Below are 47,700 nucleotides of genomic sequence, written 5' to 3' on the forward strand. Positions count from 1 at the left end.
GAAAAGGACCTTATCATTTATTTGATATTCACGTGGATTGCGAATGGCGTTCTGATTTCAAATGGGATCGTGTTTTGCCTCATCTTGCGCCATTAAAAGATCGTACCATTTTAGATGTGGGCTGCGGTAGCGGCTACCATATGTGGCGCATGGTTGGTGAAGGTGCAAAAATGGTGGTGGGTATTGATCCAACCGAACTTTTCCTTTGCCAATTTGAAGCCGTTCGAAAATTATTAAATAACGATCGCCGAGCTAATTTAATCCCACTAGGTATTGAAGAAATGCAACCACTTGCAGCATTTGATACGGTATTCTCAATGGGTGTGCTCTATCACCGTAAATCACCGCTTGATCATCTCACTCAACTAAAAAATCAATTAGTAAAAGGTGGCGAGCTCGTCTTAGAAACCTTAGTAGTTGATGGCGATGTCAATACGGTATTAGTACCTTCAGATCGCTATGCAAAAATGAAGAACGTGTATTTTATTCCTTCTGTTGCTGCACTCATTAATTGGTTGGAAAAAGTCGGCTTTACTAATGTGCGTTGTGTAGATGTCGCCACCACAACATTAGAAGAACAACGTAAAACTGATTGGTTAGAAAATGAAAGTTTGATTGATTTCTTAGATCCAAACGATCACTGTAAAACCATCGAAGGCTATCAAGCCCCAACTCGTGCAGTGATTTTAGCCAATAAATAAATACTTTAATAAAAAGTGATCTGCCCCCCAAAAGTTGGACAGGTTAGTTAACTTAAATATTGAGCTCGGTATTGCACTGGGCTCAATCCTCTTAAACCAAGTTTAATTCGTTTTTGGTTGTAATACACTAAATATTCTTCAATTTCAGCCTGTAATTCAGCAATTGAATGATAAGTCCGAGAGTAAAAGCACTCTGATTTTAATATTGCAAAAAAGCTTTCAATCACCGCATTATCGTAGCAATTTCCTCGGCGGCTCATACTTTGAACCGCTTTACCCTCCAACATTTTCACCCATTCCGCCGTGCCATACAATACGCCTTGGTCGCTATGAATAATCGGGCACTCTATCGGTTTAATTCGACTAAGTCCTTGTTCTAACATCTTTTTTACCAATGAAAATTTGGGGCGTGTTGCAAAGTTATAGGCAATCACTTCTCGGTTAGCCAAGTCCATCAACGGTGAAAAATAAAGCTTTTCTTGCCCAACATGAAATTCCGTTACATCCGTTACCCATTTTTGATTGAGTGCCGTTGCTATAAAATCACGATTCAGTAAATTCGGGGCTATATGCGATGTTTTTCCACGTTTTCCATGTCTTTTCTTGCGTAAAATGGAATGAATACCTAACTCGTTCATCAGCTTTAACACCGTTTTATGATTCAAATTAAAACCCATTTGGCGTAATTTAAACGTCATGGGGCGATAACCATCTCGTTTTCTGTTCTTTTTATACAGCGATAAGATAGCCTCTTTTACCTCGTGATAATTTCGCTTAATCTCTTTATAGTAAAAGCTTGAGCGAGGCATTTTAGCCACATGAAGTAAATCATTTAACGCGTGGTCCGGCTTCAATCTTTCAATGATTTTTCTTTTTTCTGTCGTTGTTTTTGACGGTCGAGCGCCTCCAACTCCTTTAGATAAGCGATCTCCGCACGAGCCAAGGCGAGCTCTCGTTGTAACTTTTTAAACGCTTTAGGTGAAAAGTCTGTGGTTTCCGGAATTTCAATGTCTTTCTTTTTCATCTTTGGCTTCACTATTTTCGGTGTTTGAAGGTTTGTGTGAGGCGATTTTACGCCATCAAGCCCTCTTTCCCGAAATGCTTTTAGCCAATAAATGACGAGAGTGTGGGAAATTTTATGAAGTTTAGCCACCTCACGGATACCATAATCCTGTTCGGTGACGAGTTTGATAATTTTCAAACGAAATTGATAATAATAGGACATAATCTGCACCTCAAAATAGGTGTCCAGATTTTGGGGTGCAGATCACTTTTTTCTTTACAAAGATTTACAAAAAAAGATCCTGCCTAAAAAAACATCACTTAGAAAATAAGTCATTTATTTTAAATAACTTATCTTTTGTCAATAATGTAAGTAAAAAATTTACCGCTTGAATTCAATTTTAAAACACTCTATCTTGTGCATCGTCATTTTCCACAACACTACATCTTGTGTTTTATTAAATTCATTTCTCTAGTAGGTTTATCTTCCATGAACAAAGGATTAATGGTTACAAAGCGCGATGGTACGCTTGAACAAATCAATTTAGACAAAATTCACCGTGTGATTACTTGGGCGGCTGAAGGCTTGGAAAACGTGTCTGTTTCTCAAGTTGAATTGCGTTCTCATATTCAATTTTATGAAGGCATTCGAACTTCAGACATTCACGAAACCATTATTAAAGCAGCTGCAGATTTAATCAGCAAAGATACGCCAGATTATCAATTTTTGGCGGCTCGCTTAGCGATTTTCCATTTACGTAAAAAAGCCTACGGTCATTTTGATCCCCCTCGTTTATACGATCACGTCAAAAAATTAGTACGCATGGGAAAATATGATCATGCGTTATTGGATGATTATACTCGTGAAGAATGGGACACAATGGACGGATTCATCGACCATTGGCGTGATATGACGTTCTCTTATGCTGCCGTGAAACAACTAGAAGGTAAGTATTTAGTTCAAAACCGTGTGACAGGAGAAATCTACGAGTCTGCACAATTTCTCTATTTACTGGTTGCCGCAAGTTTATTCTCTAAATATCCAAAAGAAACACGTTTGGACTATGTAAAACGTTTCTACGATGCAACATCTACCTTCAAAATATCCTTACCAACGCCAATTATGGCTGGAGTTCGCACACCAACTCGTCAGTTCAGCTCTTGCGTATTAATTGAATGTGATGATAGCTTAGATTCAATTAATGCAACGGCATCAGCTATTGTAAAATATGTTTCACAACGTGCGGGGATTGGTATCAATGCAGGTGCAATTCGTGCATTAGGCAGTGAGATTCGTGGCGGTGAAGCATTCCATACGGGTTGTATTCCATTCTATAAATATTTCCAAACCGCAGTGAAATCTTGCTCACAAGGTGGCGTTCGTGGCGGTGCAGCGACACTTTATTACCCAATTTGGCACTTAGAAGCAGAAAGCTTACTTGTGTTAAAAAATAACCGTGGTGTAGAGGACAACCGTGTTCGTCATATGGATTATGGCGTCCAATTAAACAAATTAATGTATCAACGCTTAATTAAAGGTGGTGAGATTACTTTATTTAGTCCATCAGATGTACCTGGACTTTATGAAGCATTCTTTGCGGATCAAGACAAATTTGAAGAACTGTACGTAAAATACGAACAAGATCCGACTATCCGTAAACGCACCGTTAAAGCCGTTGAGATTTTCTCTTTATTAATGCAAGAACGTGCATCAACAGGCCGTATCTACATTCAAAACGTAGACCACTGTAATACTCACTCTCCGTTTGATCCACAAGTGGCACCAGTTCGCCAATCTAATTTATGTTTAGAAATCGCGTTACCAACGAAACCACTTCAGCACATTAATGATGAAAATGGAGAAATCGCACTTTGTACCCTTTCCGCATTTAACTTAGGTAAAATTGAAAACTTAGATGAATTGGAAGAACTTGCCGATCTTGCTGTGCGTTCACTTGATGCATTATTAGATTATCAAGATTACCCTGTTGTGGCGGCAAAACGTAGTTCACTTGCTCGTCGTGCATTAGGTATCGGTGTAATTAACTATGCTTATTATCTTGCGAAAAATCGTGTTCGTTATTCTGATGGTTCAGCTAACGATTTAACTCACCGCACTTTTGAAGCCATTCAATATTATTTATTGAAAGCCTCTATGAACTTAGCAAAAGAGCAAGGTGCTTGCGAATACTTCAATGAAACCACTTATGCAAAAGGCATTTTGCCTATTGATACCTATAAGAAAGATTTAGATGCCTTAACACAAGAGCCATTACATTATGATTGGGAAACCTTGCGTAAAGATATTCAAGAATTTGGTTTACGTAACTCAACATTAACCGCCTTAATGCCATCAGAAACCTCATCGCAAATTTCAAATGCGACTAATGGTATCGAGCCACCGCGTGGTCATGTAAGTATTAAAGCGTCAAAAGATGGTATCCTAAAACAAGTTGTACCTGAGTACGAAAACTTAAGCGACAACTACGAATTACTTTGGGATATCCCAAGCAATGACGGATACTTACATTTAGTCGGTATTATGCAAAAATTTGTAGACCAAGCGATCTCCGCCAACACCAACTACGATCCAAAACGTTTTGAAGATGGTAAAGTACCGATGAAAGTGTTGTTAAAAGATCTTTTAACCGCTTACAAATATGGTTTAAAAACCCTTTACTATCAAAACACCCGTGATGGTGCAGAAGATGCTCAAGAAGATCTTGATGACGGCTGTGCTGGTGGCGCGTGTAAGATTTAAAATTATAGGGAAAAACTATGAAAGTTTTTTTAAGTTGGTCTGGTGAACGGAGTAAGGCTGTAGCTGAATTACTGAATGAATGGCTATGCTGCGTAATACAAGCAGCTCGCCCTTGGGTTTCAACTAGAGATTTAGATCGGGGTTCTCTTTGGTTTAGCGAAATAAATGATCAATTTAAGGATACAAGTGTAGGGATTATATGCCTAACACAAGAGAATAGAGTTCGTCCTTGGATTTTGTTTGAAGCAGGTGCTTTAGCAAAAGGACTATCTACCGCTAGGGTATGTACATTACTTATTGATCTAGAGCCTAAGGATGTTGAAGATCCCCTTGCTCAGTTTAATCATACATCCCCTACGGAAGAAAGTATGTTTAATTTAGTCAGAACATTAAATACTGCTCTAGGTGTAAATGGACTAGATCCTAGAGTTCTCGAGCAAGTTTTTGAAACTTATTGGCCTCAGTTTGATAAAAAGTTTAAAGATATAGTCAAAAATATAAAAGATATTTCTTCAGCTAAACCAAGGGCTAAGGATGACTTACTAGGAGAAATATTAGAAAACACTCGCCTATTAAATAATAGAATTAGACGTTTAGAACGTGCTCAAGAGGAGTTTCCAATAAAACAAAACATTAAAAATCTTATTGAATATAAATTAGCTCGTGGTAACTCAAGAGAAAATATTATTGAAGAATTGAGAAGTAGAGTTCCAATACAAATAATTAATGAAATTCTAGGAAAACTTGAGTCAAAGAATACAATTACTGAGGAATAGGAAAACAAAAATGGCATACACCACTTTCTCACAAACCAAAAACGACCAATTAAAAGAGCCTATGTTCTTTGGTCAAAACGTTAACGTTGCACGTTACGATCAACAAAAATATGAGACATTTGAAAAGCTCATTGAAAAACAACTTTCTTTCTTCTGGCGTCCGGAAGAAGTAGATGTGTCGCAAGACCGTATCGACTATGCCGCGTTACCTGAGCATGAAAAACATATTTTCATCAGTAACTTAAAATATCAAACCTTATTAGATTCTATTCAAGGTCGTAGCCCGAACGTTGCATTATTACCGTTAGTATCTATTCCTGAATTAGAAACTTGGATTGAGACTTGGACCTTCTCTGAAACTATCCACTCTCGTTCTTACACACACATTATTCGCAACATTGTGAATGATCCATCTATCGTGTTTGATGACATCGTGACGAACGAAGAAATCATCAAACGTGCACGTGATATTTCTTCTTACTACGATGATTTAATTCGTGATAGCCAACTTTACAGCCTATATGGTGAAGGTACTTACACGGTAGATGGTAAAGAATGTGTGGTGACATTACGTAATCTTAAAAAACAACTTTATCTTTGCTTGATGAGTGTGAACGCACTTGAAGCAATTCGTTTCTATGTATCGTTTGCTTGCTCGTTTGCCTTTGCAGAGCGTCAATTAATGGAAGGTAATGCAAAAATCATTAAATTTATCGCACGTGATGAAGCCTTACACTTAACTGGTACACAGCACATTTTAAACATTATGGCTGCAGGTCAAGATGATCCTGAAATGGCAGAAATTGCGGAAGAATGTAAACAAGAAGCCTATGATTTATTCTTAGCCGCAGCAGAGCAGGAAAAAGAATGGGCGGATTACTTGTTCAAAGACGGTTCAATGATTGGTTTGAACAAAGATATTTTGGTGCAATACGTGGAATACATCACCAATATCCGTATGCAAGCTGTAGGTCTTCCATTACCATTTGGCGCGCGTTCGAACCCAATTCCATGGATTAACGCATGGCTTGTTTCTGACAACGTACAAGTCGCACCACAAGAAGTCGAAGTGAGTTCTTACCTTGTTGGTCAAATTGACTCTAAAGTCGATACCAATGATTTCGGTGATTTCGATCTTTAATTAATCATTCTACGCAAAGGGCGGTCAGCATTTTCAGAGTTTAAAACCTTTGGAAAATTGACCGCTCTTTTTGTTTGTATGAATATCAAGACATGATGATAAACATTTTGATTAAAAAAATAGCACAATTTTGCTTTCCTGCATTTATCACCAACACTTTCCCTATAAAACAGATGACTTCATTAAAAAAGGCTTAACAAAAAACAATGCTATGGGTAGAATAGAAGAAACCTTTTTATTTTCAATAAATCACATTCTAATTACAAACTAGCGAGGTAAAGGATATGTCAGAACAAGAAGTGAAAGAATTAGATCTCAATGGTGAAATGCTCGTTCGCCGTGAAAAATTAGCCGCATTACGTGCAAAAGGTAATGCGTTCCCGAATCAATTCCGTCGTGACTCCCTTGCTCAAGATTTACATGATAAGTACGAAGCCGAAGATGGCGAAGTATTAAAAGAAAAAGCCATTGAAGTTGCCGTTGCTGGTCGTATTATGACCCGTCGTGCAATGGGTAAAGCTACCTTTATTACCTTGCAAGATATGAGCGGCAAAATCCAGTTATATGTTGCTCGTGATAACCTTCCTGAAGGCGTTTATGCTGAAGATGTAGGTAACTGGGATTTAGGTGATATCATTGGGGTGAAAGGTACACTTTTCAAAACCAAAACCAATGAATTAACCATTAAAACAACGGAAGTTCAACTTTTAACCAAAGCGCTTCGTCCATTACCAAACAAATTCCATGGTTTAACAGACATGGAAGCGCGTTACCGCCAACGTTACTTAGATTTAATTTCTAATGAAGAATCTCGCCGCACATTTATTATTCGTTCAAAAGTGATTGCGGGTATTCGTGAATTCTTTATTTCTAAAGGCTTCATGGAAGTTGAAACTCCAATGTTACAAGTGATTCCAGGCGGTGCGTCTGCTCGTCCATTTATCACGCACCACAATGCATTAGACGTTGATATGTATCTTCGTATTGCGCCAGAACTTTACTTAAAACGTTTAGTGGTTGGTGGTTTTGAACGCGTATTCGAATTAAACCGCAACTTCCGTAATGAAGGGGTTTCTGTCCGTCATAATCCAGAATTCACCATGCTTGAATACTACCAAGCTTATGCGGATTATCATGATTTAATGGATAACACCGAAGAATTATTACGTAAATTAGCGATTGATATTCTTGGTACAACCATTGTGAAATACGGTGATTTAGAATTTGACTTTGGCAAACCATTTGAGCGTATCACATTACATGATGCAACCATTAAATATGGTGCAGATAAAGGTATCGTAAAAGAAGATCTTTATGATTTCGATCGTGCAAAAGCAACCGCTGAACGCTTAGGTATCGAAGTACAAAAATCTTGGGGCTTAGGCTCTATCGTAAATGCGATCTTTGAAGAAGTGGCTGAACATCACTTAATTCAACCAACCTTCTTAATGGCGCATCCAGCAGAAATTTCACCACTTGCACGTCGTAATGATGAAAACCCAGAAGTGACTGATCGTTTTGAATTATTCATCGGTGGACGTGAAATTGGTAACGGCTTCTCAGAATTAAATGATGCCGAAGACCAAAACGAACGTTTTGATGCACAAGTTGCAGCGAAAGAAGCGGGTGATGATGAAGCGATGTTTAAAGATGATGACTTCGTTGTGGCACTTGAACACGGTTTACCACCAACAGCAGGTGAAGGTTTAGGTATTGACCGCTTAGCAATGCTTTATGCTAACGCGCCATCTATCCGTGATGTGATCCTCTTCCCTGCAATGCGTCAAAAATAATTAAATTAAAATAACATAAAAGGAAGTCTATCGGCTTCCTTTTTTATTATTTAAAAGTGCGGTCATTTTTAACCGCACTTTCATAAAAAAGAGATAACCGCTTTCACCGTTATCCCTTTTACATTCCAATTGAAATTATTTACCCCAAACTTCTTCCGCGATACTACGGATAAATTCGAGTTTTTTCCATTGTTGTTCTTCTGTCAGAATATTCCCCTCTTCTGTCGAAGCAAAACCACATTGTGGACTTAAGCAAAGTTGATTGATATCCACATATTGTGTCGCTTCTTTAATACGAGCAATAATTTCATCACGGTTTTCTAACTCGCCTGATTTAGAGGTGATTAATCCTAACACTACTTGTTGATTTTTAATAAAGCGTAAAGGTTTAAAATCTCCCGCACGCTCACTGTCGTACTCTAAGAAGAAACCATCCACATTACAGTGGCCAAATAAAGTTTCTGCGATAGGCTCATAACCACCAGCAGAGAACCAAGTTGAACGGAAATTACCACGACAAATATGCATTGTAATCGCTAAATCAGCTGGTTTCGCTGCCACAATTTTATTTAACATATATACATAATCTTTGGCAATTTGATCTAGATCTAAACCGCGTTCAGTATAAGTTTTACGCTTATCTTCCGCACAGAATTCGCCCCAACTTGTATCATCCAACTGTAAGTTACGACAGCCTAATTTATAGAAGATATTCATCGCATCAATATAAGCATTAGCAATATCATCTAATAACAACTGATTGTTATCTTTATAACGTTCAATTGGCTGATAATCTGTAGCACGTACTGTACAAATTAAATGAAGCATAGACGGAGAAGGAATCGTTAATTTAACTTCAGTCTCCCCTGCTATTTTTTGTAATGAGCGGTAATGTTCAACGAAAGGATGGCTCTCTGAAAAGCCGATCTTATCTACAATTTTTAATGTTTTTGGACGTACATTATCGTGTTTAAATTGCACTGAGAATTTTTCAGCATCCACTTCTTTCACGCCATCTAATGCGGCTAAGAAATCCAAATGCCAAAAAGTACGACGAAATTCACCATCGGTCACCGCATGTAATCCAACATTTTTTTGATGTTCTACCAATTTAGCAATTTCTGCATCTTCAACTTGCGTTAAATCAGCACAAGAAATATCACCACAACTACATTGATAACGAGCCTGTTTTAAAGCCTCGGGACGTAAAAAACTGCCTACAATATCAAAACGATATGGCGCAGAAGTACGAATAGTGGCATTTGGAAAAAGTTTACTCATTTTGCTTTCCTATATTTAATTAATTCTAAGATAGACTGAGTGTAACAAAATTAACGTCCTCATTAAAGATTTAGACGTCTAGATGGATATGAATTTTATTGTGATTTTATATGAATGGAATTGATATAAAATTTAAAAAGAAAAGTGCGGTCATTTCTAACCACACTTTAGTTTGAAATAAAAACTAACTTACAAAACTAGATACATAAGAAATTATGGTTTTTCCACTTAATATTGCCATAATAATCACTACAAACCAGCCAGCAAAAGCTAAACAAATTGGGTGTTTATAGCTACCAACAATATTGCTTCGATAAGCGGCTAATAAAATCAAGGCTAGTGCTATTGGTAAAATTAAACCATTTAGGGTTCCCACAAAAACGAGTACAGCAGCAGGTTTCCCAACAGTGACAAGAACTGCTGTAGAAACCACTATAAACCCAATAATCCAACAGTTTCTATTTCGTTCAATTGTCGGACAAAGGCTCGTGAGGAATGATACCGATGTATAAGCGGCACCAATAACTGATGTGATAGAAGCTGCCCAAATCACTACGCCAAATAAGATTTGGCCAAAATGGCCTGCCACGTATTCGAAAGGCGTTTCTGCTGGATTTTTAGGATTCAACGGAATCCCTTTGGCGACAACACCAAGCACGGCAAGGAATAATACAACACGCATAGTAGAGGCAATTAAAATAGCCGATACAGAGCTACGACTCACTTCAGCCATCGCTTTTTCCCCCTGGATCCCCGCATCTAGTAAGCGGTGAGCGCCAGCAAAGGTAATATATCCCCCTACGGTTCCTCCAACTAATGTCACAATTGCGATAGGATCAACTTGCTCTGGAATAAAGGTACGATATGCTGCTTCTACCACTGGCGGTTCTGTTTTAAACATAACATACAAAGTCAGTGCAATCATAATAAAACCCATTAATTGGGCAAAGCGATCCATTAACAATCCTGCTTCTTTACGTAAAAAAATTAAAATTGCAATGATGCCACTGATAACAGCTCCTGTTTCTGGGGCGATACCAAAGATAGAATTAAGCCCTAGACCTGCCCCCCCTACATTACCAATATTAAAAGCCAACCCTCCCATCACGATAAGCGATGCAAGAAAATAGCCCGCACCTGGGAAAACAGCATTAGAAATATCCTGTGCTCGTTTTCCCGACACTACCACTATTCGCCAAATATTAAGCTGAGCACCAATATCTAACAAAATCGATAATAAAATCACAAAGCCAAAACTGGCTAATAAGGTGTTTGTAAAGGTTGCAGTTTGAGTTAAAAAGCCAGGACCAATTGCTGAAGTCGCCATTAAAAATGCCGCACCCAGCACTGCATTTCGGCGGTGATTGATTGATGCCATAAAGCACCTCCCTTGTTAAGTTGATGTTGTGTGTTATGTTTATTCGGCTTATGCCGTTATTGTTATATGATTTTTTTCTAATTCTTCCACAATGCGTGCTGCAAATTGTAGAGAATGTTGATTATCGCCATGTAAACAGATACTTTCTGCTTTTACTGGCACAAGGCTTCCATCAATGGCTTTGACTTGACCTTCTGTTACCATTTGTAACACTTGTTGAATGGCTTCCTCATCAGACTCCACCATTGCATTCGGTTGCGAACGAGATACCAAACTCCCATCAGGCATATAGTGACGATCCGCAAACACTTCAGAAATGGTTTGTAAACCTTCTTCCTCAGCTACGCGTAACATTAAGCTCCCCGCCAATCCCATTAATTTTAAATTAGAATCAAATTGATGAATTGTTTGGGCAATTAAACGTGCCAATTTTTCATCTTTTGCAGCTTGATTGTATAAAGCTCCGTGTGGCTTAACATAACTAATTTCCGTGCCTTCCCCATTACAAATCGCTTTTAATGCACCAAGCTGATACCGTAAATGCGCAATTAATTCCTGTTCAGGTAAATCCATTTGAGTACGCCCGAAGTTTTCTCGATCTGGAAAACCTGGATGAGCACCAATGCGAACCTGATTTTCTTTCGCAAGTCTGACCGCACTTTGCATTTCTTTTGCTCCACCGGCATGTAAACCGCAAGCAATATTGGCAGAAGAAAGCAATTTTAATAAGGCCTCATCAAAAGGAAAACCTTCAGCAATATCGGCATTTAAATCAATTTTTTTCATCGACAATTCTCCTAATTTGATCGAGGTATATCTCATTTTTACGACGTAATTTTGCGGCTTGTTCTAAACTAACTGCCTCGAATTGAATGGTTGAGCCTAAACGTACCTGTGCCAACGCACCAAGATCCGCATCGATCACATTGGCAATTTTTGGATAACCGCCTGTAGTTTGCGCATCTGCCATCAAAATAATTGGTTGTCCACTTGATGGTACTTGTACACTTCCAAATTGAATAGCATGAGAAAGCATTTCCAGAGGTTGCTTTAATTCTAATTTTTGCCCTTGAAAACGATAGCCCATTCGATCACTGCTACTTTGCAACGTCCATTTACTTCGCCACCAATAATATTGGGATTTTCGTTTAAATGCCTGATATTCAGAGGACGGTAACGCATGAATAGTATGTTTAAGTGGAATAGGTGCAATCCCAATTTCACTACGCAAAATAGGATCATTTACCGTTTGCAGTTGATCGCCCACTTGTAAACCACGTCCTTCTATTCCTCCTATTTGAGCTCGGAGATCTGTACTACAAGAGTTCAATTCTTGGGGTAAGGTAAAACCACCTTGAACACATAAATAGCCATACATACCAATTTTTGCACGTATCATTTTCAGAACTTGCCCAGCTCGTGCCTGATAACGCCAGTAAGCAAAAACTGGTTTATCATCTAAGGTCATTTCATAAAATGCCCCGGTGACACAAAAATTCATATCCTGCTGGAATTGCAATGTAATACCACCTAAAGGGACTTCGATTGCCGGTGCTCCCTCTGCATTTCCCAGCAGAATATTGCCTGCTCGTAATGCTAATTTGTCCATTGCCCCACAATGACTGATTCCAAATCGACGTAAACCAAAACGGCCCAAATCCTGAATTGTGGCACGAGATTGCACATCAATAACATGAATCATAATTCAATCCCCTCCACCACAAATTTCACCGTATCTCCTGCTTGTAATAAAGTGGGTTGTGCTTGATTTTTGTCAAAGAGCGCATGCTTAGTATGACCGATTAATTGCCATCCGCCAGGAGAGGAAAAGGGATAAATGCCCGTTTGGGCCCCACCAATACCAACAGAACCGGCAGGAACAAGTGTTCTTGGGACAGCACGACGTGGCGTGTGCAGGCTTTCAGGTAAACCACCTAAATAGGGAAAACCAGGTTGGAAACCAATCATATATACCGTATAAATCGGTTCGCTATGCATTTGAACAATTCGTTCTGGTGTGGTGTCATGTAATTTGGCTACTTCAGATAAATCTTGGCCTAATTCGCCGCCATAAATTACCGGAATTTCGATATGACGACCTTGAAAAGCCGATACTTTCAATTCTGTCCAAAGTTGTTCCAAGCGCTGAATAAGCGGCTCAAAATCTACGTAAAAATCAGTGAAGACCGTGAGATTATTCATTCCCACGACAACTTCTACAATATCTTTCTCAGACTGTAGTTGGTTGGCAAACGCCCAGAGTTGGCGTTGTTGTTGAAGTGAAGCTGGTGGCGGTAAAGAGCAAACCACCGCCGACTCGCTGATCGGGGTTATATTCATAAGGTACCCTTTATTCTGATGTTGTGTTATTTGTTATTTTTTTGTTACACCTCTCTTTTAAAGGATATTTATAGGTTTTGTCAAGGTTTTGTATCAAAAATAAAATGTGACAAAGATCTCATTCTTCACATTTTGATCTCAATCAAAAGTGCCAAATAACATATAATAAAAGGGTCTATTATTTATTTAACAATTATAAAAAAGGAATAAACATGAAAACATTGAGTGAATTTATTGTTGAACGCCAAGCAGAGTACCCAAATGCAAAAGGGGAACTTAGTGGTATTTTGTCTTCTATTCGTTTATTAGCAAAAATCATTCATCGTGATATCAACAAAGCAGGTTTAACCAATATTCTTGGTCAGTCTGGTGTCGAAAACGTGCAAGGTGAAAGCCAAATGAAATTGGACTTATTCGCCCATAACACTATGAATGCGGCTCTCATGTCACGTGAAGAAGTGGCAGGTTTTGCTTCAGAGGAAGAAGAAAGCTTTATCGCTTTTGATACTGAACGTGCTCGCAATGCAAAATATATTATTTTGACCGATCCACTTGATGGTTCATCCAATATTGATGTGAACGTTTCGGTTGGAACAATCTTCTCTATTTACCGTCGTGTATCCCCTATTGGCTCACCTGTTACCTTAGAAGACTTTATGCAACCAGGTAATAAACAAGTGGCTGCGGGTTATATCGTATATGGTTCGTCTACCATGTTGGTTTATACCACTGGTCATGGTGTAAATGGTTTCACTTATGATCCATCTATCGGTACATTCTGTCTTTCTCATGAAAATATGAAGATGCCAAAAGAGGGCAAAATCTATTCCATCAATGAAGGACAATATCTCAAATTCCCTCAAGGGGTAAAAAAATACATTAAATACTGCCAAGAAGAAGATAAAGCAACTAACCGCCCTTATGCATCACGTTATATTGGTTCATTAGTAGCTGACTTCCATCGTAACTTATTAAAAGGTGGTATCTATATTTACCCAAGTGCAACTAACTATCCAAATGGTAAGCTTCGTTTGCTTTATGAAGGCAATCCAATGGCATTCTTAGCAGAACAAGCGGGGGGTATTGCCTCTGATGGTTACAATCGAATTTTAGATATTCAACCAAGTGAACTTCACCAACGTGTACCACTTTTCATCGGTTCCGCAGAAATGGTGAAAAAAGCCGAAGAAATGATGAGAGAATTTAAAGAAGATTAAATTCCTAAAGTTCGGTCAGTTTTGACCGCACTTTTTTAGTAAATAAAAAGGCGAACCTTATCTGTTCGCCTTTTTCATTAATGGTTTGTTAATTAATCTCGTTTTCTCGCCAGTAGCCACCAAATAATCGCCATAAACAAGAGGCTTGGCATTAGTGCACCTAAAAAAGCTGGCGCATTAAATACCACACTCATTTGTCCAAAAATTTCATTGACGACATAGAACAAGAAACCAAAACAAATCCCCGTTACGATTCTCGCTCCTGCAGTGACACTACGTAATGAACCAAAGATGAAAGATAACGCAAGCATCATCATCACACCTACAGAAAGGGGCTGAAAAATCTTACGCCAATAGGTTAATTCAAAACGGCGAGAATCCTGTCCTGTTTGTTTTAAGAAAGCAATATATTCATACAAACCGGAAATAGATAATGACGTTGGACGTAATGAAACTGCGCCTAATTTATCTGGCGTTAAGCTTGTTGCCCAATCTTCTGTTAAACGGTTTGTTGTGGTAATTTGTTCTTTTGATACCGCTGAATTATTCACTTGACGTAACTGCCATTGATTATTTTCAGCTGAATATTGCGCTTGATTTGCATGCTTCAAATGGGTGAGGTTACGCTGGTCATCAAAGGTATAGATGTAAATGTCTTCTAATTGTGCATCATCTTTAATTCGACGCACATACACGAAATTATTGCCGTCTTTTGCCCATACACCATTTTTTACCGAAAGCATTGAACCACCGGACAGAGCACGAGTACGCATATCACGGGCAAACTGTTCAGTTTGTGGAATCCCCCACTCACCAATAATCATGGTAAAAAGCACCAGTGGAAGTGCCGTTTTCATGACAGCTAATCCTATTTTAAAGCGAGAAAAGCCGGCAGATTGCATTACCACTAATTCACTGCGGCTGGCCAAATTACCTAAAGCAATTAAAGCACCTAACAAAGCAGCCATCGGGAAAAAGGTTTCTACATCTTTTGGCATCGTTAAGCCTGTATAAGCCACCGCTTGCCAAATATCATAAGAACCTTTCCCTACGCTACGGAATTGCTCTACAAATTTGATAATTGCTGAAAGGCCAACTAACGTAAATAGAGTGGCAAAAATTGCCCCCAAGATGCTTTTACCGATATAACGATCAAGAGTATTCATCAACATTGTTATTACCCTTTTCTGAATACACGACGGAATTTATGCATAGCAGTGCTATCCCAACTATTCAGCACAATCCCTAAAATTAAAAAGGCGATATTTACCAACGGCATTAACAAACCGGCATCAAGCTTATCAGCCCCCCCCGCAGATTTAAATGAGCTTTGTAACAAGAAGTAAATTAAATAAAGCAATAATGCTGGTAAGATTTTCGCGAAACGACCTTGACGAGGATTCACTTTACTCATTGGTACAGCAATAAGCGCCATTAAAGGCACCGCTAAAATTAAGGTAATTCGCCAATGCAACTCTGCTTTTGCGGCTGCACTTTTATCTTTTAATAATTGCTCAAAAGATAATTCAGCGGCTTCATCACTTTCCGAGTTTGTCTCTTGATGGCCTAAATACGCTTGGTAGTCATCAAAATGTGTAATACGAAAATCAGGAAGCACGGATGTGCCTTCTACACGCAAGGTATTCTGTAAATTCAAGACTTGGTCGCCATTCGGTAACGCTTTTAATTCACCTTTTTCAGCCGTAACCACTGATGGTTTAGTTTGGCCTTTGGCTTTCATTTGGAAAAGATAAACATCACTGATTTGATTACCGTTAATCTTATCAATGAATAAGACGAAATTATTGTTGCTTGTGGACATGAATTGACCAGAAGCCAATGCCCCCATGGTTGGGTTCGCTTTAGCATCTTCGACAATCGCCGCTTGCTTTTGAATGGCCCATGGAGAAAGCCACAATGCATTGTAAGCAGCCAAGCCAGCTGTGAACAAAGAAAGAATTAACGCCACACGAACAAGGATACGTTGTCCCACACCACAAGCCCGCATTACAGTAATCTCACTTTCAGCGTAGAGTCGACCGAAAGTCAGCAAAATGGCGATAAACAAACATAATGGCAACATTAATTGCGCCATCGTCGGCATCCCTAAACCAAGTAAAGAGAACACCAGATCGGCGGGAACCTTACCATTTGCCGCTGAACCAAGTACGCGCACAAGTTGTTGGCTGAAGAAAATTAAAAGCAAAATAAACAAAATTGCAATCTGGCTTTTAAATACTTCCTTTGTTAAATATCGGGTTAATATCATTCTTTTTTTCTAACTAAAAAACACGGGAAACTGGCTAATTTAGATGGCGTATGATACCTTATTTTGACTGATTTAAATAGCAAATTAGCAACATAAGGAAATAACATGAAATATCAAGCAAACTCAACCGCACTTTCTCAATCAACCGATTGCCTCATCATCGGCATTTATGAGAACAATGAATTGACAAAAAGTTTCAATGAAATCGATCAAATCACACAAGGCTACCTCAGCCAGTTATCTCAAAGCCAAGATCTTTCAGGCAAAATTGGGCAAGCGACTCTGCTTCATTCTTTACCTAATCTTGCAACTAAACGCGTGTTAGTCGCAGGTTGTGGCAAAAAAGGCGAAACGACTGAACGCCAATTTAAACAAATCATCCAACGTGTTACTCAAACATTAAAAGAATTAAATATTCAACAAGCGGTGAATAATTTAACGGATGTGGAAATTAAAGATCGCGATCTATTTTGGAATGTGCGTTTTACCATTGAAACCATTGAACATAGCCTTTATCAATTCGACGAATTTAAAAGCAAAAAAGCGGATGCTATCTCACTTCAAGAAATTGTTTTTAATACAAATGATGCACAAGCTCAGCAAGCCATCGCAGAAGCGCAAGCCATTGCAAATGGTGTAAAAGCCGCGCGTAATATCGCGAATATGCCACCTAATATTTGTACACCGGCTTATTTAGCTGAACAAGCTAGAAATTTAGCCGAAACATCAACCGCACTTTCCTTAGATGTGATTGATGAAGAAGAAATGACAAAACTTGGTATGAATGCGTATTTAGCGGTATCTGGTGGTTCTCAACACCCCGCTTACCTATCTATTTTGCATTTCAACAACGCCCCAGATAAAAATGCGAAACCTATCGTATTAGTGGGCAAAGGATTGACCTTTGATGCGGGTGGTATTTCGTTAAAACCAGCCGCAGATATGGATGAGATGAAATACGATATGTGCGGTGCTGCCTCTGTTTTCGGCACAATGAAAGCGATTGCAGAATTAAATCTTCCATTAAATGTCATTGGTGTATTAGCGGGTTGTGAAAACTTACCTGATGGCAATGCCTACCGCCCAGGCGATATTCTCACTACGATGAATGGCTTAACCGTAGAAGTATTAAATACAGATGCTGAAGGCCGTTTAGTGCTTTGTGATACATTAACTTATGTAGAACGCTTTGAACCGCAATATGTGATTGATGTCGCAACCCTAACAGGTGCTTGCGTGGTAGCTTTAGGTCAACATAATAGTGGCTTAGTTTCAACTGATGATGCCTTAGCAGAACAGTTATTACAAGCCGCACAGCAAACCACCGATAAAGCGTGGCGTTTACCATTAAGTGAAGAATATCAAGAGCAATTAAAATCCCCATTTGCTGATTTAGCGAATATTGGCGGTCGTTGGGGCGGTGCAATTACTGCAGGCGCATTCCTCTCCAACTTTACGAAAAAATACACCTGGGCACATTTAGATATCGCCGGGACAGCTTGGCTTCAAGGTGCAAATAAAGGCGCAACGGGTCGTCCAGTGTCTCTATTAACACAATTTTTAATTAATCAAACCAAGTAAACACATAGGGCTAACATAACGTTAGCCCTAAAATTTTCTCAAAATCTGACTGCACTTTATTCCAATTCAAATTCAACTAGTAACGGATTATGATCTGACGAAGTAACCACTTCTGATGCTGCACTCACCACTTTTACGCCTCGCGTAAAAATATAATCAAGTGGATAACCTAAAAATCTAACCCGCTCATCTTGAGAGAGCGTCACTGCATCTAGTCCATATTTTTGCATCAAATTATTGACTAAATTCAGACGACGCTCATTCCATGCATTAAAATCGCCAGATATAATGATGGGGCCTTGATGATTTTCCACAAAAGAAAAGAGCTGCTCTAACTGAGTTTGATAAGCCGAAATTCCCCATTCAAAATTAATCAAATGTACATTAATCAGTAGCAAGCTATTGCCTTTTTCTAACGGAAAACTCATCACACTAGCCACTTTAGGTATTTGTATTAATGGTTCTGCTACGCCACCACCGCAATACCATTCTGGTTGCGTTTTAGTGAATGTCTTGACACCCGATAAGAGATCTTTAAAAGAAAAAGAGGACACAAAAAGTGCGGTCGAAAATGTGTTTAAATTTTGATGCTGCGTTGCCTCTTGCAATAACACAAAATCAGCTTGTTTAGACAATCTCGCTAAATCTTCTTGCCAACCCTTATCTTGCCCTTTATGCACATTCCAATTGACTAAACGAAAATGTGAAGACGTTAATTTAGGCATTAAACCATTAACCTTGTCACATTGCATATTCAGCTTGTTTTCAAAAGGAATATAACCCACTTTTTGTGACGTATTTAATTGGATAAATGTACGTTCAAAAATTGTTAAATTCGCAAAAAAATAGCCGCCACCTAAAATCAGCAATAGTAATCCAACAGCTAAAAATCGATAAATTCGTTTCATCTAAATCCCCTTTCAATGCTCGAATAATAACAGCCTATTCAAGCAATGCAACTTTCTCTTTTTAAACACATCAACTCCTAACTATAACAAGGTAAATTTGAGCCGTCTCTTTGATTTGAATCATACTTTTCTAAAAAAGGCTTTGCATTTTTTTGCCATTATCATAGTATTTCACTCAACTTTTAACTCTACCTCATCAATAAGGAGATTCATTATGTCTTTTGGAGATAAAAAATTAAGTGAAATCGCAGTCAGCGTACCCGGCTCAACTTCTCTACTTCGTGAATATGATTTGGATTTCTGCTGTGGTGGTTCCGATACACTTGCAAACGCAGCAGCAGAAAAAGGATTAAATTTAGCAGAAATTGAAACGCGTTTAACTGCACTACAAAACAGCAAAGCAGAAAACCCTGAAGAATATTGGGTTGGTGCAAATTATGGTGAAGTTATCGATCATATTTTAGTTCGCTATCATCAACGTCACCGTGAACAGCTTCAAGAATTAATCGTGTTAGCTGATCGCGTAGAAAGTGTTCATGGCGATCGTGAAGATTGCCCAATAGGTGTGGCGGCTGAATTACGCAATGTCTATGAGGATTTGAGCAACCATATGATGAAAGAAGAGCACGTGCTTTTCCCTATGATCAAAGCAGGTAACTATATGATGGCGCAAATGCCAATTCGTATGATGGAAATGGAACACGCAGAACACGGCGAACATTTAGATGTATTGAAATCATTAACAAACAATATGACGCCTCCGGCTGATGCTTGCAATACATGGCGTGCGCTTTACAGCGGCATCCAAGAATTTGCAGATGATTTAATGATGCATATTCACCGTGAAAACAATATTTTATTCCCTCGTGTGATTGCTGAAAATCACTAAGAGCAAATCATATAAAGAAAAAGGGCGAAATCATTCGCCCTTTAAATTTAGCTTAAAACTGACCGCACTTTACTTCTCTTCACTGCCTTTATATAAACGGTTTTTATACAAATAGCTACCAAGTAAGGCATGTGCCAACGCTTCTTTTTTCATTTCTTCCGGCACTTCTTTTTCGGTTAATGTATCTTTTTCTTTATCGTACACATAGCCTTTTGCTTTGCTATTTGGTGTTTGGATAACAACATCGTGATTGCCTTTCATTAAAGCTTGGGTTTGATCAAATTGCATAAAGGCACGATTCGGATTCACATCTTGCGTTAAATCAAAACCAATCATCGGATAATTACCGCTTACGCCTGCAATAGAAAGTAAGGTTGTCGGCATATCAATTTGACTCACTAAACGACTGTCTCGGCGTGGTGCAACATGATCACCTAAAATTAACGCAGGAATATGGAAATGCTTAATTGGCACTAAGCTTGCCCCTGCTGCACGGGAGTCGTGGTCTGCAATCACCAAGAACACGGTATCTTTCCAATAATTAGATTGTTTTGCTAACTTGAAGAAATGACCAATCGCATAATCCGCATATTTTGCACTGTTATTACGCGTGGCTTTTGGTTGTTCGTAAAGCTCAATTTTACCATCTGGGAACTCGAAAGGATCGTGATTACTCGAACTAAACACGAGGCTAAAGAACGGTTTCCCTTCATTGTGTAATTGGGTAAAAGTTTCGTTCGCTTTATCAAATAGATCCTCATCACTCACGCCCCAAGTCGCAGTAAATTTTGGATTTTGGTAATCTTTTTGATCGATAATGGTTTGGAAACCATTGCCATAGAAGAAGCTTGCCATGTTATCAAAGTGCTTTTCACCGCCATAAATAAAGGAAGTGTTGTAACCTTGTTTGGCAAGTAAATCCGCAATAGTAAAGAAACCACTTTGACTGTTATTCAATTTCACCACTGCCCGTGCCGGAGTGGGTGTAAAGCCCGCTGTGGTGGCTTCAATACCACGAACAGAACGTGTCCCCGTAGCATAGAGATTTTCAAATAACCAGCCTTCTTTGGCTAACTTATCAAATTCAGGTGAAAGTGGTTTTCCGCCTAACGTACCCACAAATTGTGCCCCAAAACTTTCTTCCAAAATAATGACGATATTTTTCGGCTTACCTTGGTAAGTGGCTTGGTTTTTCGTTAATGTTGGAATCTTCTCAGAAATATAATCACTTTCAGGACGGCCACGACTTGCTTTGACAATACGCAACATTTCATCAGTATCCATTTTGCCGTACACTGCGGAAGAAGAACCTTCATCTTTAAATTGCTGTGCCGCATAAAGGACAGAATAGCCAGAGTTCAACACTAGAGAATTAACTAAACCATCGGAAGAAAAAGCCACCATTGCAGGGTTAACACCTCGGTGTTGGAAACTCGAACGCGCACCTAAAAAAGCAACGGCAATCACGAGCAATGCTATAACAGGGCGTAATTTCCAGCTCATTGGGCGTAAGTTTTTCACCGCATAACCAGAGAGTTTCCAATAACAGAAGAAAGCCGTAACGGTGAAAATAAGGCTAAAAATGACCGCAGTTAGATGGCCTTCCATCAACATTGAAAAGACTTCTTTCGGATAAATTAAATATTCGATAAACAAACGATTTGGACGGAAGTCATAGGTTTCGATAAATGCAGGCGTAGCCAATTCCATAAATAGAATAAACACACTACCTAAGGTAAGCCAAATGCGTAAAATCATTTTCCAAATTCGGCTATGATGAAATAGCACTGTAAATAATGCTGGCACACCAAATAAATAGCATAAGGCCACGATATCCATACGCAAGCCTTGCAAAAATAATTGTCCCCATCCCTCTACCGCAGAAACACGGTCTACCTGCCAAATCGCAAGCCCAAGACGAGACAAGGTGAAAATAATCAGATTAATGATGACGAAGAGGAAAATCGGATATAAAGGAGAACGTGTTTGTTTCATTTTGACACTCATAAGTCCTAAGGGAATCGCTACCCTTTGATTAATTTAAAGCACGCTAATGTGCCATTCCTTTCATAGACAGATAAAAAAACACAAAGTGCGGTTAAAAATATCATCATTTTTGACCGCACTTTGAGAAAGTAAAATTACGCTGCAACTAACGCTTTTAATTGTTTTTCATAAGCTGCCCAGTCTGTGATTGGACGCGTTGCAACACCAGTCTCCATCGCTTTTTTCGCTACTGCAGAAGAGACAGTAAACAATAAACGAGGATCAAACGGTGTTGGAATCACATAATCTGGACCAAATGATAACGCACCATAACTTGCAATAATTTCTAACGGCACCTGTTCTTTCGCCAAACCTGCAATTGCACGAGAAGCCGCTAACTTCATTTCTTCATTAATCTCAGTTGCACCTACGTCTAATGCACCACGGAATAAGAATGGGAAACAAAGTACGTTATTTACTTGGTTTGGAAAATCTGAACGACCTGTACAAACAATCGCATCTGGACGAACGACCTTGGCTTCATCAGGCGTGATTTCAGGTGTTGGGTTTGCCAATGCCAAGATTAATGGATTCTCCGCCATGGTTTTTACCATTTCAGGTTTTAACGCACCTGCTTTAGAACAACCTAAGAATACATCTGCACCGTTAACCGCATCGGCTAATGTACGCCAGCCATTATCTTCAATCGCGTAGAATTGTTTGGTTTCATCCATGTTATCGCCACGACCTTTGAAAATCACGCCTTTAGAGTCACACATGGTGATGTTTTCTTTTTTGAAACCTAATGCTCGAAGCAAGTTAGTACAAGCAATAGCAGAAGCACCTGCACCATTTACCACTAAACGTACATCTGCAATATTTTTACCAATAATTTCTAAACCGTTTAATGCTGCCGCACCAACGATAATTGCCGTACCGTGTTGGTCATCATGGAATACCGGAATCCCCATGCGTTCACGCAACGCTTTTTCAATGTGGAAACATTCCGGTGCTTTGATATCTTCAAGGTTAATGCCACCAAACGTTGGTTCTAATGAAGCAATAATATCGATTAATTTATCTGGATCATGCTCATTGATTTCAATATCGAATACATTGATACCGGCAAATTTTTTGAATAATACTCCTTTCCCTTCCATAACGGGTTTTGAGGCAAGTGCACCAATATTTCCTAAACCTAATACAGCTGTACCATTTGAAATCACGGCAACTAAGTTAGCACGAGCGGTATAACGGCTTGCTGCTGAAGGATCTTTTTCAATTTCTAAACAAGGCTCTGCAACACCAGGGGAATAAGCAAGGGCTAAATCATGTTGGGTTTCTAACGATTTGGTTGGGGTAACTGCAATTTTTCCCGGAATTGGGAACTCATGAAAATCTAATGCAGCTTGGCGCAATTGTTCGCTCATATAAAAATACTCCATTTTCACTTAGGCTAAATAAAATTTGCGCCATTATACTCTCTTTTAAACAGAAATTTGTGACATACCGCAAAAATTTTACAAATTTATTACAAAAATATGAGTGAAATCGACCGCACTTTTGTCTTTTCTTCACATTCAGAAGCAAAAACGTTACTATATCGCAAAAAATATACAGGATATAAATAATGAGTTTGTTTTCTAAATTTAGAAGCGCCATCAATAAATTACAACGGAAAGCGATTAATCAAACCTATCAAAAACGTTTAACCAATCAAGGCATGTCGGTGATTTCTGCCAACTGTGTCAGCGCGTTTATTTTGCACGATCTAAATCAGCCTTTTAACTCCCCATTTGTTAATCTCTATTTAGATCCGAGCGATTTTGTTCGCTATCTACAGAATATCGAATTCTATCAAGCACAACCTCTTCAATTTATACAAACAGAAAAACCGTATCCCGTTGGCTTATTAGATGATCTTAAAGTGCATTTTATGCATTACCATTCTGAACAAGAAGCCAAAGAGAAATGGGAAGCACGCTCACAGCGTTTAGATTTCGATAATTTATTTATTATGATGACGGATAAAGACGGCGGAGAAGGCGCAAAATATGAAGATCTACAAGCCTTTGATAACTTGCCTTACCCAAACAAAGTGGTCTTTACCCATAAGCCTTATCCAGAGTTAAAATCCGCTTTCTACATTAAAGGCTTTGAAAACGAAAACGAAGTGGGTGATTTATTTACCTTTTCTGGTTGGAATGGCGAAAAATATTACGACCAATTTGATTACGTTAGCTGGTTCAATCAAAAATAAGAGTTTATGATGCGATTAGATAAATTTATTGCCGAGAATATCGGTTTAACCCGTTCACAAGCTACCAAGGCCATTCGCCAAAGTGCAGTCAAAATTAACGGTGAAATTGTGAAAAATGGGGCGGCCAAAGTCAGTCAAGAAGATGAAATTTATTTTGAAGATGAATTATTGACTTGGGTGGAAGAAGGTCAATATTTTATGTTGCATAAGCCACAAGGCTATGTTTGCTCTCATGATGACGGTGACTATCCAACTATTTATCAATTCTTTGACCCGCCTCTTTCTGGCAAATTACACAGCGCAGGACGATTAGATGTGGATACAACAGGGCTCGTGCTATTAACGGATGATGGGCAATGGTCACATCGTATTACCTCACCAAAGCATCAATGTGAGAAAACCTATTTAGTCACTTTGGCCGATCCCGTTGAAAACCATTATACATCAGCTTGTGAAAAAGGCATTTTGTTACGTGGCGAAAAAGAACCAACTAAGCCAGCAAAACTTGAAGTGTTAGATGATTACAACGTGAATCTGACTATCTCAGAAGGCCGCTATCACCAAGTAAAACGAATGTTTGCCGCGCTGGGTAATAAAGTCGTGGCACTCCATCGTTGGAGAATCGGTAACGTTGAATTAGATGAAAGCTTAGAAGAAGGCGAATTTCGTCCACTTACTCAGGAAGAAATCGATAATTTAGTGAAATAATATGAGCCAAAATATTAAACCTACCTTTATTTTTATCGCCACACTCGGCATCCTCTCGATGCTACCGCCTTTGGGCGTGGATATGTATATTCCGTCCTTTTTAAATATTGCCGAAGACTTAAATATCAACTCCGAGCAAGTACAGCATACGCTAACATTCTTCGCTTATGGTATGGCGGCAGGACAATTATTCTGGGGACCATTTGGTGACAGTTTTGGTCGTAAACCGATTATTTTATTAGGTGTCATTATTGGTGCTATCACGGCTATTATTTTAACTGGCATTCATTCTATTGGCAGTTTCACTGCACTGCGTTTCGTTCAAGGTTTCTTTGGGGCGGCGCCTGTTGTGCTTTCAGGGGCATTATTACGAGATTTATTTAGCAAAGAGCAACTGTCTCGAATCATGTCCACCATCACGCTTGTCTTTATGATCGCACCGCTTGTTGCGCCTATAATTGGCGGATATATCGTGAAATATTTCCACTGGCATATGATTTTTTATGTGATTGGCATCATGGGATTTCTTGCTGCATTGCTTGTCTTTTTTATTATTCCCGAGACCCATAAACAAGAAAATCGTATTCCCCTGCGCCTGAATATCATTGCCCGTAACTTCATGACACTTTCTAAACAAAAAGAAGTGTTAGGTTATATGGCGGCGGCTTCTTTTGGTTTTGGTGGCTTATTTGCTTTCGTCACAGCTGGTTCAATTGTTTATATCGGTATTTATGGCATTCCAGTCGATCAATTTGGCTATTTCTTTATGATCAATATCGCGATTATGACCGCTGCTTCTTATCTAAATGGGAAATTTGTATTGAAGCTAGGTGCTGAAACCATGTTACAAATTGGTATTGCCGTACAATTTATTTCAGGAATCTGGCTATTTTTAACCGCACTTTTTGATTTTGGTTTTTGGTCAATGGCAATTGGTGTAGCCTTTTTTGTCGGTCAAAACCCATTAATCTCATCCAATGCTACCGCCTCTATTCTAGAAAAATTCCCAACGATGGCAGGAACCGCAAATTCATTAATGGGAAGTGTACGTTTTGGTGTCGGCGCAGCGATGGGCTCCTTGGTAGCGAGCTTTAAAATGGAAACCGCTGCACCAATGCTCTATACAATGACAGCTTGCGTGGTTATTTCAGCCCTCTCTTACTATTTTCTGACTTATCGACATTCTAATTCAATCAGCTAAATACTAAAAATTTTGTTCATAGCTAATAAAATAATTATTAGGTCTGAATGGGAGCAATTGTGTCATTTAGAATAGTATTTTTGTGTAATTTAAAGTGAATACAACAGTCTTTCATTAAATTTTACACAAAACTCAAATCAACCCATGCCAATAGATTATCTTGATTAATTTAATAGATTTTAATCGTCAAAACCTTTTTGTATGATATTTACGAAATTTATCCCCCTATTGATTCATACAAGGAGTTAACTATGAGTTTAAAATGCCCTTTTTCGCATTTATCTACTACAAACTTGACTATGGGCAATGGCGCTCCGGTAGCTGACAACCAAAACAGTTTAACTGCCGGTCCTCGCGGTCCATTACTTTCTCAAGATTTATGGCTTAATGAAAAATTAGCTGATTTCGTACGTGAGGTTATTCCTGAGCGTCGTATGCACGCTAAAGGCTCTGGTGCATTTGGTACCTTTACTGTCACACACGACATTACTAAATATACTCGTGCAAAAATTTTCAGCGAAGTAGGTAAAAAAACAGAAATGTTCGCACGCTTTACCACTGTTGCAGGTGAACGTGGTGCAGCAGATGCTGAACGTGATATTCGTGGTTTTGCCTTAAAATTCTATACTGAAGAAGGCAACTGGGATTTAGTGGGTAACAACACCCCAGTATTCTTCTTACGAGATCCTCGTAAATTCCCAGATTTAAACAAAGCAGTAAAACGCGATCCACGTACCAATATGCGTTCAGCCACTAACAACTGGGATTTTTGGACATTATTACCTGAAGCATTACACCAAGTTACTATTGTAATGAGTGAGCGTGGCATTCCTGCAAGCTATCGCCATATGCATGGATTTGGTTCACACACTTACAGTTTTTGGAATGAAGCAGGTGAGCGTTTCTGGGTGAAATTCCACTTCCGTACTCAACAAGGTATTAAAAATTTAACCGATGCAGAAGCTGCAGCTGTTATCGCCAATGATCGTGAAAGTCATCAACGCGATTTATATGAAGCAATCGAACGTGGAGATTTTCCTAAATGGACATTATACGTACAAATCATGCCTGAAGCAGATGCAGAAAAAGTGCCTTATCATCCATTCGATTTAACTAAAGTGTGGCCGAAAAAAGATTATCCGTTAATTGAGGTAGGAGAGTTTGAGCTTAACCGTAATCCTGAAAACTTCTTTGCTGATGTAGAGCAATCAGCATTTGCACCAAGCAATTTAGTTCCAGGTATCGGCGTAAGTCCAGATAAGATGTTACAAGCTCGTTTATTCAACTATGCAGACGCACAACGTTATCGTTTAGGTGTGAACTATCGTCAAATTCCAGTAAACCGTCCACGTTGCCCTGTTCATAGTAATCAACGTGATGGCCAAGGTCGTGTAGACGGCAACTATGGTAGCTTACTGCACTACGAGCCAAACAGCTTCAGCCAATGGCAACAACAACCAGACTTTGCTGAACCACCACTTCGTATCAACGGAGATGCAGCACACTGGGATTATCGTAACGATGATAATGACTACTTCAGCCAACCACGTGCATTATTTAACTTAATGAATTCAGAGCAAAAACAAGCATTGTTCAACAATACTGCAGCGGCGATGGGCGATGCACCTGAGTTCATCAAATACCGTCATATCCGTAACTGCTACTGGTGTGAGCCAGCATATGGCGAGGGTGTTGCAAAAGCATTGGGCTTAACCGTTGAAGATGCATTAAAAGCTCGTGAAACTGATCCAGCACTAGGCCAAGGCGGATTACTCTAAAGACGATTAATTCTGTAAGCAGAATTTTAATCTAAAAATAAAGGCGGGATATCCCGCCTTTATTGTGCCTATCAAAGTTTATTTCCAAATTCGATGATCTAATACTCGTTTTTTAATTTCAGGATAGAGGTCAATTTTAAATTCAGGCTCTTTTCCTTCTTTTAATTGACGCTGATAGTCTTTCATTAACTTCCACACAATCGGGGAAAGTAAAACAATCGCGACTAAGTTAATAATTGCCATCACAGCCATCACCGTATCTGCAAAATTCCACACGACATTGCCTGATTTTACTGAACCGAAATAAACAAAGAACAATACCGATAAGCGGAACAACCATACAAACCAAGGTTTATTTTTAATAAAGCGAATGTTACTTTCCGCATAAGCATAGTTACCAATGATAGAAGAATAAGCGAAAAGCAATAAGATGAAAGCTAAGAAGTGTACGCCAAATTCACCTACATGATAACGCAATGCATTTTGCGTTAAGGAAATACTTTTCAGTGTTTCACTGCCGTAATTATCTGAAAGCAGAATAATCACTGCCGTACAAGTACATACGATCATGGTATCTACAAATACACCAAGCATTTGCACTAAACCTTGGCTTACTGGATGTTTTACATGTGCCGCTGCGGCCGCATTTGGGGCTGACCCCATCCCCGCTTCATTAGAGAATAATCCGCGCTTAATCCCCATCATCATGGCTTTAGACACTAAAGCACCAAACATACCACCAGCAGCAGATTGGAAAGTAAAGGCACTTTTATAAATATTGGCGATTACCGTTGGGATCATATCAATATGCATGCCTAAGATAATTACCGCCATAATTAGATAAAAGAGTGCCATCATCGGTACTACGCTACTAGAAATGGTCGCAATACGTTTCACGCCACCGAAAATAATCGCAGCAGTTAAAACAACTAAAACAAGACCAACATATTCACCTTGCCAATTCCAAGCATTTTTAGTTGCTTCTACGATTGAGTTTGCTTGTACTGAATTAAATGCAAAACCAAAGGTAAAAATAAGTGAAATAGCAAACGCTGCAGCCAAGCAACGAGATTTCAAACCTTGTGTAATATAGTAAGCGGGGCCACCACGGAAAGAACCATCCTTATCTTGAATTTTAAATACTTGTGCTAAGGTAGATTCTGCAAAAGCACTCGACATGCCAATAAATGCGGTTACCCACATCCAGAACACCGCACCTTCACCACCAAGCGCTATAGCTGTCGCCACACCACTGATATTACCAACACCAACTCGACTTGCAAGCCCAGTTGCAAATGCCTGGAATGGTGTTAAAGAATTCCCCTCAGTAGCACGTCCAAACCACATTTCACGTATACTTGCAGGGAAAAGACGCAATTGTACTAAGCCTGTTGTAATCGTAAAAAATAAGCCTACACCTAATAAAATAACAATCGTGATATTCCATAATGGCTCATCTAAATGTTCAACAACCCATGTTAAACCTTGCTCAATCCAGTTTCCAAATTCTGTCAACATAAAAACCTCGCTTAAAAAAATCAATATTTTGATTGTAGAGAGATAAAAGAAAAAATCCAGTTTTCTTAAAAAGAAACTGGATTTTTATCCTATAACACAAAATTTATTCAGATTTTTGCTGTATTTTTAGATTAAATCTATTCACGTTTTAAAAATAATGCTGCAGCACCACGCACTCCACCAGAATCACCATGTTTTGCTTTTTTGATTGGTGGCACTTTTGCACTACGCATTAAATGAGGTGGCAATGCTTTTGGTAACGCTTCATAGAGATAATCAAAATTCGATAAACCACCACCAAGAACAATCATATGTGGATCAAATGCAGTGATAATGTTACCGATAGAAATAGCCGCTAACTCTACAAAAATGCGAACAAAATCAACCGCACTTTCCTCTTCCGCATAAAAGCGATCGATAATGTCTTTCGCTGATAATGCCTCGCCTTTTAAGTCTCGGTACAACATTTCAAAACCGCGACCTGAAATATACGTATCTAAACAGGCATGATTACCACAACCACATTGATAAATAGGGGCTTTATCCCAACCCAATAATTTTAAGGCATGATAATTTAATTGAAGATGCCCTAACTCCCCTGCCATCCCCACTTGTCCTGAGTGAATTTTGCCATTAATCACAAAGCCACCACCAAAACCAGTGCCTAAAATCAGCCCTAATACGGAAGGATATTGGGTATTCTCTTCGTCCCAAGCTTCAGAAAGCGCAAAGCAATTTGCATCATTTTCAGCTCGCACTTCACGCCCGAGTATTTTCTCAAGATCAGTTAAAATGGGCTTATTATCTGCGACACGAATATTCGTCACCTCAGCAAGCCCTGTTGTTAAATTAACAAATCCTGGCAACCCAAGGCCTACCGTGCCTTTTTCACCAAAATGAGCATCCGCACGTTCGACTAAAACTTTGATCGCTTGCAACCAATCTTGATAATCTGTCTGTGGTGTTAGCACGCGCTCAGTATAAAGTTTTTCTAATTTTTCATTAAAGGCAGCCAATTCAATCTTTGTGCCACCAATATCAATACCGTAATACATATTGTCTCCTTAAAAGAGCGGTCAAATTTGTTGGAATATATAGGCTGTATTTTCCTTGAAATCAAAATGAAAATCCATGACAAAAATCATATTTTGTACAAGCATAAAAAAAAGACCAGCTTTATCACTAAAACCGGTCTTTGATCCTATTTATTGTTAAACAAGCCTTTCTTCTGTAAGAAATCAAAAATAATTAAATGAACAATCCACGCCGAAATTATCGCCACAAATAAATCGATAGGATAATGCATTCCAAGGCGGACTCGGCTAATCAACATTAATACTCCCCAAATGGTCATGGCACCAATCAGTAATTCCGCTTTAAAAGAACGATTACCTGATAATTGGCTAAATCCAACGGCTAACATTAGCCAAGTGGCTGCAAAAATAGAATGTCCTGATGGGAAAGAATAACCTGTTTCATCTTCATAATGCGCTTTTAACCAGGCTGGTGTATCGGCTTGTGTAGAATAAAATTTATCAACTAATTTTGCACGCTCTGAACGATCTTGATGATAAAAAGCATCCGTAGTGCTTTCTGTTTTTTCCGCTAAATAGACGGTGAAAGGACGTGGCTCGGCAAAAACCGTTTTTAAACCTGTTTTAATCACTTGTGTGGATAATACCGACAGGCCCATTACAATCACGCCCATAATCCACTGTTTACGATTTTCAAAAAGAAAACGGAAAAGTAAAGCAAACACACCACAGGTAATTAAAGCGTAAGGCACACTACCTGTTTCGGTTAAAAGATAAAGCCAATAATCCCATTCCATTAATTGGTTGTTTCCATGCCAATGATAAGCAAAACCCCAAACAAAAAATGGTACAAGACAAAGGAATAACGTATATAATGACAGCCTTTTAAACATTGTTGCCTCTTGATAATAAAAATAAAGTGCATATTTTAGCAGAATAAAGTTGAAAAAGGATAAGTTATGTCAAAAATCCAATTGGTTGCTCAAGCCAATTTGCCTACCGAATATGGTATATTTAAAATGGTCGGATTTGAATTTCCCGATACAAAAAAAGAACATGTCGCATTAGTAATGGGTGATATTTCAAACCAAGATGAGCCTGTACTCGCCCGTATTCATTCGGAATGCTTAACGGGTGATGCATTACACAGTTTGAAATGTGATTGTGGTTTCCAACTGGCGGCTGCGCTACGTCAAATTAGCGAAGCGGGTCGTGGTGTGTTGATCTATCATCGTGAAGAAGGACGAGGTATTGGTCTAATTAATAAAATTCGTGCTTATTCATTACAAGATCAAGGCATGGATACTATTGAAGCCAATCTTGCATTAGGTTTTAAAGCTGATGAACGTAACTTTAATGTGTGTGCCGATATGTTTGAATTATTAGGTGTGAAGCAAGTTCGCTTGATGACAAACAACCCGCAAAAAGTAGAAACGATGAAAAAAGCAGGCATTAATATCGTAGAACGTGTGCCATTGAATGTAGGTGAAAACCGTTACAATACGAAATATCTTGATACCAAAGCGAAAAAAATGGGCCATTATATTGTGCACAATAATGAAGAACATTTAATGACTTGCCCACATTGCCAAGAAGAAGTTATTTAATAAAAAAGCCATACAACTGTATGGCTTTTCTTTTGTCAAAACAATTATTGATTAACGCCCCAATGACGAGTGTCTTTATCAAATTTCATGCCTGAATGAGATCCTTCTGAACCATTAAAATAAACGTCTTTATTTGCGCAAGCTGAAATCACTAATGCACCGATAACAATAAGAATTAATTTTTTCATTGTGTTTACCTTTTTAAAACTAACTTGTCCAAATTGTATCATAACTTTTGTTGGCCTTACCTGCTTAAATTAGTCCTTTTCTTGCAAAATTTATCTTTGACTTCTACAATACCGCCTCATTTTTAACTTGTAGTTCGCAAACCTCCTACATAAAAAAACTAGGTATCCTATGAATATTTCAAATCCTAATCTCAACCGTAAAGCCCTTGTGATCTTCTCTGGTGGACAAGATTCCACAACCTGTTTAATTCAAGCTATTGCCGAATATGGCGTAGAAAATGTTGAAACCGTCACCTTTCAATACGGCCAACGTCATGCCATTGAATTAGAAAAAGCCCGTTGGATCGCCAAAGATCTCGGCGTAAAACAAACGTTGATTGATACATCTGTCATCAAATCTATCACTCACAATGCCTTAATGGATGCAAATGCTGACATTGAGCAAAAAGACGGGGAATTACCGAATACCTTTGTGGATGGCCGAAATGCGCTCTTCTTATTGTATGCGGCAATTTACGCAAAAGGACAAGGTATTAATGACATTATCACAGGCGTATGTGAAACAGATTTCAGTGGCTATCCCGATTGCCGAGATGTGTTTATTAAATCCATGAATGTCACCCTTAATTTAGCCATGGATTATCCGTTCAATTTAAAAACACCGCTAATGTATCTCACCAAAGCACAAACTTGGGCATTAGCTGATGAATTAGGTGCGTTAGATTATGTTCGTCAGCATACCCACACTTGCTATGAAGGTGTTGAAGGTGGCTGTGGGGAATGCCCAAGCTGTAAATTGAGAGATAAAGGCTTGCAGGAATATTTAGCAACAAAAGCTTAGTATCTCGATAACTCACTCCATAACAGATTAAATAGATTCAAATGAACCCCAAGTGCGGTCAAAATTCACGTCAAATTTTGACCGCACTTTTACTTGATATAGTATCCTTATCTTTTCTCATCTTTGATTTTATAAACGCGTCATTTTTTGATAAAATCACGCTAATTTTTTTATAAATAAGTAACTAATTTTAAAAATGACTACAAATTATTCCGCTCAAGAAATTACGGTTTTAAAAGATCTCGAACCGGTGCAAATTCGCCCCGGCATGTACACGGACACTACCCGTCCAAATCACCTTGCTCAAGAAGTTATCGATAACAGTGTGGACGAAGCCCTTGCGGGTTTTGCCACCAAAGTTGAAGTGATTTTACACGCCGATCAATCGCTTGAAGTCATTGATAATGGCCGCGGAATGCCTGTGGATATTCACCCAACTGAAGGCGTTTCTGGTGTCGAAGTGATCTTAACCAAACTTCATGCTGGCGGTAAGTTCTCGAATAAAAACTATGAATTTGCCGGTGGTTTACACGGGGTGGGGATTTCTGTCGTCAATGCCCTTTCTGAACGCGTTGATATTCAAGTTAAACGTAACGGTGAAGTGTATAAAATTGCCTTTGAAAATGGCGCAAAAGTAGAAGAATTAGAAGTCATCGGGGCTTGTGGCAGACGTACAACCGGCACCACCGTTCATTTTAGACCGAATCCAAAATATTTTGATAGCAAGAATTTTTCTGTTAGTCGTTTACGCCACTTATTACGTGCGAAAGCCGTGCTTTGTTCTGGCTTAGAAATTAAATTTGTCGATAAAGTGAATAACACTGAAGATGTGTGGTGCTATCAAGATGGTTTATCCGATTACTTAACTGAAGCGGTAAATGGTTTTGAAACCTTGCCTGAAAAACCATTTGTTGGTGAATTTAAAGGCTCCACAGAAGCGGTAAGCTGGGCATTGTTATGGTTACCTGAAGGTGGCGAGCTTATTGCTGAAAGCTATGTAAACTTGATTCCAACAGTCCAAGGCGGAACACACGTAAATGGTCTTCGCCAAGGCTTGCTCAATGCCATGACCGAATATTGCGAATTCCGCAATAAATTACCACGTGGCGTGAAATTAACCGCAGACGATATTTGGGATCGCTGTGCTTATATTCTTTCACTGAAAATGCAGGATGCCCAATTTGCCGGGCAAACGAAAGAACGCTTATCTTCTCGTCAAAGTGCGGTCTTTGTTGCGGGTGTTTTAAAAGACGCCTTCAGTTTGTGGTTAAACCAGAACGTACAAGATGCCGATCGCTTAGCTGAAATGGCCATTAGCTCTGCACAACGTCGTTTAAACGCTGCAAAAAAAGTCGTACGTAAAAAATTAGTCAGCGGCCCTGCTCTACCGGGTAAATTAGCCGATTGTGCATCACAAAATTTAGAAAAAACCGAATTATTCTTAGTAGAAGGTGACTCTGCGGGCGGCTCAGCCAAACAGGCTCGTGACCGTGAATATCAAGCAATCCTGCCGTTACGTGGAAAAATCTTAAATACTTGGGAAGTGGCTAGTGATCAAGTACTTGGCTCAACGGAAATTCATGATATTGCAGTGGCGCTTGGTATCGATCCTGATAATGAAGATTTATCTCAACTTCGTTACGGTAAAGTCTGTATTTTAGCCGATGCGGACTCTGATGGTTTGCACATCGCCACCCTGCTTTGTGCACTCTTTTTACGTCACTTCCCTAAATTGGTTCAAGATGGACACGTTTATGTGGCAATGCCACCACTCTATCGTATCGACTTAGGCAAAGAAGTGTTTTATGCCCTCGATGAAAGCGAAAAAGAAGCGATTTTAGAACGCTTAAAAAGTAAAAAAGGCACCTTAAACGTACAACGATTTAAAGGTTTAGGTGAAATGGATCCGTCACAATTACGTGAAACTACCATGGATCCGAATACACGCCGTTTAGTTCAATTAACCTATGAGCTAGGCGAAGATCAAGGGGCTGAAACATTAGAATTAATGGATATGTTACTCGCCAAAAAACGAGCGGAAGATCGCAAAAATTGGTTGCAAACCAATGGAGATCAAGTGGATTTAGCTGTTTAATTATTTGAGGTTAATCATGAACGAACAACGTCGAGATTTTTTTAAGAATAGTGCACTAGGCCTAGCAACGATTACATTAGGTGCAGGTTTAAGCCTTATTCCTTCAGCTCAAGCAGAGGAAAAGTCCTCTAATATGGCAACCACTGCGGTTGAAAATTTACCTGAAATTGAAGCTGAGCTGACGCTTGCCCCCAATGTACCAAAACCGATTGAACGTAATCACCCTGCAAAAGTCGTGGTAAAACTGACCGCACTTGAGCAAATTATGGATTTGATGGATGGTGTACAATTTAAATTCTGGACATTAAACGGTAGCGTGCCTGCGCCATTCATTCGTGTACGCGAAGGCGATATGGTGGAAGTCCAACTTTCCAACTCAGCGAGTTCAATGATGCCGCACAGTATCGATTTTCACGCTGCCGCTGTGCCAATGGGTGGTGCTATTGCGAGTGAAACGCCACCAACACGTACATCCACCTTCCAATTTAGAGCATTACGTTCTGGCATTTATTTATATCATTGTGGCAGTCAGCCTGTTGATATTCACCTTGCTAAAGGGATGTATGGTTTAGTTTTAGTTGAGCCAAAAGAAGGCTTACCAAAAGTGGATCGTGAATTTTACCTTATGCAAAGTGAATTCTATACAAAAGGTGAATTTGGCGATCCTGGCTTGCAACCGTTTAGTATGAAAAAAGCTATTGATGAGCGCCCAGAATATGTCCTCTTCAACGGCAAAGTCGGCGCAACCATGGATGAAAATGCCTTAAAAGCAAAAACTGGAGAAACAATTCGCCTATTTGTAGGAAATGCGGGGCCGAATTTATGCTCTTCTTTCCACTTAATCGGTGCGGTATTTGACAATGTGTATGTAGAAGGCGGCACACTTGTTAATCACAATGTTCAAACGACCTTGATTCCATCTGGCAGTGCCACCATGGTAGAAACTCGAATTGATGTGCCGGGTACTTATGTCTTTATGGATCATTCCATTTTCCGCGCTGTAAACAAAGGCACAATGGGACATATTGTAGTTGAAGGCGAAAAAAATCCAAATATTTATTCCGGCAAATTAAAAGACGAAGCCTTTAAAGAAGCCAATCCACAAAAACCGCAACCCGTTCCTTATGAAATAGACAGCCATAAAGGAATAGATATGGGACATTCTCCTCACGAACATTCAGATGCAAATTCTGGTGCAACAAGAAAATAGATTAGAAAAATATGAGCAATATTAACTACGAAGGCATCGAGCAGATGCCACTTCGCACCTTTACAGAAAAGGCTTACCTTAATTATTCAATGTACGTCATTATGGATCGTGCATTGCCTTTTATTGGAGATGGCTTAAAGCCTGTTCAACGTCGTATTGTCTATGCGATGTCTGAACTTGGCTTAAATGCCGCGGCAAAATTTAAAAAATCTGCACGTACCGTCGGTGATGTGTTAGGTAAATTCCATCCACATGGTGACTCTGCCTGTTATGAAGCCATGGTATTAATGGCTCAGCCCTTTTCTTACCGTTATCCTTTAGTAGATGGTCAAGGAAACTGGGGGGCACCAGATGATCCTAAATCATTCGCGGCAATGCGTTATACAGAATCTCGCCTGTCCAAAATTTCTGAAATTCTATTAACTGAATTGGGTCAAGGCACTGTTGACTTTCAACCAAACTTTGATGGCACCTTAGAAGAACCACAATATTTGCCTGCACGTTTGCCTCATATTCTTTTGAACGGTACCACTGGGATTGCCGTCGGAATGGCAACCGATATTCCGCCACACAATATTAATGAAGTAGCAGATGCAGCTGTGATGCTATTAGATAATCCAAAAGCAGGATTAGATGATGTGCTCAATATCATTCAAGGCCCGGATTTCCCAACTGAAGCGGAAATTATTTCCCCTAAAGATGATATTCGCAAAATGTATGAAACTGGCCGTGGCTCTATCAAAATGCGTGCGACATGGCATAAAGAAGATGGTGAAATCATCATTAGCGCACTTCCTCATCAATCTTCACCATCAAAAATTATTGCACAAATTGCTGAGCAAATGACAGCAAAAAAATTGCCAATGGTGGAAGATATTCGTGATGAAGCAGATTATGAAAATCCTGTGCGTATCGTACTTGTGCCACGTTCAAATCGCGTTGACACGGATGCCTTAATGGCGCATTTATTTGCGACGACCGATCTCGAAAAAAGCTATCGTGTAAATATGAATATGATCGGGCTTGATCATAAACCAGCCGTGAAAGGCTTACTTCAAGTCCTCACTGAATGGCTGACATTCCGTCGCACTACCGTGACACGTCGTTTACAACATCGTTTAGATAAAGTGCTCGCTCGTTTACATATTTTAGATGGTTTGATGATTGCCTTCCTCAATATTGACGAAGTGATTGAGATTATTCGTACTGAAGATGAACCAAAACAAGTTTTAATGGCTCGCTTTAACTTAAGTGATGAACAGGCAGAAGCCATTTTAAACTTACGTTTACGCCATTTAGCCAAATTAGAAGAACATCAATTACAAGCTGAAAAAGATAAACTCGAAGAAGAGCGGTCAAATTTAGAGTTAATTTTAGGATCTGAACGTCGCTTAAATACTTTGATCAAAAAAGAAATTCAAGAAGATGCAAAAAAATACGCCAGCCCTAGAATGTCTCAATTAGTTGAACGTGAAGAAGCAAAAGCCATTTCTGAAAGTGAAATGAGTCCGGCTGAACCCGTTACTGTTATCTTATCTGAAATGGGCTGGATTCGTTGTGCGAAAGGTCATGACATTGATCCGGCAGGCTTAAGTTATAAAGCAGGCGATAAATATCTCGCTCACGCTTGTGGTAAAAGCAATCAACCCGTAATCTTTATTGATAGTACTGGTCGTAGCTATGCTTTAGATCCATTAAGCTTGCCTTCTGCGCGTTCCCAAGGTGAACCACTCACCGGTAAACTTACATTACCGGCAGGTGCGACGATTGAAAAGGTTATTATGGAACCTGAAAAACAAGAATTATTGATGGCATCAGATGCAGGATACGGTTTTATTTGCAAATTTGAAGATTTAATTGCACGTAATAAAGCGGGAAAAGCCTTGATTTCTTTGCCAGAAAATGCGAAAGTCTTGAAACCTGAGACACTTTCCGAGTCGGCCTCACTTCTTGTGTCCCTCACTTCAGCGGGTCGAATGCTGATTTTTCCGGTACGGGATTTACCGGCATTATCAAAAGGGAAAGGCAACAAAATCATCAGTATTCCAGCAGCGAATGCAAAAGCGCGGTCAGAATTATTGGTGAAATTGTTCTTAATTTCAGAGCAAGCCAGCCTTGAGTTCCATTCCGGTAAACGAAAAATCACATTAAAACCGGAAGATCTGCAAAAATTCCGTGCGGAACGCGGCAGAAAAGGCTCCCAGTTACCACGAGGATTACATAGTAATGTTGACATTGTGGTGGTTGAACCTGAACACAACTCATAAGAATTCTCGAAACCAAACTAAATAGGAGGATATTTCGTGAATATTGTTTTTGATACCTATCAAACACTTGCTTTAGCAAGTTTTGTATTATTACTCGGTTTTTTTCTAGTAAAACGCATTCGGGTTTTACAAACATTCAATATCCCAGAGCCTGTCGTTGGCGGCTTTATTGTGGCTATTGCATTAACGGTTTTATATAAAGTAAATGGCACTTCATTCACTTTTGAGAAAAGCTTACAAACATCGATGATGTTGGTATTCTTCTCCTCTATCGGTTTAAGTGCAAACTTTGCTCGCTTAATTAAAGGCGGAAAACCATTAGTTATCTTCCTATTGGCAGCGGGAATACTCATTGTTTGCCAAAATGTCATCGGTATTTTAGGTACTCAATTATTAGGTATTGATCCTGCTTATGGTCTACTGGCCGGTTCAGTTACCCTAACCGGTGGTCATGGTACAGGTGCGGCATGGGCAGAAACTTTCACTAAAGAATTTAATCTACCGGCTGCAACAGAAATCGCCATGGCATGTGCCACATTCGGTTTAGTCTTTGGTGGTATCTTAGGTGGTCCAGTATCTCGTTATTTATTAAATCATCAAAAACAAGGTGAAAACCCGGAGAATGATGAAGTAGATGACGTACAAGAAGCATTTGAGCACCCAACTTACAAACGTAAAATTAATGCGCGCTCAATCATTGAAACCATCGCAATGCTTTCTTTATGTTTACTCATCGGTCAATACTTAGATGGCTTAACAAAAGGTACACACATTCAATTACCAACATTCGTATGGTGTTTATTTACAGGTGTAATCATTCGTAACAGCTTAACCCACTTATTCAAATTCCAAGTGGCTGATTCAGCGATTGACGTATTAGGTAGCGTAGGTTTATCTATCTTCTTAGCGATTGCTTTGATGTCTCTCAAACTTTGGGAATTAGCAGGTCTTGCAACAGATGTATTAGTTATCTTAGCAGTTCAAGTTGTCTTCATGGCTTTCTTCGCTATCTACGTCACATACCGTATGATGGGTAAAGATTATGATGCTATTGTATTAAGTGCGGGTCACTGTGGTTTCGGTCTCGGTGCAACACCAACAGCCGTAGCTAACATGCAAGCGATTACCAGTCGTTTCGGACCATCTCACAAAGCGTTCTTAATCGTACCAATGGTAGGGGCATTCTTTATCGACTTATTAAACGCCGGTATCTTAAAAATGTTCTTAAGCGTTGTTGAAGCGCTTCACTAATCAAACGTAGAAAAAAAGGCTGACATTTTGTCAGCCTTTTTATTTACTCTCTACTCAGTAGCGTCTTCACTAAATCCATTACAAATTCTAGCCGCGCTTTGTTTTCTGGAAGTGCTTTTACAAACTTAAATTTTAGTGGACCATCAAAGCGATAAACAATTGGATTTTGTTGAATTAATTTGATGAATTTTTCTGGATCAACTTTTGCTGAAGGTGAGAATTCAATAAAGCCCCCTTGAGCCCCAGCATCGATTTTCAGTACTTTTAATGGTTTCACCATTAAACGCATCTCTGCAATTTGTAAAAGATTTTTAGTTGCTTCAGGTAATAGGCCAAAGCGATCGATTAATTCAACTTTTAATTCATCTAACTCTTGCTTACTTTCTGCTGCAGCAATGCGTTTATAGAACGATAAACGCATATTCACATCACCAAGATAGTCATCTGGCAATAAAGCTGGAACACGTAACTCAATTTCAGCTTGTTGATGTGTAATCTCTTCTAATGAAGGTTCTCTGCCCTCTTTTAAGGCTTTAACTGCTGCATCAAGCAATTCCATATAAAGTGAAAAACCGATGCTCTCAATTTGCCCACTTTGTTCATTCCCTAATAATTCACCTGCACCGCGAATTTCTAAATCGTGCGTCGCAAGGATGAAACCTGCACCTAAGTTATCTAAACTTTCTAATGCCTCTAAACGACGTTTCGCATCTTTCGTCATTAATTTCGGCGGAGGTGTAAGCAAATACGCATAAGCTTGATGATGGGAACGCCCTACTCGACCACGCAACTGGTGAAGCTGAGCTAAACCAAAATTATCTGCACGTTCAATAATAATCGTATTTGCCGTTGGTACGTCAATTCCTGTTTCAATGATGGTGGAACAAACTAATACGTTATAACGTTGATGATAAAAATCACTCATCACGCGTTCAAGTTCACGTTCCCGCATTTGACCATGACCAATCACGACTCGAGCTTCTGGTACAAGTGCGGTCAGTTTTTCAGCCGTATTTTCAATACTCGCCACATCATTATGTAAATAATAAACTTGCCCACCACGTAAAATTTCACGCAGGATGGCCTCACGAATAATTAAATCATCCTTCTGACGAACAAACGTTTTGATACTCACTCGACGAGCCGGTGGTGTCGCAATAATAGAAAGATCGCGAATACCATTCATCGCCATATTCAAAGTACGAGGAATTGGTGTTGCGGTAAGCGTTAAAATATCAATATTCGCTCGAAGTTGTTTAATTTTCTCTTTTTGTCCCACACCAAAGCGATGTTCTTCATCGATGATAAGTAAGCCAAGATCAGAAAACTTCACATCGGATTGAATTAATTTATGGGTTCCAATTAGAATATCGACTTTTCCTTCGGCTAAATTTTCTAAGATTTGTTTTTGCTCTTTGGCTGTTTTAAAACGAGAAAGCACTTCCACATTAACCGGCAGATTAGCAAAACGATCTTTAAAATTCTCATAATGCTGTTGAGCTAACAAGGTTGTTGGAACCAATACAGCCACTTGTTTATGATTCATTACTGCCAAAAATGCGGCTCGCATCGCTACTTCCGTCTTCCCAAAGCCCACATCACCACAAACTAAACGGTCCATTGCTTTGGGCTGACACATATCTGAAATGACGGCATTAATCGCCATAGCTTGATCGTGCGTTTCTTCAAAAGGGAAGGTTGCAGCAAATTGCTGGAATTCCTCACGATCATATTTAAATTCAAAGCCTTTTTTCACTTCTCGCTGGGCATACACATCAAGTAATTCAGCAGCCACATCACGAATTTTTTCTGCGGCCTTTTGACGCGTTTTCGCCCATGATTCATTACCTAATTTATGTAATGGTGCGGTTTCATCTGAGCCCCCCACATAGCGACTAATTAAATGAAGAGAACCAACCGGCACATAAAGTTTGGACTCATTCGCATAATTGATCAGTAAATACTCTGCTTTTAAGCCCCCAGTATCGAGTGTCACTAAGCCACCATAACGCCCAACACCATGATCTAAATGTACCACAGGCTGCCCAATTTTTAATTCAGCCAGATTGCGCACTAAGGTATCCGGATTCACCGCCTTACGTTTATCACGCTGACGTTGTTGTACTCGCTCGCCTAAAATTTCATGCTCTGTAATGACGGCGAGTTTAGCCTCATCAAGAATAAAACCTTGCTCAAGACGACTTACCCACAGATTAAACTTGTCTTGATTGGCTTCAGATAAGGTTTTAATCTGTTTAGGCTTAATTTTTAATGGTGAAAGTAAATCCAGTAAGGTTTCACGTCGTCCTTCAGTTTCAACTGAAAATAGAACATTTCCTTTAAAATGCTCAATAAACTGACGAAGTTGCGATAACGGTTCTTTTTGCTGTGATTGAATGGTCACGGCTGGTAATGCGGACACCGCTAAATTTTTCTGACGAACAGATGACCGCACTTTTTCTACTTTAAAATTAATTTTAGGATAATTTTTTAATGCATGATTTACCGCATCAATGCTTAGCCACAAACGTTCTGGCGGTAAAAGAGGGCGCATCGGGTCAACTTTTCGATGCTCATAACGCTGTTTAGCATCAAGATAAAAACGTTCACCTTGCGCTTGATTTGTTTCCATATCCACAAATAACGTTTTCTCGGGCAAGTAATCGAACAATGTTGCCATTTCATCAAAGAATAGCGGCTGCCAATATTCAATCCCTGAAATTAATGTGCCTTTACTGATTTGCTGATAAATATGTTCTGGCTCACGACGAATTTCACCAAAGGTTTCTCTAAATTGTGTGCGGAAAAACTCAATACCTTTCTCATCTGTTGGAAATTCGTGTGCAGGTAATAAATTAATAGATTGAATTTCATCTAACGTTCGCTGCGTATCGACATCAAAAGTACGAATCGAATCAATTTCATCATCAAAAAAATCTAAGCGAAACGGGACCGTACTTCCCATCGGGAAAAGATCTAAAAGAGATCCGCGCACGGCATATTCACCATGTTCTAACACTTGTTCTACGGAACGGTATCCCGCTGACTCTAATTGTAATCGTAATTTTTCAATGACAAGACGATCGCCTTTTTTAATTAAAAGGACATTATGCTGTAGATATTTCGGCGGGCACACTCGCTGCATTAATGTGCTAATTGGCAAAACAAAGATGCCTTTTTTAGTATTTTGCAAATGAAATAGCGCACTTAAACGAGAAGAAATAATTTCTTGATGAGGCGAAAAAGAATCATAAGGTAACGTTTCCCAATCAGGAAAAAACTGAACGGGCTGAGAAGTTAAATCCGGTAAAACTTGTGATAAACGAACCGCACCTTTGGTATCCGGCGTCACAACCACCGTCAATCCATCATATTGCTCTGCAATTTCACTAACCGCAAGTGCATCAGCACCCGTTAATACGTTGCCAAGAATTTTATGATCATTTGGCTGAGTTGGAATATCAAAATTAAAATAGGTTGTTTTCATAAGTGCGGTCAATTTTATCTCATTTTTTTATTTGAACAGCGAGTTAGTTTAGCAAATTCACTCTACTTTTCAATAATTATCTGTATAAAAAAACAGGGTTAATTAACCCTGTTTCTCCTATTTTTTGAGTGGTTCAAGTGGCTTCTCTTTTTTTACATGCCCATCATCATCGAATTCGATATGTGGCATACAGCCTCTACAAGAGCCTTTATCTAAACCAAGCTCTTTACAAAACTTATTATATTCATCTACGGCTTTGCGAAACCAACCTTTTTTTTCTTGTTCGCTCATCTTGCCTCCTTTTTTAATTTTTGTGCAATTTCCGAACGGAATAATTTTAACCCATTTTTCTTGTTATAGGGTATCTGTTTTGTGATGAAATAATCTCGCATTAAAGGACAATCTTTTTCATCTAAATTCATTAAAAATCGACGAATTGCCGGCAAAGTGGAAGCTAAAGTGCGGTGAAAATAAGCGAAGTTTTTTAGACTTAACCAATCTTCATCAAGCAATTCCCAATCTACTGATGTGGTATTAAATTCCTGAGCAAGTGGATGGAAAGACAAAGGCATATTCCGTTGAAAAGATTGCTTTGCTTCTCTTTCTAATTCAATCCCTTGTGCAGAAAGCCCTTTTAGAGCAATAGCTGAATAACAACCACTACTCGCCTCTAAATGCTCGCCTAAATGAACAAGAGAAAAACCACATTTCTGCCAAAATTGAGCCAGTTCTTTGGTATAACCAAAACTCACTGATAAATAATCCAGATCGGTATTTTGTGTGATGTATTCAATAAGTTGTGTACCAATACCATGCTGCTGCCACATAGGCTGGACCGCAATTCTCGAAATACGTAAAGAATGCAATTCACAAGCCTTTTGTAGCTGAGCATGAAAACAAAGTGCTTGCGGGACGAGATTGCCTTTCGGGCGTCTACTACCTTGTTGAATCGCTTCAATGAGGGCTGAATCTTCAATCCCGCCTTCTTTTAATGCCCAAACTGCACCTAATAAATCTTGTTCATTTTCAGCGGTAAAAAAACGCTGTGAATTAGCATCAAACAATCGCCGTAGATCTAATGGTGATGTACGATAATGGGCTAATGTCATCAAGCCATAGAATTGAGACAATGAAGAAAGTATTTCCTCTTGTGAGCGTTCAGTAATTTGGCATATTTTGCTTTTATCGTATGGCGTTTGTTTAAAGTCATCCTCTACATTCAATAATAAAAGCTCATCGATAAACGCCTCTAAAGCATCATCTTTCGACCAACGCAGCGGTTCAATAAGCTCAAAATCAGAAAAAGTGCGGTTAATTTTTTGCTTAAATTTAAGCTCAAAGCCTCGCCCCGTTCCCTCATAACTATGGATGGTAGTCGTAAATAGAATATGCTTAAAATGCTGGGAAAAAGCAGTGAGTTGAGCAATCGGCAACATTGCCGCCTCATCAACAAAAAGCCAAGCATTTTCAGAAAAAGAAGGATCATTTTGCAAAGCAAGGAAAAGCGCATCTGGTGCAATAAAGATAATTTCTTTTTGTGAAAATTCAGCCAAAATATTGACCGCACTTTTATTTGGAGCTGTGAGGTAAATTTTAGTATCCAGTTGATTCGCTAATAAGCCTGCTAGAGCTGATTTCCCTCTTCCTCGTTTGGCAGTAAGAAAGTAAAGTTCAGATTCTTTTTGTAAGATTTGCTCAATGGTTTTCTGCTGATCTAAGGTCGCATTGTGGTTTACAAATAACTGCTGAAAAGTGCGGTCAAACTTTAAATCATTTTGATGATAAAGGACGGGAAAATCATATTTATGAATACAATGCTTAAAATATGCAATAAATCTTGGCGTCGTAATTGCCTCAAGCGAACCTGACCAACGAAGACTATCTTCGTCTATTTGGGAATGAAGTTTCTCCCAATTTGATAGCAAAACAATTAAGGCACCATTCATTTTTAATGTACCGGCCGCAATGGCGAGCGCCTCTAAATGGATACCTTTTCGTGCATCAAACAAGATCGTCTCAAACTCTTGCCCAAGAAGATTTTGAATTTTAGAAAACTCATTAATGATCAAGGTATTTGCCGGCAAATTAGACGGCATATTCTCACTGATCAAAATTTGAAAATGACGTGTCATGAATTATTTTTCTAAATATGCTTCTAATTCAGCTACATTTTGAGACCATTCATTACTGAGTTGCTTTATCCATGAAGCAATATCAGATGTCCAATTTGGTAATGAGGTATCTTGAGCCTGTTTTGCGATATTTTGCACATTAACTAGTCCTACCGACGCGGCTGCACCTTTAATTTTATGTGCGACATCTGACACTGTTTGTTGCATATTTGAGTTTGCAAGATAATCGTCATACGCTGTTTCTAATTCATCTAAATAAATCGGCATCCATTGTTTAAATAAATCAACATTAGCTTTAGCTTGAGATTTTCCGATTAACTCAATAAGTGAAATATTGATGCCTTCTTGAACCTGAGGAGGTTCTTCTTCATTAGAGATACATTCAATATCATCGCCTAAAAAAGTTTTAAAGCACTGACGTAATTCAACCAAAGAAAGTGGCTTGCGTAATACCCCATCCATTCCCTGCTCTTGATATTCTTCTTCACTGTGCATCACGTTTGCTGTAAAGGCAATTAAAGGTGGAAGAAAATCGTAAATCCCTTCTTCGTAGTTTTTTCGCAGATATTGTGCGATATCAAAACCTGACATATCAGGCAATTTAATATCAAGAAAAACAATATCGTAAGTATTTTTCTCAAATAGTCGGATCGCCTGTTCACCATTCATGGCAACATCAACATAATGACCTTGTTTTTCAAGAATACTTTTGGCCACAACCACATTCAATTCAACGTCTTCAACTAATAAAATAGAAAGATGCTGCATGGCTGTTTCAGCATTCATATCATTAGCTTGAGCTTTATCCGCAATAATCGTTAAATAAAAAGTAGAACCTTTATCCAACTCACTTTCAACGGTTAAATCCCCTTGCATTAACTGCGCAAGATTCTTAGAAATCGCAAGACCGATGCCACTTCCTGCGGAACGGTGAATATTATCTTTAACTTGATAATACATAGTAAAAATCTTATCCAGTTCGCAAGAAGCAATACCTGCCCCCGTATCTGCAACACTAAATTGATATTGATTATCTTGGATTTTCTGTACTGTTAGGATAACTTCACCTTTATCAGTAAATTTCACCGCATTACCAATTAGATTCCAAAGAATTTGGCTGATCCGAGCACGATCGAGATAAAGCCAATTAGGTAAATTCTCATACTGATTTAAAGAAAACTTTAGCCCCTTTTGTTCTGCCATTAAGGTACCAAAATTATAGAAATCATTAAGTAGTGAATGGAAATCACAAGGCTGGATATTTAATTCAATACGTTTAGAGTCGATCTTATCTAAGTCAATAATATCACTAAAAATATGACCTAAACTGACTGCACTTAGATTAATCGTATTCAGATAATTCTGTTGTTGTTCGGTTAATTTATCATCTAATAAAATTCGACTTAAGCCAATGATTCCATTTAATGGGGTACGTAACTCATGGCTAATGGTAGCCAGTAAGGTACTTTTATCACGATTATTTTTTTCTAATCGAGCGAGCGTTTTAGAGAGCTCTAAACGGGAACGCTCTAATCGCTCAACAAGTAGCGTAAAGAAATAAATAACAAAAGGAGCAGTAAACAAACCAAAAGTGATCGAGCGAACAATATCACTCCAGTGAATACCATCACTAAACAATGTACTTAATAAGATTTGTATACAAAGAGCCAAAATCGCAAGAATAGCAATGCCAAGTAAAGAGAAGCGAACTCGACCTAATCGAATAACCCAGTCAACATAGCGTTGTGCAAAATATCTAAAATTTTTCATTGTTTATATTGAGAAATAAAAATTGAGATCATTCTATAGAGTTTTTAATAAAAATCCATAAACAAAAACCCCAAGCCATTCAGCTCGGGGTTCTATATTCACTACCTGGCGGTGTCCTACTCTCACATGGGGAAGCCCCACACTACCATCGGCGCATCGGCGTTTCACTTCTGAGTTCGGTATGGGGTCAGGTGGGACCACCGCTCTATCGCCGCCAGGATTATTCCTTTAATAACTTTTCTCTATTTCTGCTCCGCTATCTCTAGCGCTCACAACCAAACAAGCTGATTCACTTCAAAACTTTCTTTTCTGAGTTTCGTCTTTGTATCA

General features: G+C 39.0%; 38 protein-coding genes, 1 rRNA gene and 1 riboswitch (1 of these 40 only partly in view). Of the genes, 18 read left to right on the forward strand and 21 right to left on the reverse strand.

Annotated features, from left to right (window positions below; genetic code table 11):
• Positions 1–701, forward strand: partial view of a tRNA 5-methoxyuridine(34)/uridine 5-oxyacetic acid(34) synthase CmoB gene (gene cmoB / locus A9500_RS03925; protein WP_065243984.1) — the 3' portion only. Its footprint begins 265 nt before the window's first position; only the last 701 of its 966 coding nucleotides appear in the window; the start codon falls outside the window, past its left edge; the stop codon is at positions 699–701.
• A gap of 47 nt (positions 702–748) precedes the next feature.
• Here cmoB and A9500_RS03930 read toward each other — a convergent pair whose 3' ends face one another.
• Positions 749–1,555 (reverse strand): IS3 family transposase, encoded by an 807-nt coding sequence (locus tag A9500_RS03930; protein WP_179854555.1) that lies wholly within the window; start codon positions 1,553–1,555, stop codon positions 749–751.
• The gene (locus A9500_RS03935; RefSeq protein WP_065243985.1) at positions 1,552–1,926 is read right to left on the reverse strand and encodes a helix-turn-helix domain-containing protein; all 375 of its coding nucleotides are present in this window, start codon (positions 1,924–1,926) and stop codon (positions 1,552–1,554) included. Before A9500_RS03935 ends, A9500_RS03930 begins: the two co-directional genes overlap by 4 nt.
• Positions 1,927–2,193: 267 nt before the next feature.
• Between A9500_RS03935 and nrdA the strand changes: the two genes are divergently transcribed.
• The 4 genes from nrdA (at position 2,194) to lysS (ending at position 8,174) form a co-directional block, all read left to right on the forward strand.
• Positions 2,194–4,464, forward strand: a complete 2,271-nt coding sequence (gene nrdA, locus A9500_RS03940; RefSeq protein WP_065243986.1) for a class 1a ribonucleoside-diphosphate reductase subunit alpha — start codon at positions 2,194–2,196, stop codon at positions 4,462–4,464.
• 17 nt (positions 4,465–4,481) lie between these two features.
• On the forward strand, positions 4,482–5,240 hold the full coding sequence (locus A9500_RS03945; RefSeq protein WP_065243987.1) for a TIR domain-containing protein: 759 nt from the start codon (positions 4,482–4,484) through the stop codon (positions 5,238–5,240).
• Between the two features lie 10 nt (positions 5,241–5,250).
• Positions 5,251–6,381: a class Ia ribonucleoside-diphosphate reductase subunit beta gene (gene nrdB / locus A9500_RS03950; protein ID WP_014065539.1), complete on the forward strand. Its 1,131-nt coding sequence runs from the start codon at positions 5,251–5,253 to the stop codon at positions 6,379–6,381.
• Between the two features lie 284 nt (positions 6,382–6,665).
• Positions 6,666–8,174, forward strand: a complete 1,509-nt coding sequence (lysS, locus tag A9500_RS03955; protein WP_065243988.1) for a lysine--tRNA ligase — start codon at positions 6,666–6,668, stop codon at positions 8,172–8,174.
• 135 nt (positions 8,175–8,309) lie between these two features.
• Here lysS and A9500_RS03960 read toward each other — a convergent pair whose 3' ends face one another.
• From A9500_RS03960 to pxpB, 5 genes are all read right to left on the reverse strand, one after another.
• Positions 8,310–9,455, reverse strand: coding sequence for a 5-methyltetrahydropteroyltriglutamate--homocysteine S-methyltransferase (locus A9500_RS03960; RefSeq protein WP_065243989.1), 1,146 nt, complete (start codon positions 9,453–9,455; stop codon positions 8,310–8,312).
• 184 nt (positions 9,456–9,639) lie between these two features.
• The gene (locus A9500_RS03965) at positions 9,640–10,833 is read right to left on the reverse strand and encodes an NRAMP family divalent metal transporter (RefSeq protein WP_065243990.1); all 1,194 of its coding nucleotides are present in this window, start codon (positions 10,831–10,833) and stop codon (positions 9,640–9,642) included.
• Between the two features lie 48 nt (positions 10,834–10,881).
• Positions 10,882–11,619, reverse strand: a complete 738-nt coding sequence (pxpA, locus tag A9500_RS03970) for a 5-oxoprolinase subunit PxpA (protein WP_065243991.1) — start codon at positions 11,617–11,619, stop codon at positions 10,882–10,884.
• Positions 11,606–12,535: a 5-oxoprolinase/urea amidolyase family protein gene (locus A9500_RS03975; protein ID WP_065243992.1), complete on the reverse strand. Its 930-nt coding sequence runs from the start codon at positions 12,533–12,535 to the stop codon at positions 11,606–11,608. Before A9500_RS03975 ends, pxpA begins: the two co-directional genes overlap by 14 nt.
• Positions 12,532–13,173 carry a 5-oxoprolinase subunit PxpB gene (gene pxpB / locus A9500_RS03980; RefSeq protein WP_065243993.1) on the reverse strand — a complete coding sequence of 214 codons (642 nt, stop codon included), beginning with the start codon at positions 13,171–13,173 and terminating at the stop codon, positions 12,532–12,534. The genes A9500_RS03975 and pxpB overlap by 4 nt, the downstream gene beginning before the upstream one ends.
• 212 nt (positions 13,174–13,385) lie before the next feature.
• Between pxpB and fbp the strand changes: the two genes are divergently transcribed.
• Complete coding sequence (gene fbp / locus A9500_RS03985) at positions 13,386–14,390, forward strand: class 1 fructose-bisphosphatase (RefSeq protein ID WP_065243994.1); 1,005 nt, start codon at positions 13,386–13,388, stop codon at positions 14,388–14,390.
• A 92-nt stretch (positions 14,391–14,482) separates the two neighbouring features.
• Here fbp and lptG read toward each other — a convergent pair whose 3' ends face one another.
• Both lptG and lptF read right to left on the reverse strand, forming a co-directional pair.
• The gene (gene lptG / locus A9500_RS03990) at positions 14,483–15,556 is read right to left on the reverse strand and encodes an LPS export ABC transporter permease LptG (protein WP_179854557.1); all 1,074 of its coding nucleotides are present in this window, start codon (positions 15,554–15,556) and stop codon (positions 14,483–14,485) included.
• A gap of 11 nt (positions 15,557–15,567) precedes the next feature.
• The gene (gene lptF / locus A9500_RS03995) at positions 15,568–16,659 is read right to left on the reverse strand and encodes an LPS export ABC transporter permease LptF (protein WP_014065549.1); all 1,092 of its coding nucleotides are present in this window, start codon (positions 16,657–16,659) and stop codon (positions 15,568–15,570) included.
• A gap of 105 nt (positions 16,660–16,764) precedes the next feature.
• On the opposite strand from lptF, the gene A9500_RS04000 reads away from it, so the two are divergent.
• Positions 16,765–18,240 carry a leucyl aminopeptidase gene (locus tag A9500_RS04000; protein ID WP_065243995.1) on the forward strand — a complete coding sequence of 492 codons (1,476 nt, stop codon included), beginning with the start codon at positions 16,765–16,767 and terminating at the stop codon, positions 18,238–18,240.
• A 56-nt stretch (positions 18,241–18,296) separates the two neighbouring features.
• Here A9500_RS04000 and A9500_RS04005 read toward each other — a convergent pair whose 3' ends face one another.
• Positions 18,297–19,148, reverse strand: a complete 852-nt coding sequence (locus A9500_RS04005) for an endonuclease/exonuclease/phosphatase family protein (RefSeq protein WP_065243996.1) — start codon at positions 19,146–19,148, stop codon at positions 18,297–18,299.
• A 214-nt stretch (positions 19,149–19,362) separates the two neighbouring features.
• Between A9500_RS04005 and ytfE the strand changes: the two genes are divergently transcribed.
• The gene (gene ytfE, locus A9500_RS04010) at positions 19,363–20,037 is read left to right on the forward strand and encodes an iron-sulfur cluster repair protein YtfE (protein WP_065243997.1); all 675 of its coding nucleotides are present in this window, start codon (positions 19,363–19,365) and stop codon (positions 20,035–20,037) included.
• Positions 20,038–20,106: 69 nt separating this feature from the next.
• Here the strand turns inward: ytfE and A9500_RS04015 are convergent, their stop codons facing one another.
• Complete coding sequence (locus tag A9500_RS04015) at positions 20,107–22,032, reverse strand: LTA synthase family protein (RefSeq protein ID WP_065243998.1); 1,926 nt, start codon at positions 22,030–22,032, stop codon at positions 20,107–20,109.
• Positions 22,033–22,178: 146 nt separating this feature from the next.
• Complete coding sequence (locus tag A9500_RS04020; protein ID WP_065243999.1) at positions 22,179–23,453, reverse strand: malic enzyme-like NAD(P)-binding protein; 1,275 nt, start codon at positions 23,451–23,453, stop codon at positions 22,179–22,181.
• 200 nt (positions 23,454–23,653) lie between these two features.
• Here A9500_RS04020 and A9500_RS04025 point away from each other — a divergent pair, with 200 nt between their 5' ends.
• The 4 genes from A9500_RS04025 to A9500_RS04040 all read left to right on the forward strand — a co-directional run bounded on the left by A9500_RS04025 (position 23,654) and on the right by A9500_RS04040 (position 27,970).
• On the forward strand, positions 23,654–24,283 hold the full coding sequence (locus A9500_RS04025) for a DUF1919 domain-containing protein (protein WP_065244000.1): 630 nt from the start codon (positions 23,654–23,656) through the stop codon (positions 24,281–24,283).
• Between the two features lie 9 nt (positions 24,284–24,292).
• Complete coding sequence (rsuA, locus tag A9500_RS04030) at positions 24,293–24,991, forward strand: 16S rRNA pseudouridine(516) synthase RsuA (RefSeq protein WP_065244001.1); 699 nt, start codon at positions 24,293–24,295, stop codon at positions 24,989–24,991.
• A gap of 1 nt (position 24,992) precedes the next feature.
• Positions 24,993–26,192, forward strand: coding sequence for a Bcr/CflA family multidrug efflux MFS transporter (locus A9500_RS04035; RefSeq protein ID WP_065244002.1), 1,200 nt, complete (start codon positions 24,993–24,995; stop codon positions 26,190–26,192).
• A 251-nt stretch (positions 26,193–26,443) separates the two neighbouring features.
• Complete coding sequence (locus tag A9500_RS04040) at positions 26,444–27,970, forward strand: catalase (protein WP_065244003.1); 1,527 nt, start codon at positions 26,444–26,446, stop codon at positions 27,968–27,970.
• Between the two features lie 78 nt (positions 27,971–28,048).
• Here A9500_RS04040 and A9500_RS04045 read toward each other — a convergent pair whose 3' ends face one another.
• The 3 genes from A9500_RS04045 to A9500_RS04055 all read right to left on the reverse strand — a co-directional run bounded on the left by A9500_RS04045 (position 28,049) and on the right by A9500_RS04055 (position 31,415).
• Positions 28,049–29,488, reverse strand: a complete 1,440-nt coding sequence (locus A9500_RS04045; RefSeq protein ID WP_065244004.1) for a sodium:alanine symporter family protein — start codon at positions 29,486–29,488, stop codon at positions 28,049–28,051.
• 137 nt (positions 29,489–29,625) lie between these two features.
• Complete coding sequence (gene nagK, locus A9500_RS04050) at positions 29,626–30,543, reverse strand: N-acetylglucosamine kinase (RefSeq protein ID WP_065244005.1); 918 nt, start codon at positions 30,541–30,543, stop codon at positions 29,626–29,628.
• Between the two features lie 146 nt (positions 30,544–30,689).
• A complete protein-coding gene (locus A9500_RS04055; protein ID WP_065244006.1) occupies positions 30,690–31,415 on the reverse strand; it encodes a phosphatase PAP2 family protein in 726 nt (241 codons plus the stop codon).
• 66 nt (positions 31,416–31,481) lie between these two features.
• Here A9500_RS04055 and ribA point away from each other — a divergent pair, with 66 nt between their 5' ends.
• Positions 31,482–32,129, forward strand: a complete 648-nt coding sequence (gene ribA / locus A9500_RS04060; RefSeq protein ID WP_005696347.1) for a GTP cyclohydrolase II — start codon at positions 31,482–31,484, stop codon at positions 32,127–32,129.
• A 44-nt stretch (positions 32,130–32,173) separates the two neighbouring features.
• Here the strand turns inward: ribA and A9500_RS04065 are convergent, their stop codons facing one another.
• On the reverse strand, positions 32,174–32,317 hold the full coding sequence (locus A9500_RS04065) for a hypothetical protein (protein WP_014065561.1): 144 nt from the start codon (positions 32,315–32,317) through the stop codon (positions 32,174–32,176).
• A 123-nt stretch (positions 32,318–32,440) separates the two neighbouring features.
• Positions 32,441–32,485, forward strand: a riboswitch (PreQ1 riboswitch).
• A gap of 1 nt (position 32,486) precedes the next feature.
• Here A9500_RS04065 and queC point away from each other — a divergent pair.
• The 5 genes from queC (at position 32,487) to gltS (ending at position 39,981) form a co-directional block, all read left to right on the forward strand.
• Positions 32,487–33,158 (forward strand): 7-cyano-7-deazaguanine synthase QueC, encoded by a 672-nt coding sequence (gene queC / locus A9500_RS04070; protein ID WP_065244007.1) that lies wholly within the window; start codon positions 32,487–32,489, stop codon positions 33,156–33,158.
• Positions 33,159–33,354: 196 nt separating this feature from the next.
• On the forward strand, positions 33,355–35,253 hold the full coding sequence (parE, locus tag A9500_RS04075) for a DNA topoisomerase IV subunit B (RefSeq protein ID WP_065244008.1): 1,899 nt from the start codon (positions 33,355–33,357) through the stop codon (positions 35,251–35,253).
• Positions 35,254–35,269: 16 nt separating this feature from the next.
• Positions 35,270–36,463, forward strand: a complete 1,194-nt coding sequence (gene nirK / locus A9500_RS04080) for a copper-containing nitrite reductase (protein WP_065244009.1) — start codon at positions 35,270–35,272, stop codon at positions 36,461–36,463.
• A gap of 11 nt (positions 36,464–36,474) precedes the next feature.
• On the forward strand, positions 36,475–38,730 hold the full coding sequence (gene parC / locus A9500_RS04085; protein WP_065244010.1) for a DNA topoisomerase IV subunit A: 2,256 nt from the start codon (positions 36,475–36,477) through the stop codon (positions 38,728–38,730).
• A gap of 36 nt (positions 38,731–38,766) precedes the next feature.
• Positions 38,767–39,981, forward strand: coding sequence for a sodium/glutamate symporter (gene gltS / locus A9500_RS04090; protein WP_065244011.1), 1,215 nt, complete (start codon positions 38,767–38,769; stop codon positions 39,979–39,981).
• A 43-nt stretch (positions 39,982–40,024) separates the two neighbouring features.
• Here gltS and mfd read toward each other — a convergent pair whose 3' ends face one another.
• From mfd to rrf, 5 genes are all read right to left on the reverse strand, one after another.
• Positions 40,025–43,468, reverse strand: a complete 3,444-nt coding sequence (gene mfd, locus A9500_RS04095; RefSeq protein ID WP_065244017.1) for a transcription-repair coupling factor — start codon at positions 43,466–43,468, stop codon at positions 40,025–40,027.
• Between the two features lie 117 nt (positions 43,469–43,585).
• Positions 43,586–43,759 carry a DUF5363 domain-containing protein gene (locus A9500_RS10710; RefSeq protein ID WP_179854556.1) on the reverse strand — a complete coding sequence of 58 codons (174 nt, stop codon included), beginning with the start codon at positions 43,757–43,759 and terminating at the stop codon, positions 43,586–43,588.
• Positions 43,756–45,564 carry a tRNA(Met) cytidine acetyltransferase TmcA gene (locus tag A9500_RS04100; RefSeq protein ID WP_083180293.1) on the reverse strand — a complete coding sequence of 603 codons (1,809 nt, stop codon included), beginning with the start codon at positions 45,562–45,564 and terminating at the stop codon, positions 43,756–43,758. Before A9500_RS04100 ends, A9500_RS10710 begins: the two co-directional genes overlap by 4 nt.
• Before the next feature lie 39 nt (positions 45,565–45,603).
• The gene (locus tag A9500_RS04105) at positions 45,604–47,370 is read right to left on the reverse strand and encodes an ATP-binding protein (protein WP_065244013.1); all 1,767 of its coding nucleotides are present in this window, start codon (positions 47,368–47,370) and stop codon (positions 45,604–45,606) included.
• Positions 47,371–47,473: 103 nt separating this feature from the next.
• Positions 47,474–47,589, reverse strand: a 5S ribosomal RNA gene (gene rrf / locus A9500_RS04110).
• Positions 47,590–47,700 lie beyond the last annotated feature (111 nt).

Origin of the sequence: Haemophilus sp. CCUG 60358 (assembly GCF_001679485.1) — a bacterium.
Taxonomy (GTDB): Bacteria; Pseudomonadota; Gammaproteobacteria; order Enterobacterales; family Pasteurellaceae; genus Haemophilus_D.

Excerpts from the sequence above, each read along its gene's own strand:
- A9500_RS04035 (WP_065244002.1), top strand. The coding sequence starts at position 24,993 with ATGAGCCAAAATATTAAACCTACCTTTATTTTTATCGCCACACTCGGC.
- A9500_RS03945 (WP_065243987.1), top strand. The coding sequence starts at position 4,482 with ATGAAAGTTTTTTTAAGTTGGTCTGGTGAACGGAGTAAGGCTGTAGCT.
- queC (WP_065244007.1), top strand. The coding sequence starts at position 32,487 with ATGAATATTTCAAATCCTAATCTCAACCGTAAAGCCCTTGTGATCTTC.
- A9500_RS03960 (WP_065243989.1), bottom strand. The coding sequence starts at position 9,455 with ATGAGTAAACTTTTTCCAAATGCCACTATTCGTACTTCTGCGCCATAT.
- parC (WP_065244010.1), top strand. The coding sequence starts at position 36,475 with ATGAGCAATATTAACTACGAAGGCATCGAGCAGATGCCACTTCGCACC.
- mfd (WP_065244017.1), bottom strand. The coding sequence starts at position 43,468 with ATGAAAACAACCTATTTTAATTTTGATATTCCAACTCAGCCAAATGAT.
- nagK (WP_065244005.1), bottom strand. The coding sequence starts at position 30,543 with ATGTATTACGGTATTGATATTGGTGGCACAAAGATTGAATTGGCTGCC.
- A9500_RS03975 (WP_065243992.1), bottom strand. The coding sequence starts at position 12,535 with ATGATTCATGTTATTGATGTGCAATCTCGTGCCACAATTCAGGATTTG.
- A9500_RS03965 (WP_065243990.1), bottom strand. The coding sequence starts at position 10,833 with ATGGCATCAATCAATCACCGCCGAAATGCAGTGCTGGGTGCGGCATTT.
- nirK (WP_065244009.1), top strand. The coding sequence starts at position 35,270 with ATGAACGAACAACGTCGAGATTTTTTTAAGAATAGTGCACTAGGCCTA.
- fbp (WP_065243994.1), top strand. The coding sequence starts at position 13,386 with ATGAAAACATTGAGTGAATTTATTGTTGAACGCCAAGCAGAGTACCCA.
- A9500_RS04000 (WP_065243995.1), top strand. The coding sequence starts at position 16,765 with ATGAAATATCAAGCAAACTCAACCGCACTTTCTCAATCAACCGATTGC.
- rsuA (WP_065244001.1), top strand. The coding sequence starts at position 24,293 with ATGCGATTAGATAAATTTATTGCCGAGAATATCGGTTTAACCCGTTCA.
- A9500_RS04065 (WP_014065561.1), bottom strand. The coding sequence starts at position 32,317 with ATGAAAAAATTAATTCTTATTGTTATCGGTGCATTAGTGATTTCAGCT.
- lptF (WP_014065549.1), bottom strand. The coding sequence starts at position 16,659 with ATGATATTAACCCGATATTTAACAAAGGAAGTATTTAAAAGCCAGATT.
- parE (WP_065244008.1), top strand. The coding sequence starts at position 33,355 with ATGACTACAAATTATTCCGCTCAAGAAATTACGGTTTTAAAAGATCTC.
- ribA (WP_005696347.1), top strand. The coding sequence starts at position 31,482 with ATGTCAAAAATCCAATTGGTTGCTCAAGCCAATTTGCCTACCGAATAT.
- A9500_RS03935 (WP_065243985.1), bottom strand. The coding sequence starts at position 1,926 with ATGTCCTATTATTATCAATTTCGTTTGAAAATTATCAAACTCGTCACC.
- pxpA (WP_065243991.1), bottom strand. The coding sequence starts at position 11,619 with ATGAAAAAAATTGATTTAAATGCCGATATTGCTGAAGGTTTTCCTTTT.
- pxpB (WP_065243993.1), bottom strand. The coding sequence starts at position 13,173 with ATGAATATAACCCCGATCAGCGAGTCGGCGGTGGTTTGCTCTTTACCG.
- ytfE (WP_065243997.1), top strand. The coding sequence starts at position 19,363 with ATGTCTTTTGGAGATAAAAAATTAAGTGAAATCGCAGTCAGCGTACCC.
- A9500_RS04100 (WP_083180293.1), bottom strand. The coding sequence starts at position 45,564 with ATGCCGTCTAATTTGCCGGCAAATACCTTGATCATTAATGAGTTTTCT.
- A9500_RS10710 (WP_179854556.1), bottom strand. The coding sequence starts at position 43,759 with ATGAGCGAACAAGAAAAAAAAGGTTGGTTTCGCAAAGCCGTAGATGAA.
- A9500_RS04025 (WP_065244000.1), top strand. The coding sequence starts at position 23,654 with ATGAGTTTGTTTTCTAAATTTAGAAGCGCCATCAATAAATTACAACGG.
- A9500_RS04015 (WP_065243998.1), bottom strand. The coding sequence starts at position 22,032 with ATGAAACAAACACGTTCTCCTTTATATCCGATTTTCCTCTTCGTCATC.
- nrdB (WP_014065539.1), top strand. The coding sequence starts at position 5,251 with ATGGCATACACCACTTTCTCACAAACCAAAAACGACCAATTAAAAGAG.
- lptG (WP_179854557.1), bottom strand. The coding sequence starts at position 15,556 with ATGAATACTCTTGATCGTTATATCGGTAAAAGCATCTTGGGGGCAATT.
- A9500_RS04005 (WP_065243996.1), bottom strand. The coding sequence starts at position 19,148 with ATGAAACGAATTTATCGATTTTTAGCTGTTGGATTACTATTGCTGATT.
- A9500_RS04055 (WP_065244006.1), bottom strand. The coding sequence starts at position 31,415 with ATGTTTAAAAGGCTGTCATTATATACGTTATTCCTTTGTCTTGTACCA.
- lysS (WP_065243988.1), top strand. The coding sequence starts at position 6,666 with ATGTCAGAACAAGAAGTGAAAGAATTAGATCTCAATGGTGAAATGCTC.
- A9500_RS04020 (WP_065243999.1), bottom strand. The coding sequence starts at position 23,453 with ATGAGCGAACAATTGCGCCAAGCTGCATTAGATTTTCATGAGTTCCCA.
- A9500_RS04105 (WP_065244013.1), bottom strand. The coding sequence starts at position 47,370 with ATGAAAAATTTTAGATATTTTGCACAACGCTATGTTGACTGGGTTATT.
- nrdA (WP_065243986.1), top strand. The coding sequence starts at position 2,194 with ATGAACAAAGGATTAATGGTTACAAAGCGCGATGGTACGCTTGAACAA.
- A9500_RS04040 (WP_065244003.1), top strand. The coding sequence starts at position 26,444 with ATGAGTTTAAAATGCCCTTTTTCGCATTTATCTACTACAAACTTGACT.
- A9500_RS04045 (WP_065244004.1), bottom strand. The coding sequence starts at position 29,488 with ATGTTGACAGAATTTGGAAACTGGATTGAGCAAGGTTTAACATGGGTT.